The following is a 57485-nucleotide window of genomic DNA, read 5'->3' as shown; positions in this document are numbered from 1 at the left end:
GAAGCCCCTACATCGCGAGGGTACAGCCGACGGGTTGTGGGCGCTGCTCGACTACGGCGAGTTCGTCGTACACGTGTTCCAGCCTGAAACGCGCGAATACTACCGCCTCGAAGCGCTCTGGAACGATGCGCCGATCATCGATTTGGCCAAGGAGGCGGGCCTTGTCGATGTGGAATACTCCGAGCGCATCGCCAAGCTGCTCAAAGAGGCTCGTTCCCGCATCGAATCGTAAGACCCCGCTCACCTCGTTGAAGCGAAGTCGGGCGCAGCTTGCGCAAGCTGCGCCCCTTTTTCGTGCTCGGGGCCCGCTCAAGCAAAGCCGATCGGGTGCACGCGTCCGCCCGCGTTGTCGGATCGGCGCTTCGGGGGTCCGACTGGACGCTTGGCGGCTGCAAGGGGATGAGCGCGTCCGGTGCTACGAGGTGCCGGTTTTCCCGACCGGTTTCGCCCCGTCCCCTTCATTGGCCTTCTCGCTCGGTTTCGCAAGGGACCCATCCTCGGGCTGAAGGAACTTCGGCAGGGGGATAGCCGAGCCGATGATGGCCCCCACGAGCATGATGACGACGCCTTTCACGGGGAAGCACAGGAATAGCAGCAGCACCGCCATGAGCGGCTGGCGCATAACGCCGCCGCAGACGGCGGCCGTGCTGGCACAGAGGCAGAACACGGGATCGGCCCCGGTGAGCAGCGCACAGCCGTAGCCGATCGAGATTCCCGAGAAGATGACGGGGAAGAAGTGGCCGCCGCGCCACCCGGTATGGATGCAGAAGGGCGTGGTGAACAGCTTTGCGAACCCGGTCAGCAAAAGCACGATGGCGGGCATCGTCGTCCAGATGCCGGATAGGGTATGGGTCTGGCTTTCGCCCGCGAACATCGTGAACGGCAGCACCATGCCGCACGAGGCGAGCACCATGCCGCCGATGACCGCTTTGATGACCGGGCGATTGCCTAAAAGCGTGCTGAACCCGAGCGAGAAGCGGTCGAACAGGTGGTAGAGCCATCCCCCGGCTGCGCCGACGAGCGTGATGGGAATCAGCCAGACGAGTTCGGTTGTTCCGATGTGTATCTCGGTGAAGCGGGGCAGGCCCATGCCGCCGCCGAACAGGGCGCCGAGCCCCATGAACGCGCCGAGGGCTCCGGCGATGGCGCACAGGTACACGATGATCTTCGAGGTTTTCGGTAACACGAGCGTGTCGTCATCGTCGCCGTTCTCCTCGCAGCTTCCGTAGAGGGGCGCTGCGAATCCGAACAGCGGCGCGGTGAATATGGCGGAGAGCGCCGCCGAGGTGCCGATCGAGGTGAGGTTCTTGAAGTCGGAGCCGAAGCGCTTCATACGGTCGCCGACCCACGTGCATAAGCCTGCGATGGCGCCGGTGAGCCCGGCTTCGGGCCCGATGCTGCCCCCGAACAGGAGCGGTAGAAGCGCCGCAACCGACGAGATGCCGATATCGTCGTACTCGTAGCGCCCGTTCTGCTTCACCTTCTTCATAACCGAGTTCAGCTCTTCGGGATAGGGGCCGAACCTCTTTTGGTACAGGCCGATGACGAGGCCTCCGATCGTGCAGACCACGAGCGGGAAGAACGCGAATCCTATGCGGTCGGGAAGCGTTTTCCAGACGAAGTTCAACCCGATGTTCATAACGAGGAAGAACGCCCATACGAACGCACCGGCGAGGGCGCCGGTGAAGATGACCGCCGCAAGAAAGAGCGTGCGGTTTCTGATCTTATGCGAGTCCATGGCCGTCCTCACGCGATATCGTCGGCAGCGGGCAGGCCGTACGCCGATGCAGCCGAGGTGACGGCTCGGCAGATGGCCTGCTGCATCGCCTCGGTTCCCATGACGGCTACAAGATCGCTCGGGGCGGCGATATCGCCGGAAGCGAACGTGAAGATCGTGTCGCCGTCGTTTGAGGTGTGAACCGGCTTGATGGCGCGCGCGTAGGCGTCATGGCAGGTTGACGAGACTTTGGTCGCCTGCGCCTTGGTCAGGCGCGCATTGGTGACGACGACGCGGATCGTCGTGTTGGCGCAGGGGGGGCCGCCCGGTTCTGCCGGCGACTCCGGCGCTTCCGCCGCCGTTTGAGCGGCGGCCTGAGCCGCCATCGCCTGCGCGGCGAATTCGAATGCCGTAGTCCCGTCCATGACTGATCCATCATCATCGCGGCATCCGGCGATCCAGACCCCATCCTTGTTTCGAACGTTGCCGAGCGCGTTGACCGCTACGAGCGCCGCTACGACGAGGTCGCCGAATCGCATCGCGTTGATGCCGAACCCCGATTTCATAGCGCGTTCGCTCCCGAGGAGCTTGCCGACGGTTGCGCCGGTTCCCGCTCCAACGTTGCCTTCTCCAAACGGCTCGCACGCAAACGCCGCTTCGGCGGCGCGGCGGCCCATGGCTTTGTCGGGGTGACCCGGTTTTCCGATCAGCAGATCGAACAGGCACGCACTGGTAACGATGGGTACCCGTGCGGTTTCGACGGGGAAGCCGACGCCCCGTTCGGCGAGGGCGTCCATAACGCCCGAGCTCGCTTCGAGTCCGAATGCCGAACCGCCCGAAAGGACGACTGCATGCACGGCCTCGACCATGTTCTCTGGTTTGAGCAGATCGGTTTCCCGGGTAGCGGGTCCGCCGCCGCGCACGTCGATGCCGCACACGGCCCCTTCGGGTGCGATGACGACGGTGCATCCGGTTGCGAGTTCGGCATCGGCGGCATGGCCGAAACGAAACGAGGCAAGGTCTTCGAGGCTGGCTTGTTCGAACATGGGGTTCCCTTCGGTTTTCTTTCGGCCTCGATTGTACTACGACTGCGTTGCCCCGCTTGCGGGATGTTCCCCTTCGGGGCGGGGGCGCGCGTCGACGAGGGGGTGTTTGGCGAGATACGGGCTGCATGTTTCCTCGATGCAGGCTTTAAAGCGGTCGATGTAGGCGAGGGTAGCCGCGTCTACCTGCTCGACGGACGAGTAGAGAAACCCGACGGTGAAGGTGGCTGCGTGTCGTATGGGCAGATACAGCGCGTCTTCGGCTCCGGCGCTCAGATAGGCGCTGAAGGCATCGCTGAACGTGACCGCCCGTCCCGATTCGATGTACTCGTTTATCATCGAGAGGTTCGATGCGTGCATGATGACGTTTTCGAACGGATGGCGTACGAACATGCTCTTCAGGATGCTTTCGAGAACGGGTTCGTTGTAGTAGGCGATGGGAAGCCCGGCAACCTCCTCGATCGTATAGCATCGCTTTCGAGGCGAGAGCAGGGCTTTCGTGCCTACGAGCACGATGCTCGATCTGAACAGGGGGACGTAGGCCGCTGCTCGGCTTTCGGCGATGCGGCCGAGGGCCGCATCGGGTACGACGACCATGGCCGCCGTTTCGGGGCTTTGGGTGGGGTCGGCGATGTCCTCGAGTATTTCGGGCATGCTCTTTTCGGCGAGTATGACGTTTCTGAGATCGTATTCGTCAAGCGAATCTCTCATAAGCGTGAACAGTCCTGCTACAAACGGCATAGCTGTCAGCTTGATGGTTTCGCATGAGCGGGATGCTTCGGCGTGCTTGCGCATGGTCTTTTCAAGGGCGGCGTAGTCTTCGACGCATGCGGTGGCGAGAGGTACGAGATCGAACCCCGCCTCGGTCAGGCGAATGCGTTTGCCCGTTCGTTCGAACAGCGCTGTTCCGAGTTCCTTTTCGAGCGACTGTACGGCTTTGCTGAGCCCTTGCTGGGAAACGTAGAGCTGGCGGGCGGCAAGCGAAAATGAGCCGATCCGTGCGACTTCGAGAAAGTAGTGAAGAGATTCGATTCGCATGTGCGCCCCCAAACCCCACCGAACCTTGTGCCATGATAGCAAAATTTCGCGCTGCGTGCGCGGTTCGCCCGAGACGTTGGAGCCCGTGAAACGGTAGCAGGCAGGCGGCGGCCCTCAAGTTGGCAGAAAACGGAAGTTTTTCGTCGTTCTGTGGTCGCTCGAAGAGAAACGTATGCGGAGACGCGTCGATGATCAGGAAAAACGTAACCGTTCGGTCAGGAACGGCCCACCGAGGGCCCGTCGAGAGCGGTTTGCTTCTTTTCGATGACGAAAAACTTCCGTTTTCTGCCACAAGCTTGGGGTTTGCCATTCGGGTAAGGCGGTGGGCCGGATGCCGGCATCGATCCACAACGGAAGGTTGTACGTTGCGAACCGTTCTGTGTTGGACGGGCGGTTTCGAGGATCGTAGGATGAAGGTACCAGATGCATCGGGCGGGGGCTGCCCGATGCGATCCGCACGAACCGAAGAGAAAGGAAGCTTTGAGGCGTACGTAAGACGAGCATGCGAAAGGAGCGGTTATGGGAGTTAAGAAGACCAAGACCATGTGCACGACGTGCCACGCGCGATGCGGGGTGATCGTGTACTCCGACGAGGACAACGAGATCATCAAGGTCGAGGGGAATCCCGACAATCCCAAATCAGCCGGCGTCATATGCGGTGCAGGCATGTCCCAGCGCGAGATACACAACAACACCGAGGGGCGCATCCTCTACCCGATGAAACGCGTCGGCGAGCGCGGATCGGGGGAGTGGGAGCGCATCACGTGGGACGAGGCGCTCGACGCCATCGCCGACAACTGCAAGCGCATCATTGCAGAATACGGCCCCGAGGCCATCATCACCGGGCAGGGCACCGGTCGCACGTCGAACCATTGGCACTGCCGCCTGAACTCGTCGCTCGGGCTCGAGGGCTGGTCGCTCGTGCCGACGCACGTGTGCCTCATGCCCCACATCCTCCCGAACGCCATCAGCCTCGGCATCTACAGCCCCGCAGCGGGGGATCTCGGTAACTCCAAGACCATGGTGCTCTGGGGGCAGAACCCCGCCATGGAGCGCGCCTTCACCAAGATCATGTACGACAACCAGGCAGCCGGTGCGAACCTCATCGTCATCGACACGCGCTACCAGGACATGTCGAAGCACGCCGACCTCGCCATCCAGCCGCGCCCGGGCACCGATGCGGCGCTCGCTCTGGGCATCATGCGCGAGATCATCCGCAACAAGTGGTATGACCAGGAGTGGATCGACAACTGGACCTACGGTTTCGCCGAGCTTGCCGAGCGCGTCGAGGAATGGACGCCCGAGAAGACGGCGGCGGTGTGCGAGATAACACCCGAGGAGGTTATCTCCGCCGCCCGAATGATGGGAACGCAAGGCCCTGTTGGCATGATGATAGGCCTTGGGCCGGGTTGCATGCACTCGAATGCCATCCAGAACGGCCGCGCGCTCGCCTGCTTGCAGGGGCTGCTCGGCTGGATCGACGTGCCGGGCGGCGTGAGCGTGCCGCTTTCGTTCTCGGTCATGCTCGACGACAGGATCACGCTGTGGGACGGCAAAGACCCCGGGCGCCCCGATCTGTTCACGTTCGGCGGCGAGGAGCATCCGCTGTACAAGTCGTTCGGCCGCTCGAACGACCCGCACGCCACCTTCGAGGCCATGATCACCGGCGAACCCCGACCCGTGAAGGCGTTCATCGCCATCGCGAACGACCCGCTTCTGTGCTACGAGAACACGAACCTCACCTACGAGGCCATGACGTCTCCGAACCTCGAATTCATAGCCGTAAAGGATTTCTACTTCTCTCCGACGGCCAAGCTCGCCGATATCGTGCTGCCCTCGGCAGACTGGTCCGAGCGCTGCACGTACGACGAGGAACTCGACGGCAACCTCATCTTGGCGTTCGACCAGGCGGTCGAGGCGCCGGGGGAGTGCTGGGACGATTGGCGCTTCTTCCTCCAATGGGGCAAGCGCATGAGCCCCGAGGATTGGCCGTGGGAAAACGAGAAGGAGATGGTGCTCTGGCGCCTGAGGGAGTTCTACGGCTTCGATGTGACGTGGGACGAGTTCCAGGCGGTTCCCGTGCGATCCACCGAGCCGGGCGGCCAGGCGGGCGAGCCCGTGTTCAAGAAGTACGAAAAGGGCATGCTGCGCCCCGATGGGAGCCCTGGGTTCCCGACGCCTTCCGGGCGCGTCGAGTTCTACTGCGCGACCATGGCGGCGTTCGGCTACGACCCCCTGCCCGATTACACCGAGCCGGCGGAGAGCCCGATCAGCCAGCCCGAGCTCGCGAAGGAGTACCCGCTCACGCTCATCACGGGCCATCGCGTGTACTCGTTCTTCCATTCCGCGTGGACGAACATTCCCTCGCAGCGCAAGCTCTACCCCGATCCGTTCGTACTCGTGCATCCCGACGATGCGCGCGCCTACGGCATCACCGACGGGGAGTGGGTCACCATCTCGTCGCCGCGCGGGCATATCATCTCGAAAGCCGAAGTGACGCGCGAGATCAAGAAGGGCGTTGTCGCGGTGCCGCGCCCCGGATGGCGCGACGAATGCCCCGAGCTCGGGTTGCCCGGCTACGGCTGGGACAAGGCGAACGGCAACATCCTTGTTCCCTCGGTGCCGGCCGAGCCGGGATACGGCGCCACGCCCATGCGTTCGTCTCTGTGCAAGATCGAATCCGGAAGGGGGGATCTGTGATGAAAAGGATCGACGGCGAAGGCATCGCCCTGCTCCTCGACCTCGACGACTGCACCGGCTGCTTCGGGTGCGAATCGGCCTGTCGCGAGACGCATCGCTACCCGTACGACGAAGACTGGATGAAGACCGAGCGACGCGCCCCGTTCCTCGTCGACGGCAAGCTGCGCCAGTACCACCTGGTCGCGCCGGTGCTCGACAAGTGCCGCGCCTGCTACAACGACGATCCGAACCCCCTGTGCGTGACGGGCTGTCCCGCGGGAGCGCTCAAGATAGGCTCGCTCATGGACATGGTGCGCGAAGCCGAAGGACGGCACTGCACCATCTTCACGGCGTAATCGCGTTCGTAGACTGCTTCACCATAAGAACGGAAGCCGCTGTTGCCTGCTGGGCGCGGCGGCTTCCATCCGATAGACGGGCGGCGGCGTCCTGCGGATGGCTGCTGCCATCGTCCGGGTTCGAAATCCCATATCTCAATTCCTCGCACGACGAAGGAAAGGCTTGATTATGGAAGAAACACGAAGCAAACGACCTGCTATGGCCGCCGCGGGGTGCGCGATCATCCTCGCAGTCGGCATCGGATCAACCTCTGTCCTCAACGCGATCGCTCCGTTGCTCATTGAGGGCATGGGGGCTACCGTCACCGATTATTCGTTCGGACCCATGCTCGCAACGATCTTCGCGTTCGTCGGAAGCCTGATCGGTGCGAAATTCATCACGAAGATCGGAGCGCGGCGCTGCCTGCTCATCGGAACGATCTGCGTGTGCGCAGTGCTGTGCCTCATCGCTTCGGCTACGAGCACGGCGCTCTGGTACGTGGCGAACGTCATCAACGGAGTGGTGCTCGCCATTGGCGCGCATGCGGCGGCAGCGGGCGTACTCGCTGAGTTCTACGGGGAGAGGACCCCCACGGTATTCGGTATCGTAGTCGGTGTCATGAGTTTTCTCGTGGCGGGCGAGGTTCTGATCGAATNACGCCCGGCGCCCCTGCCGATACCGACGGCCACGAGGCGGTTGCATCCCCGGACCAACCTGCCGAGACGGTCGAGCCTGCGGGCTTCACGTTGCGCGATGCGATGCGCTCGCCGACCCTCTACCTGTTCTTCCTCGCGATGGTGCTCGCCTCGTTCCCGCTGAACGGGTTTTCGGCGTATGCATCCTATTTCTTCGTGGGAAACGGGCTGTCGGCTTCGCTTGCGGCGACGCTGCTGTCGGTCTTTGCGGTGATCGTTGCGGTCATCAGCCTGGTTTCGGGCAGCGTATCGAAGAAGCTCGGGGCCTCGATCACCTCGATTATCGTGTTCGTCGGATTCGCCGTCGGCGTCGGCATGATGGTGGCCTGGACCGATGGGGGATCGTTGCCCGTAGCGGTGGCAAGCCTTGTTCCCTGTGCGCTCATCGGCCCCGTCCAGATACTTCCCGCGCTGTTCATTCCGCAGCTGTTCGGCATGAAAGACTATACGTCCATCAACGCGTTCGGTATGGGCGGGTTCTACCTCGGAGGCGCGGCGGTGTTCGTTATCGTGGCCGCCGTCATGCAGAATCTCGGCTACAACATGGGGTTCATCGTGCTCGCGGCGTGCGGCATCGCAGCGCTTGTCCTGTTTCTGGCCGCCATCGCCCTTAGCCCCATGAAACGCCTGGCGGCAAACGGGGGGCATCCGAAGCAATAGGTTCGGGTCAAGCGTGTTTGGGCATGGTCCTCTTCGGGCGCCGGCTTATCCCCGGCGCCCGAAGATGCATACTACCTCGGTGTGATAGGTCTGGGGAAACAGGTCTACGGGGCGGACGCTCACGGGTTCGTAGCCGACGGCCTGGAAGCGGGCCACGTCGCGCGCCCAGGTGGCAGGATCGCAGCTCACGTAGGCGACGCGCGTCGGTGCGGCGGCGGCGATGCTTTCCGCAACCCCCTTGGCGAGCCCCGCGCGGGGCGGATCGACCACGAGCGCATCGAGATCGCCGAGCATCGGAAGCTCGCGCGCGCTGTCGCCCCCGATGACCTCGACGTACACGCTGTTGGCATCGGCGTTTCTCCGAAGGTCCCGCACCGACGAGGACGCCGATTCCACGGCGAGCACATCGGCTCCCGCTTTGGCGAGCGGAACGGAGAACGTGCCGCCGCCCGCATACAGATCGGCGACCACGTCGCCGTCCGAAACGCCGAGGCCCTCGAGAACGGCATCGATGAGCTTTTCGGCTTGGGCGGTGTTCACTTGGAAAAACGACGGAGCGCTCGTCCTGAAGCGGTTTCCCGCCATGTCCTCTTCCCAAAACCCCTTGCCGCTGAGCGCTTCGACGCCCTTGACCTTGCGGGTTTTGCCCGGGTCGGCCATGACGCGCACGATGCTCGTGGCCTTGAGCGCGCTTTCGAGGGTGGCGGCAACCGCTTTGCGGGGGAAAGCCCCCGGTTCGGTCCAGAGCGCAATCTCCATATCATGGGTGCGCATGCTGTGGCGGACGCCGACGCGGAAGATGCCGAGATCCTGAGATCGTTGCAGGTAGCCGAGCGCTCCGCGCAGCGCTTTGGGCGCCTTGGCGATGGCGGCGTGGGCGACGGGGCACGATTCGACGGCGACGAGGTCGTGCGAGTCCTCCTTGCGAAAGCCGAGCAAGAAGCGCCCCGCGTCGTTGCGCGCGGTGCCGAGTTCGATCTTGTTGCGGTATCCCATCTCCCGCTTGCTCGGAAGGCAGGCGGATACGAGTTCTTCGGCGGCGTTCCTCTCGAAGCGCGCGGTGCGGACGAGTGCGGAAACCACGTTCGCGCGCTTGGCTTCGAGCTGCGCCGCGTACGCGATGTTCTGCCAGGGGCACCCGCCGCATACCTCGGCATAGGGGCAGGGCGCCTTCGTGCGATCTGGGGAGGGTTCGACGATTTCGACGATGCTGCCCGTGCAGAAGCTCGGTTTCTCGTCTTCGATCGCCACGCGCACCGTATCTCCCGGTACGCCGCCGTGCACGAAGATGGTTTTTCCGTCGGTCCGATGCCCTATGGCATCCTTTCCGTAGCTCAATCGCTCGATGCGAACAGTGTCTTCCATGGGATCCTGTGAATTCTTTCGAAACTTGTTTTTATGATTGGGACATAATAGCGTATAATCTGCTCCCGTGCCCTTGTAGCTCAGGGGATAGAGCGTCTGCCTCCGGAGCAGAAAGCCGCAGGTTCGAATCCTGTCAAGGGCACCACTTTGATTGCGCGAGGCCGGAGCTTGGTTCCGGCCTCTTTTTCTGGTCGTAGCATCGGTTGGCGTACCCGTTCTCGTTTCCCGTGGGTGTGGTTTTGAAGTCGAGATAAAAGGTTTTTGGACAGCGCCTGCACTTACCTGCTAAAATCTCCTTTCGTGTATGTTGAAATCCGTGGTTCCACCATCGGGCTTCCGTCTTGCAATGACGGTATGCGCCCGGTTTGGGGCCGAAGCGATGCGAGAAGGAGCCATACCATGGCGTTATATACTCCCGAGTACCAGCCCTCAGGCGATGAGATCGCCGTTATCAAGACGTCCAAGGGCGATATCCGCGTTCAGCTTGCCGGCAAGGACGCCCCGATCCACGTGGGCAATTTCGTCGAGCTTGCACAGAAGGGTTTTTACGACAACCTGAAGTTTCACCGCTACGTTCCCGGTTTCGTCATCCAGGGCGGCTGCCCCAAGACGCGCGAACTCGATCCCGAACAGGTGAAGGCCGCTGAGGGAAATCCCTTTGCGGGATTGGGCACCGGCAACCCCGGCTACTCGATCAAAGAGGAATTCTCCACCAACCCCAACAACGTCCATGAGGACGGTGCGCTTGCCATGGCGCGGTCCCAGGACCCGAATTCCGCAGGTTCGCAGTTCTACCTGTGCCTCGGGCCCCAACACTCGCTCGATTCGGGCTATACCGTGTTCGGGCAGACCATCGAGGGCAAAGACGTCATCGGGCAGCTGCGCGTTGGCGATGTGATCGAGGGCATCGAGATCGAGAACGCCAACGCCTAAAGGCGGGCTTGCTCGGCGGCTCGAACAAACGACACTCAAAGGAAGCAGATGAACAACGAGATTTTCCAGCAGGCTCGCGCTGCGTACGCTTCGAGGAACTACGAAGCGGCGCTCGGTGCGTATACGCAGTGTTTGCAGGATGTCAGCCACCCGCTGGCTCCGGGGGAGATGGGCCTTCTGTACCACCAGATCGGCAACTGCCTTGTCAAGCTGGATGACTACAACGAGGCGATCCACGCCTACACCCAGGCGACTGCCGATTCGACGTACGACGCGGTCGGCGCGGTCAACTACAACCTGGGCATGGCGTATGCGGCTCTCCATGATTACGAGGATGCCGTCAGGCACTTCGAGATTTCGGTCTCCGATGCGAAGTACGACACCCCCCACAAGGCGTATTCCGCGATGGGCAGCGCGCTTCTGAAGCTCGGGAAATCGGCGGAGGCAGGCGTAGCGTTTCGCCAGGCGGCGCTTGACGAAGGCAACCCCGATCCGACCAAGGCGCTCCTGAACCTCGGCATCTGCTTCATGGCTCTCGATCGTCCCGCCGATGCGGTGACGTCCTACGAGAGCGCTTTGCAGTTCGATATGCCGGCGGCGACGAAGAACAAGCTGTTCGCAAACCTCGGCCAGGCATACGTCGCCTGCGGGCAGATGCAGAAAGCGGTTACCGCATTCGAATCGGCCTTGGCCGACAAGACGTACTTCCTCAGCGATTCGGCAAACGTCGACTACCAGCGCGCGGTCGGATCCGTTGCGAGTGGCACCTCCGAGATGACCGCCATCATGTCGCCGATCGGCGCCGACATGTCGGGTCTCGACGTCCCCGCCGACGGAACCCCGGCCTATCCGGCGGACGACCCGTACGCGTACGGCAATCCGCAGGATGCGTACTACTACAACGAGCCCTACGGTGCCGAAGCGATGCCCGGCTACGCTCCCGACGACCGTTTCTTTAACGCGAGCGACGAAGAGCTCGAGCAGTGGTCGAAGGGCCTTGCGAAGCAGGATCGCAAACGCCGCAACGTCGGCCTCAAGATCCTCGTGGTGTTCATCGCGCTGATCCTGATCGCCCTCGCTGCCGGCGTGTTCCTTTTCACCCAGGGCTATGGGTATCCGAGTCAGGAAACGGTGGTCGCGGAGCTGTTCGCCGATCCCGAGGCTGCGTCCTCGTCGGTATTTGCGAAGGACGTGTCCGAGGACAAGGTCCAATCGATGCTCGCGCAGGTTACCGCAGATCCCAGTGCGACGATCGACGGCATGAACAAGTCGATGAGCGAATCGACGGCTTACGTTACGGCCAAGACGGCCGACGGGGGAGAGGTTCAGTACGAGGTGTCGCTCGTGCGCGACGTCATCGGCTGGAAGGTTTCCAGCGTCGAGCTGTATTTTGCCTCCCAAAACCAGTCATAGCAGGTGACGAGCCGGATTGCCCTGCGCAGCCCGACTCTTCTTGCCCTGATCGCATAGCTGTGCGGCATGCCCTGCGCAGGCCGTATGCGCAAACCAGGTACCATTCGAAAGGAAGAACATGGCAGTACAGAAGACCTACATCATGATCAAGCCCGACGGCGTGAAGAACAAGCACATCGGCGAGATCGTCAACCGCTTCGAGCGTGCGGGCCTTAGCGTCGAGCGCATGGAGCTTGGCATGGTGACCCCCGAGCAGGCGGCAGCCAACTACGCCGAGCACGAGGGCAAGCCGTTCTACAACGGGCTCATCGAGTACATCACCTCGGGTCCCGTCGTCAAGATGATCATCTCGGGCGACGGCGCGGTTGCGAAGTGCCGCACGCTCATGGGCGCCACTAATCCCGCCGATGCTGCCCCCGGCACGATTCGCGGTGATTTCGGCCTCATTATGGACGAGAATGTCATTCATGGTTCCGACTCCCCTGAGTCGGCCGAGCGCGAGATGGGCATATTCTTCGCGTAAAGCCAATCGGACCTGCCAGACGGGACCGTTTATCCATAAACGGGTTTTGAAAGAAGAGGAGCAGGTGCATGCTATATCGTGTTATCGACGCGACAGAGCTTCCCTCACTCGTTCGGGCTTTCATGGATTCGTATGAAGTCGTAGCTCCGGTCAAGCAAGGCCGGGGCTACGTGTTTGATGCGATCGAAAGCCCCGACGAAATAGCACTCGACTACGATACGACGATCGTGTCGCCTAAAAAGTACTTCCTTCCCCCGAAGGAGACGCTATTCGAATTCGACGCGACGGTGAACGAAGTGACCGATTTCGCAGTGGAGATCACGCCGCGGGTCATCTTCGGCGCACATGCGTGCGATATCAATGCGATCAACCGACTCGACCTCGTGTTCAAAGACGGGAAATACCCCGATCCCTACTATACGGCGCGTCGCGAGGCGACGCTCATCGTGGGGATATCCTGCATGCCCAGCGAGCATTGCTTCTGCGATCTGTGGGGAAGCGACGAAGCGCGGTTCGGCTACGATCTGTTTTTACAGGATATCGGCGGAAAATATCTGGTGAGCATTTCGAGCGTCGAGGCCGCTAACATCCTCGAGGCCGCATGCGACCCGCGTGTCGCCACCGATGAAGACCGTATCGAGTTTCGCCACGCCACCCGCAAGCGTCAGGAGAGCTTCAATCGCGAGGTGCCCGACATCCAGGAAGTCGCCATGCTCATGGATGCGTTCCACAAGGATCCCTACTGGGAGGAGCTCGGTGGCAGGTGTTTGGCATGTACGGCGTGCTCGGCGGTGTGCCCCACGTGCTTCTGCTTCGACATTCGCGACACGCTCGACGCGAACGGCAAGACCGGAAAGCGGGAACGCACCTGGGACGCCTGCACGGCTCCCCAATTCGCGCTGGTAGCGGGTGGGCACAACTTCCGCGAGAACGGACGCAACCGCGTGCGGCACCGTATGTACCACAAGCTCAACGGGTTTCTTGCCAACCACGACCGCATGCTCTGCGTGGGATGCGGCCGGTGCGTGAAGGCATGCAAGGCGAACATCAACCCCATCGAAGTACTGAAATTCTTCGAGAGGAAGGGGGCCGAAGATGGCGAATAGCTGTGCGGCGAACACCGTGCACGTGTCGCCCGTAGCCGATTACACGCGGCCCATGACGGGCGATGAGATGATGGCGGCAAACCCGTACAGGCCCTGGCCTGCGCGCATCACGTCGATCATCGAGATCACGCCCACCGAGAAGCTCTTCGAGTTCCGCCTGATCGACGAGCGGGTCCGCGAGGCGTTTCGCCACGAGCCCGGCCAGTTCGTCGAGGTGAGCATCTTCGGCGTGGGCGAGAGCCCCATCTCCATTTCGGGATCGCCCTCCAAGCAGGGGTTCATCGAGCTGTGCGTGCGTCGCACCGGCGAATTCACCGAGGTGCTCCACAAGATGCAGTGCGGCGATATCGTGGGGCTGCGCGGACCGTTCGGCCGCGGCTTTCCCTTCGAAGAGATGAAGGGCCACGACATCCTCTGCGTTGCGGGGGGTCTCGGGATTGCGCCTCTGCGCTCGCTCATCAACAACATCCACGACGAGCGCAGCGAGTTCGGCAAGGTCACGATCATCTACGGCGCGAAGAATCCCAGCGAGGTGATGTTCCGCAACCAGTTCGAGATGTGGCGCCACCGCAAGGATTTCGACCTGTACCTGACCGTCGACGTGCCCGACGACACGTGGGATGGGGAAGTGGGCCTCGTAACCAAGCCGTTCGAGCACCTCGAGCTCGACGCCACCAACACGTTCGGAGCCATCTGCGGGCCGCCCGTCATGTACCGCTTCGTCATCGACGAGATGCGCAAGAAGGGCATCAGCTACGATCACATCTACGTGAGCTTCGAGCGCCATATGAAGTGCGGCATGGGCAAGTGCGGCCACTGCCAGATCGGGCACCAGTACGTCTGCATCGACGGACCGGTGTTCAACTATTGGGAAGCCAAGAATATCCAGGGGTCGATGTGATATGTGCGCGAACTGTATAGCATGCGACGAGAAACCCATGCCGCCCCGTGTGGTGATCGTGGGTCTGGCCAGCTGCTTCGGCTGCCAACTGCAGATAACCAACGTCGAATCGCATCTGCTCGAGGTGCTCGGGCAGATCGACCTCACCTACTGGCAGCTCGCGTCGAGCGAGCCGATGCCCGACGATTTCGATGTCGCCATCATAGAGGGCGCCGTGACGACCGAGGAATCCGAGGCGCTCGTGCGCGAGCTTCGGTCCAAAGCCAAAGCGGTCGTCGCGATCGNGCCATGGTGCCGTTCGTGCTCAAGACGGTCGATCTGTTCGACTCCTTCGACGTGCCCGACATCGCCACCGAGGGCGATATGCTCGCCATGGTGATGGACGATTACTACCCGATCGAATGCTCCGATACCGCGCGTTTCTTGAAAGCGGGCATCGAGTTCGATGCGAACGACGTCGACGACCATATCGAGGAATACCCCGTACCCCATTCAGGCGCCCTGCTCGCGCGGGTGAAGGACACGGGCGCGCCCTACATGACCGCAGCGCTTGCGCGCATCAACGCTTCGTGGGCGAACCTGAGCTCGCAGGCGAAGGTGGCCGCTGCGAAAGCGGGCTTGCGGCCGCCCGAGAAGAATCCGTTCATGAACAACGTCGCACAGGCCGTCGAACTCGTCGACGCGCTCGATCGGTGCGCGGGGATCTGCCGGGCGCTCGCCTCGGGTGCGGTCGCTGGATCGAGCGAACCCGTCGAATTCGAAGTGAAGGCGGGCCGCGGGGTCGGGTTCACCGAGGCGCCGCGCGGAGCCCTGTTCCACGATCTGACGCTCGATGGTGAGGGAAAGGTCGTCCATGCGTCCATTATGACGCCGACCGCTCAGAACGTGGCGAATCTGGAGGCCGATATGCGCCAGCTCGCGGAAAGGCTCAGCGGCGAGGGTCGGCCCGAGGACTCGATTCGGCTCGAGATCGAAAAGCTCGTGCGGGCGTACGATCCGTGCCTGTCGTGCAGCGTGCACTGAGCGACTGCCCGAAGTCTTGGAATTGCGGGGTCTTTGCCCAGATGGGCAGAGACCCCGTTTGCGTTCGCGCGATTCAATCGCAGCATGTACCACCTGTGGATTTTGGCACAGTCCATTTTGCCCTGTGCTAAAATGCAGGTTCGCATGTTTAATGATGATAAAGGGGTTAGCCTTTATGTCCATTTTCGATATGTTTTCGGGATTCGGGGGCCAGATGTCGTCCGACATGGCCATCGACCTCGGGACTGCCAATACGCTTGTCGCCATCAAGGGCGAGGGTATCGTTATCAACGAGCCCTCGGTTGTCGCTATCGAGAAGAGCACGCATCGCGTTTTGGCGGTCGGCCACGAGGCGAAGAACATGATCAACCATACGCCCGACGCGTTTTCGGCGGAGCATCCGCTGCGTGACGGCGTCATCGCCGATTACGATGTGACCGAGGCGATGCTCTCGGCGTTCATCAGCAAGGCATCGGTGCGCAAGTACCCCTGGCAGGCCAAACCCCGTATCGTCATCTGCATTCCCTGCGGCGCAACCTCGGTCGAGAAGCGCGCCGTGTTCGAGGCGGCCATCCAGGCCGGCGCCCGTCAGGCGTACCTCATCGAAGAGCCCATGGCGGCTGCGATGGGCGCCGACCTTCCGGTTACCGAGCCTACAGGCTCGATGGTCGTCGACATCGGCGGCGGCACCACCGAAGTGGCCGTTATCTCGCTCGGCGGCATTGTCACGTCGTCTTCGCTGCGCTTGGCCGGCAACCGTATGGACGAGGCCATTGCCGTTCATCTGCGCGATCTTCTGGGCATCAAGATCGGCGAGCGTACCGCGGAGGTCATCAAGATCAAAATCGGATCGATCCTGCCTTTCGAGGACGGCCGCGAGCGCGATATGATCATCTCGGGCCAGGATGTGGTCACCGAGCAACCCAAAGAAGTTACGATCCAATCGGAGGATGTGCGCGCCGCACTGCAGGCGCCCATCGACGAGATGGTCGTGCACATAAAGGAAACGTTCAAGAAGACCAACCCCGACTTGGCTTCCGACATCATCCAGAACGGCATCCTGCTCACCGGCGGCGGCGGCCTGCTTTCCGGCCTCGATCGCTACCTTACCGACAAGCTCGAGATTCCCGTATGGGTCAGCGAGACTGCGCTTACCAACGTCGTAACCGGATGCCTCAAGGTACTCGAAACCCCGACCGCGCTCAAACAGACCCTTATGCGATCGAAATAAGGCGGTGAGAAGCGCCTCGTGGCCCTCAACCAGCAAAGGAAACCTCTTTCAATCGGCGGCCCTGTGCTGCTGATTGTTCTTTTGGTGCTCTCGCTCGCNGCATTCCCGGCATGGCGGCAGCCGACTACCGGTCACGCCCGACCGAGGTGTACGCGAGCGTTCCCGAGGCATGCGGCTCCATGATCGCGCCGCGCTCGGTGCCGAGCGTCATCGACGTGGAGTACCGCGTGCCGTGCTGCCCGATCGATCCGTTCGAGTTCATCGAAACGCTCACCCGAGCGCTGTACGGCTCGAACGCCACGCAGTCAACGCGCACGATGTGCGGCGATTGCAAGCGCAATGAGACGGGCTGCTTCTACGGCGAAGGCACGATGTGCCTCGGCCTCGTGACGCTTGCCGGATGCGGCGCGCGCTGCGTGAACCTCGGTCGCCCGTGCAACGGCTGCCGCGGCATATCGCCCGATGCCAACCTGGAATCGGCGCGCGAATCGGTCGAGCGCTACGGCGTATCGGTCGAGGCGTTCGACAAGGCCCTTGAGATGTTCAACCAGACGAACCCTCACAGATAAGCGAAGGATTAGGTTTCAGCCATGACGAAAACCTCCATACAGGTCGATCACATCGCCCGCATCGAGGGCCACGGCAACGTGCACGTGGTCATCAAGGACGGCGTTGTCGAGACGGTCGAAATGAACGTCGTCGAGCCTGCGCGCCTGTTCGAGAGCATGGTTCGCGGACGCAGTTACACCGAGGTGTCCTACATCTCCTCGCGGATCTGCGGCATCTGCTCGGCAAGCCATGTGGTCACCGACCTGAAGGCCATCGAGCGCATTTTCGGCGTTCGGCCGACCGACCGCACCCGCGCGTTGCGCGAGCTTTTGATCTACGGATCCTATCTGCAGAACCACGCTACGCACCTCTTCGTGTTCGCTGCCCCCGATTTCGTGGGCCTGCCGAGCGTGTTTCCATTGGCCGAAAGCGATCCGGCGCTGCTCGAGCAGGCGCTTGAGCTCAAGGCGCTCGGCAACGAGCTGTGCACGAAGGTCGGCGGCCGCAGCGTCCATCCGATCACGGCGGTCGTCGGCGGGTTCACCCACGAGATCGAAGCCTCGGAATACCTGGAGCTCGCCGACAAGATGGACGCCATGGTGCCGTTCGTGCTCAAGACGGTCGATCTGTTCGACTCCTTCGACGTGCCCGACATCGCCACCGAGGGCGATATGCTCGCCATGGTGATGGACGATTACTACCCGATCGAATGCTCCGATACCGCGCGTTTCTTGAAAGCGGGCATCGAGTTCGATGCGAACGACGTCGACGACCATATCGAGGAATACCCCGTACCCCATTCAGGCGCCCTGCTCGCGCGGGTGAAGGACACGGGCGCGCCCTACATGACCGCAGCGCTTGCGCGCATCAACGCTTCGTGGGCGAACCTGAGCTCGCAGGCGAAGGTGGCCGCTGCGAAAGCGGGCTTGCGGCCGCCCGAGAAGAATCCGTTCATGAACAACGTCGCACAGGCCGTCGAACTCGTCGACGCGCTCGATCGGTGCGCGGGGATCTGCCGGGCGCTCGCCTCGGGTGCGGTCGCTGGATCGAGCGAACCCGTCGAATTCGAAGTGAAGGCGGGCCGCGGGGTCGGGTTCACCGAGGCGCCGCGCGGAGCCCTGTTCCACGATCTGACGCTCGATGGTGAGGGAAAGGTCGTCCATGCGTCCATTATGACGCCGACCGCTCAGAACGTGGCGAATCTGGAGGCCGATATGCGCCAGCTCGCGGAAAGGCTCAGCGGCGAGGGTCGGCCCGAGGACTCGATTCGGCTCGAGATCGAAAAGCTCGTGCGGGCGTACGATCCGTGCCTGTCGTGCAGCGTGCACTGAGCGACTGCCCGAAGTCTTGGAATTGCGGGGTCTTTGCCCAGATGGGCAGAGACCCCGTTTGCGTTCGCGCGATTCAATCGCAGCATGTACCACCTGTGGATTTTGGCACAGTCCATTTTGCCCTGTGCTAAAATGCAGGTTCGCATGTTTAATGATGATAAAGGGGTTAGCCTTTATGTCCATTTTCGATATGTTTTCGGGATTCGGGGGCCAGATGTCGTCCGACATGGCCATCGACCTCGGGACTGCCAATACGCTTGTCGCCATCAAGGGCGAGGGTATCGTTATCAACGAGCCCTCGGTTGTCGCTATCGAGAAGAGCACGCATCGCGTTTTGGCGGTCGGCCACGAGGCGAAGAACATGATCAACCATACGCCCGACGCGTTTTCGGCGGAGCATCCGCTGCGTGACGGCGTCATCGCCGATTACGATGTGACCGAGGCGATGCTCTCGGCGTTCATCAGCAAGGCATCGGTGCGCAAGTACCCCTGGCAGGCCAAACCCCGTATCGTCATCTGCATTCCCTGCGGCGCAACCTCGGTCGAGAAGCGCGCCGTGTTCGAGGCGGCCATCCAGGCCGGCGCCCGTCAGGCGTACCTCATCGAAGAGCCCATGGCGGCTGCGATGGGCGCCGACCTTCCGGTTACCGAGCCTACAGGCTCGATGGTCGTCGACATCGGCGGCGGCACCACCGAAGTGGCCGTTATCTCGCTCGGCGGCATTGTCACGTCGTCTTCGCTGCGCTTGGCCGGCAACCGTATGGACGAGGCCATTGCCGTTCATCTGCGCGATCTTCTGGGCATCAAGATCGGCGAGCGTACCGCGGAGGTCATCAAGATCAAAATCGGATCGATCCTGCCTTTCGAGGACGGCCGCGAGCGCGATATGATCATCTCGGGCCAGGATGTGGTCACCGAGCAACCCAAAGAAGTTACGATCCAATCGGAGGATGTGCGCGCCGCACTGCAGGCGCCCATCGACGAGATGGTCGTGCACATAAAGGAAACGTTCAAGAAGACCAACCCCGACTTGGCTTCCGACATCATCCAGAACGGCATCCTGCTCACCGGCGGCGGCGGCCTGCTTTCCGGCCTCGATCGCTACCTTACCGACAAGCTCGAGATTCCCGTATGGGTCAGCGAGACTGCGCTTACCAACGTCGTAACCGGATGCCTCAAGGTACTCGAAACCCCGACCGCGCTCAAACAGACCCTTATGCGATCGAAATAAGGCGGTGAGAAGCGCCTCGTGGCCCTCAACCAGCAAAGGAAACCTCTTTCAATCGGCGGCCCTGTGCTGCTGATTGTTCTTTTGGTGCTCTCGCTCGCGTGCATGGCCGTCTATGCCCGCGAAAACGGCAAGGGTCCGCTCCATTCCGTCCAGAATGCGGTCTCGGGCATTGCGGCGCCGTTCAAATTCGTCGGATCGTTCGGCGGATCGCTCATCGGCTCGGCGGGAACCGCGATCGCCGACGCAACGGCCTCCGAATCGGCGCGGGAAAGCCTGCGCGAGCAGAACCGGCAGCTCGCCGACCGCATCTCGCAGCTCGAATCCTATACGCAGACGGATCAGGCTCTTCAGGAGGCACTCGGCCTCACCGACGCGTACGGCTTCGATTCGGTTGCCGGTCGGGTGGTGGGGAGGAGCACCGATTCGTGGAACCGGATCGTCACCGTAGATCGGGGCTCGGACAGCGGCGCGGCTTCCGGACTTCCCGTCATGGGGCAATCGGGCCTCGTCGGCACGATCGTCTCGACGACGCCTACGACGGCCGAGGTGCGGCTTGTGCAAGATGCGCAGAGCAGCGTATCGGCTATGGTGCAATCGAGCCGCGTCGAAGGCGTCGTACGCGGGTCCCTCGAAGGCGTCTTGTACTTCGAGGATATGGCTTCCGATGCGGAGGTCGGGGAGGGCGACGTCATCATCACGTCGGGCCTCGGCGGCTCCTCTTCGCGGGGGCTTATCATCGGCACGGTTACGAAGGTCGAGAAGAATGCGAGCGGCTCGATCGTGCGGGCCGTCGTCGCGCCCAACGGCGAGATCGGGTCGATGCAGGATGTCCGGATCGTTTTGGGCGAGAGGGCTGCGGGATCCGAGGCGGGGTCGTCCGGCGAACAGGAGCAGAGCAGCGAAGGCGGCGATTCGGATCCATCGACCTTGAGCGGGCTGAAGGCGCAAAACCAGCAGCTTCGTGAACGCGTTTCCCGGCTCGAGGAGTACATGCAGGAATCCGAGCGCCTCCAGGTTCTCGCGAACATGCGAGAAGCCTACGGGTTCGAATCGCTCGGCGCTCGCGTCATCGGCAGAAGCCCCGATTCGTGGAATCGGACCATAACCATCGACAAGGGGTCGGATGACGGGCTTCGCAGCGGCCTTCCCGTCATGGGGCAATCGGGCCTCGTCGGCATGATCGTGTCGACGACGCCTGCGACGGCCGACGTGCGGCTTGTCAAAGATGCGCAGAGCGGCGTTTCCGCTACGGCGCGATCGAGTCGCGTTGACGGCATCGTGCGCGGATCGGTCGAGGGCGTCCTGTACTTCGAGGATATGGCAGCCGATGCGACGGTGGAAGAGGGCGACGTCGTTATCACGTCGGGCCTCGGAGGCAGCTATTTCAAAGGCCTTATCATCGGCACGGTGACCAAGGTCGAAAAGAATGCAAGCGGTTCAACCGTGCGCGCCGTTGTGGCGCCGAACGGCGATAGGGGGCTTTTGCAGGAAGTGCTCGTCGTTTTGGATATGACCTCCGAAGGCGCTGCGTCGAGCACGTTCAGGGATCCGAACGCCTCGGCGTCGGGTTCTGCCGCGTCGGACACGGGTTCAGCGAAGCCGGACGATTCGAACGCGGGCTCAAACGACGGGGCTTCGGGGGATGCAGGCGATTCCGGGGATGACGGGGATGACGCGGGCGGAGCCGATCCGTCCTCAACCGACCCGGAAGGAGATGCAAGCCATGAATCGTGACACCCTTGCGGTGCTTGTCGGCGCCGTGATTGCGGTTCTCGCCCAGATCGTCATCGCGCCGAACGTAGCCATCCTTTCCGCTATGCCGAACTTCATAGCGGCGTACGTGCTTGCGATCGCCATCGTGCGTCCGACGAGCTCGACGCTCGTGCTCGCGTTCGTACTCGGACTCGCCTACGATCTTCTCGGCAACGGTCCCGTGGGAGCCATGGCGTTCCTCCTCGTGCTGGCCGCGTTCGCCGCGTCGCGCGCCTTTACGGTGCTTAACAACGAAACGCTGTNGATCGTCGGATCGACCGCCGCCAGGGCGGCAAGCCCCATCGTCAAATCGACCGCCGCGCCGACGGCAAGCCCCCTTTTGAGGCCGTCGGCGAAGTCGAAGCGTCGCCGATAGGGCGGGGGATCCATGCTAGCTGCAATCATCGCAACCATCGTCACCGTCGTCGTGCTCATCATCGCGCTCGTCGTGGTGTTCACAATCCGCAACCGCACGAAATCACCCAAGGCCTCAAGCAAGCGGATGGACGTGCGCGCCATCAACACCGTCGGCGTCGGCGCGCGCTCCCGCGGGCGAGGCCATGCCGACGCGCGGGTCAATGCGCCGCAGACATCGGCGACCAATCTGGGCGAAACGCTCAGGCCGCGCTTCATCGCCATGGGCGTGCTCGCGGCCGGCATATTCGGCTCGCTTGCGGTGAAGGCGTGGAGCCTTCAGTCGAACAGCGAAACATACCGCAAGGAAGCCGACGAGAACCAGTACACCACCGTCTCGACGCCGGCGCCGCGCGGCTACATCTACGACGCCGACGGCATCGAGCTCGTGCGCAACCGCAAATCGCTCACGGTGCTCGCCGATGTGGAGGTGGCCGACGATCGGACCGTCGTGCAGCGCCTGTCTGCAGTGCTCGGCATTCCCCACAACGTCGTGCGGTACCGCATACAGGATGCGACGACCGGCGCGCAGAGCCAGCGCGTGGTCGCAAGCGACGTCGATCTGCGCAACATCGCCTTCATATCCGAGCACCTGTCGGCCTTTCCGGGCGTGACGACGCAGGAGCGCTCGGTGCGCGAGTACCCGTGGGGCGCGCTCGCTGCCCACGCGCTCGGCTACGCGAGCACCGCCGACGATAAGGACCTTGAAACCCCGATCGACGGCGCAGAGCTCGAAATGGGCGATGTCGTGGGCAAATCGGGCGTGGAAGCGGGCTACGAGCGGCTGCTCGCCGGCACGCACGGCCAGCGCGTGCTGGTCGCCGCTGCAGACGGGACGGTGCAGCGCGTGGTGAGCGAGACCGACCCCGAGAAGGGCAACGACATCTACCTCACCATCAAGGCGCCCGTTCAGTACAAGATCGACCAGATGCTCGCCGATCTTGTGGCACCCACCGACGCGACGATCGGTACCGGGAAGGGCGATTCGGCTTCGGCCGTCGTCATGGACGTGCGCGACGGCTCCATCGTCGCGATGGCAAGCTACCCGACCTTCTCTCCCGAGGTGTTCGTCGGCGGCATCGGCGATGATATGTGGAGCCTGTACACTAAGGATTCGGAATTCCAGCCCCTGCTCAACCGCGTGATTGCGGGAAACTATGCGGCGGCTTCGACGTTCAAGGCGTTCACGGGCCTTGCCGGCCTCGCGTACGGGTTCGCCGATACGGGCAGAAGCTGGGACTGCACGGGTTCGTGGGACGGCTTCAACACGGGCGCCCCCCAGAAGTGCTGGCTGCGAACCGGGCATGGGCCTATCAGCTTCAGGGAGGGCATCGTGCAGTCGTGCGACACGGTGTTCTACGAGATAGGCAAGAACTTCTTTCAGGCGGGCGCCTCGCAGGGCGGCACGATCAGCGACACCGCCATGCAGGAGTACGTGGAAAAGTACGGGTTCGGAAAGACGACGGGCATCGACATCCCCTCCGAAGCGGCGGGGCGCGTTCCGACGCCCCAATGGAAAGCCGAGCACTTTGCGGATTACCCCGAAGCGCAGCAGTGGATGGGCGGCGATCTTACCAACATGGTCATCGGCCAGGGCGACGTGCTCGTCACGCCGCTGCAGATGGCAGTCGCCTACGGCGCGATCGCGACCGGCAACCTCATGCGGCCCCATCTGTTCAAGGAAGCCCGCAACTCTTCGGGCGAAGTGGTGGTTTCGTTCGAGCCCGAGGTCACGGGTGTGCCCGACGTGCCGCCCGAGAACCTCGAGATCATGCGCGATGCGCTCCATGGCGTCGCGACCGAGAACGAGAGCATAGCGAAGCTCTTCGGCGAGCACGGCATCGATGCGGCGGCCAAAACGGGTACTGCGGAGTACTCTGACGGCAAGAACGAATCGGCCTGGTTCGTATGCTACGCCCCCTTCGACGATCCGAAGTACGTGGTCGCCTGCCAGGTGAACCACGGCGGAGGCGGCAGCGAAGTCGCCGCACCGCTCGGCGTCGAGATCATGGCGGCCGTTCTTGCAGCCGATGCCGGCGAGCTCGATCCTACCGTGGGCGTCGTCGCCGCGTCCTCGGGCAAGTACATACCGCTGCCGCTCAAGAGCGACGGCTCGGGAAGAACGGACTAGGAGCGCCGATGCCTCAGCTGCCGCAAATACAATCGGTCAAAGCGCCCGACAGAGCCGTCGTCGATGCCACGAAACCCCGCCGGTTCAAGTACTTCAACCTGCCGTTCCTCATCGTTCTCGCGCTGCTTGTCTCCTACGGCCTCGTCATCGTCTACACGGCGGTGTACAACGATGCGGATTACAGCTTCTCGCGCCAGCTCGCCTGCGTTGCCATCGGTGCTGTGGTCATGATCGTCATCGGACGCTTCGACTACCGCAACCTCTCCGATTTCACGACGGTTCTTCTCGTCGTCAGCGTCGCACTCATTTTATCGCCCCATATTCCGGGTCTCGGCACCGATGCGGGCATGGGTGCCCAATCGTGGATCAAGGTCGGCATACAGGTGCAGCCCGGCGAGTTTGCCAAGATCACCGTCATCCTGCTGGCTGCAAGCGTCGTCTCGCGCTACGGCGGAAGGCTCGACGACGTGCGCGAGTACCTCAAGGCGCTCGGCATCATGCTCGTGCCGTTTCTCTGCATCATGACGCAGCCCGACTTGGGAACCGGCCTCGTGTACCTGTTCATCACAGCGGTTGCGCTCGTGGTCGGCGGAGCGCGGCCGAAGTTCCTCCTGATCACGCTTGTCGCGGGCATCGCCGCCATCGCCGCCGTGTTCGCCATCGACCAGGTGCTCTACGATGCGACGGGCGAGTACAAGCTGCTCAAGCAGTACCAGAGAAACCGCTTGCTCGTGTTTCTCGAACACGATAGCGTGAACCTTTCCGACGAGGGATGGAACCTCAAGCAGGCGCAGGTCGCCATCGGATCGGGGGGGCTGTTCGGCAAGGGGCTGTTCAACGCCACGCAGGCGACGCTCGGCTTCCTGCCCGAGGCGCCGACCGATTTCATCTTCTGCGTCTTGGCAGAACAACTCGGGTTTTTCGGTGTAATGGCGCTGCTTGCGCTCTACGCCGCGCTCGTTTTGATATGCTTCCGAATTGCCGGCGCCTCCTCTGACCTGTTCGGTACGATTATCGTCATGTGCACCGTCGGCATGTGGTTGTTCCAGATTCTTGAAAACATCGGCATGACGCTCGGGCTCATGCCGATCACAGGCATACCCCTGCCGTTTGTGAGCTACGGGTCGACGGGCATGGTCATGAACTTCATGCTCCTCGGGCTCATCGGGTCCGTATGGGCCCATAACGGCCGCTAGACAGGAGAAAGCGAATCATGCAGATTCCCGTGGACATCAAGGCCGTTATCGACGAGGCTACCAATATCGACGAGGCGCGCGAAACCCCGATTTCGGTGAGCATATACATGGACGAGACCGCTCCGGGCGATGTGCAGGCGCATGTCCGCCAGGCGTTCGCGAGCGCGAGCGTCCACGCACGCGTCAGCATGGTCTACTTCCCGAGCTTTCCCGTGGTCGCCGCACCCGAAGCCGATATGGCGGTCATCGTGGCAGGGCTCGACGAGCACGTCGGGCGCTACGCCGCCGATATCCGTGCGGCGGGCGTCCCCGTCATGATCGTGACGACGCTTCCCGAGCTCGTTGCGGAAATCGCCGAAGCGAGCGGGCACCCTGTTCTGCACGACGATCTCGTTGCACCCGCTATCGACGACGTGCTCGCCCTTCCCGAAGAGGCGAACGGGGTGCACGAACCCTACCCGCTCACGGTGGACGGGGCCCTTTCGCTCAACAAGCGGATGGGCGAGTGGGTGATCGAGGCGTGCCGCGACAAGCGCCTTGCGTTCGCGCTCGCGTTTCGGTTCGTGCGCAAGCCGCTCTCGCTCGAGGCCGTCAACGCCACGGCTGTGCAGAACGCGGGGATCGGACTTGTGGTGATACTGCCGGGCGCCGACATGCCCATTATGACGCTCAACCAGGCGAAGATGCTGCTCCAGATCGCTGCGGCCTACGGCCAGCCCATGGCCGTCGAGCGCGTGAAGGAACTCGCAGCGGTGGTGGGCGGCGCGTTCGCCTGCCGCGCCGTCGCGCGGCAGCTCGTTGCGTTCGTACCTGCGCTCGGATGGGCCATCAAGGCTGCGATCGGCTATACCGGAACGCTTGCCATGGGCCGCGCCGCCGTCGAGTACTTCGAGGGCGACGGCAAAATCGACCACCTTGCCGAAGTGGTCGGCCGTGCGCGCGACAAGGCCGTTATGGCGGCGGACTCCGCCCGCAAGCAGCCGAGCGTTGCCGCTGCGGCAAAGGCTGCTGCGGCAAAGGTCGGGCGTGCTGCAAGCAATGCGGCGGGCAACGTCGTCCCCGTGGCGTCTTCGATGGCCTCTTCGGCGGTCGACGCCGTCGCTTTCGCGGGAGTGGTTCCGGGGCCTGCTGCGAAGGCGGCGACGAACGTCGCCCATCGCCTGAGCGATACGGTGGCGAACCGCTTCGGAAGGGGCTCTCGGGCATGACCGATCTGTGGGGGCGCCTTACGGCGCTGCTCGGCGATGCCGAGCGTCCGGCGCGTTACATTAACCACGAATGGGGCTGTACGTACAAGCCCGACGAGCCGTATCGGTTCTGCATGGTCTACCCCGATACCTACGAGCTCGGACAGGCGAACCAGGCCATCCGCATCCTCTGCAACGTCGTGAACGAGCAGGCGGGCATGGCTGCCGAGCGCGCCTTTCTGCCCGCCCCCGAGTTCTGCGACCTGATGCGCGAGAAGGGGCTGCCCCTGTTCTCGCTTGAAAGCTGCGCGCCGCTTATCGAATTCGATGTCGTGGGCATCACGCTGCCGCACGAGCTTGCGGCGACCAACGTGCTCGAAACGCTCGACCTTGCAGGCATTCCGCTTCGCTCCGTCGATCGCGGCGAATCGGATCCGCTCGTGTTCGCAGGTGGCCCTTGCGCGTTCAATCCCGAACCGTACGCTCCGTTTTTCGACGCCTTCTCGATCGGGGAAGGGGAGGAATCGGTGCCCGAGATGCTCGCGCTGCATCGCTCGCTCAAAGAGCGCGGCGCGTCGCGCACCGAGATGCTGCGCGAGCTGGCGAAGCTGCCCGGATGCTACGTTCCCTCGCTCTACGATTGGGCGGGCGAGGCGGAGGCTCAGGATGCGGGTTCGTGGATTCGCCCGAAGCACGAGGACCTTCCGACCGAATTCACCAAGCGCCTGTTCGACGGCTTTGCCGACAGCCCCGCATGGGAGCCTTGCATCGTGCCGTTCACCGAAGCGGTGCACGACCGCCTCAACGTCGAGATACTGCGCGGCTGCACGCGCGGCTGCCGCTTCTGCCAAGCGGGCATGATGTATCGGCCCGTGCGCGAGCGTTCGGCCGACAACATCGTCGAATCGGTGATCAAGGGCCTTGAGGAGACGGGCTACGACGAAGTGAGCCTGACTTCGCTTTCGTCGACCGACCATTCGCAGATAGCCGATATCCTCACGCGTCTCAACCGCGCATGCGAGGGCAAGGGCATTAGGATATCCATACCGTCGCAGCGCCTCGATTCGTTCGGCGTCGATATGGCGGGCCTTGTGGCGGGCCAGAAGAAGGGCGGCCTTACGTTCGCCCCCGAGGCGGGCACGCAGCGCCTGCGCGACGTCATCAACAAGAACGTTACCGAGGACGATCTGTTCAGCGCCATCGATGCGGCCTTCGAAGCCGGATGGCGGCGCTGCAAGCTGTACTTCATGATCGGACTTCCCACCGAGACCGACGACGACATCAAGGGCATCGCGAGCCTCGCGCAGAGGGCCTACGATCGCGCGAAGGCGGCGGTCCCCCCCGAACAGCGCGGACACGTGCGCATGAGCGTCTCGTGCGCGCTGTTCGTTCCCAAGGCGCAGACGCCGTTTCAGTGGGACGGTCAGATTCCGCCTGAAGAGGCCATGCGCAGGGTGAATCTTCTGCGCTCGTCGGTGAAGTACCGTGCGGTCGACGTGCACTGGCACGATCCCTCGACGAGTTTCATCGAGGCGGTTATGAGCAGGGGCGGTCGCGAGTGCGCCGATTGGGTCGAGCGCGCATGGGAGCACGGCGCGCGCTTCGACGCGTGGTCGGAGAGCTTCGATCAGGCGGCGTGGGACGCAGCATCCGAGGAACTCGGGTTCGATCCCGTATCCGTGGCCCAGCGCTCCTACGATCTGTCCTACGTTATGCCGTGGAACCACATTTCGACAGGGGTGAGCAATGCGTTCATGCGCCTCGAGCGTAAGCGCGCCGACGCGGGGGAGACGACGCCCGATTGCTCGTTCACCTCGTGCACGGCATGCGGGGCCTGCCCCGTGCTCGATACCGATATCGTGACGAGGGAGGTGCGCCATGCCTGATCCGTCGAACTTCCGTTTGCGCGTGTACTTTCGCAAGAGCGGCAGGTGCGCGATGCTGTCCCNGGCGCGCGCTCCCGCGGGCGAGGCCATGCCGACGCGCGGGTCAATGCGCCGCAGACATCGGCGACCAATCTGGGCGAAACGCTCAGGCCGCGCTTCATCGCCATGGGCGTGCTCGCGGCCGGCATATTCGGCTCGCTTGCGGTGAAGGCGTGGAGCCTTCAGTCGAACAGCGAAACATACCGCAAGGAAGCCGACGAGAACCAGTACACCACCGTCTCGACGCCGGCGCCGCGCGGCTACATCTACGACGCCGACGGCATCGAGCTCGTGCGCAACCGCAAATCGCTCACGGTGCTCGCCGATGTGGAGGTGGCCGACGATCGGACCGTCGTGCAGCGCCTGTCTGCAGTGCTCGGCATTCCCCACAACGTCGTGCGGTACCGCATACAGNGTCGCCCGCGCGCTCGAGCGCGCCGTACGCCGCGCCGGCTTGCCGTACGCCATCTCGCAGGGGTTTTCGCCCCATATGAAAATCGCCTTCGGCGCCGCATTGCCCGTGGGGGTCGGCGGAGCGAGGGAGTGCTTCGATTTGCAGATGACCCGCTATATCGCCCCCGAGAAGGTATCCGATGCGCTCGTGGAGGCAAGCGTGCCCGATCTCATGGTTACCTCGTGCGAGTACATCGGATCGCGCGACCTTGCCGCTTCGGTGGCGTATCCGGTGAGCACGTACCGCGTGGTGCTTTCCGGCACGCCCGAGCGCCTCGAGGTGCCGCAGAGCATTACGGTCGTGCGCAAGAAGAAGGAAAAAATACTCGATCCCCGCGAATTCCTCAAAGGGGAAATCGAGCAGAACAAGAACATCCTCGTCTTTTCGCTCGAGGCGAAGCCGACGGGAAGCCTGCGTCCCGACGTGCTGCTCGCGAACCTGCTCGCGAACGACCCCGACGTCTACGCGCTCTCCATCACGCGCACCGAGCAGCGGGCGGTGTGAGGCGGCGCTGCGTTTCGCTGCGGGCGGTCGATGCCGCAGGATCCGGTGGCATCAGAGCGAAGGCGATTGCCGCAGCATGCGGGCGAGCGCCCCGATTTCAGCATGTTTCCGAATGATGAAAAAAAGTTTGAAAATAGGGTATTGCGCAAGATCAGGTTGTCCAGTAGAATATCCAACGCTGCTGAAAGCACGGGGTGTTAGCTCAGTTGGTTAGAGCGCCGGCCTGTCACGTCGGAGGTCGCGAGTTCGAGTCTCGTACATCCCGCCATCTGAAATCAAACCTCCTTCGGGAGGTTTTTTCATAGCGGGGCATAGGTCAAGCGAGTTTGCGGAGCTTTGCCGAAACAGCTTTCCAGGAACCGTTTGTCAAAAAGCCGCTTTGACCGCCTGCCGTATCCCATCCGATGCTGAATTCGGTGCAGGTGCGCCCATGACGGCGGTATCAGCGCGTCCGGGGCGCTTCGGCGATAGCGAGCCGAGTGCGATGCGCGCACGGCGCATCGGCTGCGCGTTTCGCGGGCCGCCATCGGCGCGCCTGCATTCGGCTTGTTGTCGGGCTATTCGCTGGCATGCGCTGCGTGGCATCGCCTGGGAGGCGCCACGCGTATGCTCGGCACCTGGTCCCTCGGTTGCGGAAAGCCGTTCTTCGCCATAGGCTGTGCAGCTGCGCCGAGTATCCAAGCGTCTGTTCGCCGCTTTCCGAGTCGAGGATTTTTACTGCGGAGCTGACGCCTGCGGTCCGTTTGCGCTGCGGGGTTGCTTTCGTACCCGCCCGCCGCATGGGTGCTTTGCGCCGGGCCCTCAGCGCCGTCGAATGTGCGAACTGTGAAAGGTTTCCTACGAAACGATAACCCTGTTGCAAAACAATTAAGTAGTGATATTGTTTAGAAGCTAAATTGTATGGCCGAAACGAGGTTGCTTGTGCGGCGGATTCCTCGCGGAAGCTTTTCGCGGAGGAAACGAAAAGGATGCAGTATGGCCGATTTGCCAAAGGAAACCAAACAAGGGCTGCTCGAGATCATGAGGCGATTCAGAAAGGGGGCCTATATCCCGTTTCTTACCCCGGAAGGGCTCACCTTTTCGGAGTCTCGCATTGTCGTGGGCATCTACACGGCCCGGCTTGAGGGCGAGCAGACCATCCAGCCGCGCTTCCTCGCCGAGCGCATGCACATGACGCCGAGCGCGCTCTCGCAGACGCTCAAGCTCCTCGAAGAGAAGGGCTACGTGGAGCGCCATCGCGTAAGCGACGATTTCCGCGCCGTTTCCCTCGAGCTTACCGAGCGGGGGGCCGAGATCGCGAAGGAGGCCGATGCCATGCGCGAACGGCACCTGAGCGAGATGGTCGAGTACGTCGGCGTCGAGGACATCGATCATATGGTCGCCACGCTGCACAAGATCCTCGACTTCCATGAAAAACAAGCGGAGGAGGGAAAGATCGAACGCGTCGATCATCATTGCCCTCGGACGAAGCAATAGTACGGTTCCCACAGGTTTGATTCGAAAAGGATACCCATGCGAATAATCCGTTATCTCAAGGATTCCAAGATCGCGGTCCTGCTGGTCGTGGCGCTGCTCATCGTGCAGGCGTTCACCGACCTCTCGCTGCCGCGCTACACGTCGCACATCGTCGACGTCGGAATCCAGCAATCGGGCGTGGAGCATGTCGCGCTCGACGAAATGCGCGCTGAAACCTTCGACGAGGTCTGCATGCTCGTGCCGGCCGAGGACGAGGCTATGGTGCGCGCCGCCTACACTGAAACCGATCAAGGCACCTACAAGCTCAACGACACGGGCCGAGGCGAGATCGAAGAACTCGATTCGGTCATGGCCATGCCGCTTGTGGTCATACACTATGCGGGGCAGATCCCCGACGTCGACATCGCCCAGCTCAAGGCGGCCTACGATTCGGGCGCCGTCACCAAAGACCAGCTTCTCGAGATGGTCGACGAGGCGAAGGCGAAGATGGGCGACGTGGGCGATTCCCTGGTCGAGCAGCAGGCTATCCAAGCCGCCATCGGCGAGTACGAAGAGCTCGGCTACGACATGGGCGCCATGCAGATGGGCTACCTTCTGCGCATCGGCGCCATCATGCTCGGGCTTGCGGCGCTCGGGATGGTCGCGGCCATCCTCATCGGGCTCATCGCTTCGCGGACCGCGGCCAAGATCGGACGGGGCCTTCGCGAAAAGCTGTTCAAGAAGGTCGTTTCCTTCTCCGATGCCGAAGTGCAGAGCTTCTCGGCCGCCTCGCTCATCACGCGCGGCACCAACGACATCCAGCAGATTCAGATGGTCACGGTCATGCTGCTGCGCATGGTGCTGTATTCGCCCATCCTCGCCATCGGCGGCATCATTATGGTGTCGCAGACCAACTTCGCCATGAGCTGGATCATCGTCATAGCGGTGGTGATCATCGGCATCCTGGTGGCGCTGCTCATGGTGGTGGCGATGCCCAAGTTCAAGATCATGCAGAAGCTCATCGACCGCGTGAACCTCGTTTCGCGCGAGATCCTCACGGGCCTGCCGGTCATCCGCGCGTTCGACCGCCAGCGGTTCGAAGAGGAACGCTTCGATGCGGCCAGCACGAAGCTCATGAAAACACAGCTCTTCACCAACCGCGTCATGACGTTTATGATGCCGGTGATGATGCTCGTCATGAACGGCATCTCGGTGCTCATCGTGTGGGTGGGCGGCTCCTATATCGACAACGGCACCATCCAGACGGGCGATCTGATCGCGTTTATCACCTATTCCATGGTCATCATCATGTCGTTCTTGATGATCGGCATGATCTCCATCATGCTGCCCCGTGCCGACGTTGCCGCGCAGCGCGTCAACGAAGTGCTCGATACCGAGACGACGATCTGCGATCCCGAGCAGAGCGAGGACGACCGCATGGCGTCTGGGGGCGGTGCGCGCATCGCATTCAACGATGTGTGCTTCAAGTACGAGGATTCGAGCGAGTGCGTGCTCGAGCATGTCGATTTCACCGCCGAGCCGGGGAAGACGACCGCCATCATCGGGTCGACCGGATCGGGCAAGTCGACGGTGATCAAGCTTATCGAGCGCTTCTATGACGTAACGAGCGGATCGGTGACCATCGACGGCGTCGACGTGCGCAACCTTTCCCAGGGCAAGCTGCGCAGCATGCTCGGATACGTGCCCCAGAAGGCGTTTTTGTTCTCGGGCACCATCGCTTCGAACATCGCCTACTCCGACGAGGGCATGTCCGAGGACAGCATCGAGCGAGCCGCGTCCATCGCGCAGGCGACCGAGTTCATCGATTCGAAGGAGGAGGGCTTCCAAAGCGACATATCGCAGGGAGGCACCAACGTATCGGGAGGTCAGCGCCAGCGCCTCGCGATCGCGAGGGCGTTGGCGACGGGAGCGCGCGCGTTCTTGTTCGACGACAGCTTCTCGGCGCTCGACTACAAGACCGATGCGGCGCTCAGGCAGGCCCTCCATACCCAGCTCGGGGAGGCGACGGTGGTGATCGTGGCGCAGCGCATCTCGACGGTGCTCAACGCCGATCAGATCGTCGTGCTCGACGAGGGGCGCGTGGTAGGCAAGGGAACCCATGAGGAGCTCATGGTGGATTGCGAACCGTACCGCGAGATAGCGCTTTCGCAGCTCTCGGCGGCGGAACTCGGGGGAGGTGATGCGGCATGAGCGCAACAGAGACGAAGAGGGCGCCGCGGCGCGGATTCGGCGCAGGGCACGGCCCCGGCGCCATGATGGCCGGCGAGAAGCCCAAAGACCTGAAAGGCACGCTTCTGAAGATGCTCAAGTTCATGGGCAACTTCAAGGTGGCCATCGCCATCGTGTTCGTGTTCGCCATCGGCTCCACCATCTTCAACATCATCGGTCCCAAGGTGCTCTCGACGGCGACCACCGAGCTGTTCAACGGCATCGGGGCCAAAATCGCGGGAACGGGCGGCATCGATTTCGATGCGATCGCGCGCATCCTTCTGTTCACGCTCGGACTCTACCTCCTGTCGGCGATCTGCTCTTTTATCCAGGGTTGGATGATGAGCTCGGTCTCGCAACGGACGAGCTATCTTATGCGCAAGCGCATTTCAGAGAAGATCGACCGCATGCCGATGGGGTACTTCGAGCGCAACTCGGTGGGCGATACGCTTTCTCGCATCACCAACGACGTCGACACGCTCGGCCAGAGCCTCAACCAGGGCGTAACGCAGCTCATCACCTCGATCACGACCATCGTCGGCGTGTTCGTCATGATGCTTTCGATCAACCCGCTCATGACGCTCATCACCGTGGTCATGGTGCCCATCTCGATCGTGCTGATCGCCGTTGTGGTCAAGCGGAGCCAAGGTTACTTCAAGGCCCAGCAGAAAACGCTCGGCGCGATCAACGGCCAGGTTGAGGAGACGTTCTCGGGACACGCCATCGTGAAGGCGTTCGGCCAGGAAGACGCGACGGCGGCCCAGTTCGATCAGACGAACGCGAAGCTCTACGAATCGGCGTGGAAATCGCAGTTCATATCGGGTCTCATGATGCCCATCATGACGTTCGTAGGCAACCTCGGCTACGTGGCCGTGGCCATTGCAGGCAGCTTCTTGGCCGTCCAGGGCGTCATCACGGTCGGCGACATCCAGGCGTTCATCCAGTACGTGAAGAACTTCACGCAGCCCATCACGCAGCTTACGCAGGTTTCCAACGTGCTGCAGCAGATGGCGGCCGCTGCAGAGCGCGTATTCGAGTTCCTCGACGAGCCCGAAGAGACGCCCGACGATGCGCTGGTGGCATCGAAGGACGTCGAATGCAAGGTCGAGTTCGATCACGTTCGTTTCGGGTATTCGCCGGACAAGATCGTCATCAACGACTTCTCCGCGAAGGTGACCGAGGGCCAGACGGTTGCACTCGTCGGACCGACCGGCGCGGGCAAAACCACCATGGTAAAGCTGCTCATGCGCTTCTACGACGTGAACTCGGGAGCCATTCGCATCGGCGGACACGATATCCGCGATTTCGCCCGCGACGACCTCCGATCGATGTTCGGCATGGTGCTGCAGGATACGTGGCTGTTCAAGGGCACGATACGCGAGAACATCCGCTACGGTGACTTGAACGCGACCGACGAAGAGGTCGAGGCCGCCGCCAAGGCCGCCTACGCCCACCACTTCATCCAGACGCAGCCCGGCGGCTACGACATGGAGATCAACGAGGATGCGAGCAACATCAGCCAAGGCCAGAGGCAGCTTCTGACGATCGCACGCGCCATTCTTGCGAATCGCCGCATGCTCATCTTGGACGAGGCGACGAGCTCGGTCGATACGAGAACGGAAGAGCGCATCCAGAAGGCGATGGACAACCTCATGAGGGGCCGCACGTCGTTCGTTATCGCGCACCGCCTCTCGACGATCAAGAACGCCGATCTGATTCTCGTGATCCGGGACGGCGATATCGTGGAGCAGGGAACACACGAGGAATTACTGGCGCTTGGCGGTTTTTACTCCGAGCTGTATAATTCACAGTTCGTTGACTGCATCGACGAAGTGGAAGAGTAAGCCGCAAGCGCGCACGTCTCACGCCCGCTGCGACCCACGCGTCGAGTTCGGACTGTAGAGATTAGGGCATGGCTGACATTCATAACGATAAGCAAACGGCTGCTCCGGCGAACCTGTCGGGGCAGCCGCAGACGTGCGGCGAAGGCGCTGGAAGCCCGATGGGGGGCGAAGTTGCTGCGCCGTCTGTGGGCGATGGGGCCGGATCTGCAACCGAACCGGTTGAGCTTGCGGTGTTCGATTTCGACGGAACGAGCATCTCGGGCAATTCGCCGGTGATGCTGGTCCGCTACCTCATGCAGCACGATATGCTCGAGAACACCGTCGTGCTGAGGATCCTTCTATGGGCGGCTGCCTACAAGCTGCGCCTGCCGCAGAACGAGAGTTGGGTTCGCGGACTGGTGTTCAGGGCGTTTCTCGGAATGCCGCACGAGCAGGCCGATGCGTTCATGCGGAAGTTCTACGACGAGAAGGTCGATCGGCGGTTTCGCAGGCAGGCCGACGAGACGATGGCCGCCCATGCAGCGGCCGGCCACGATGTCGTGATCGTGTCGGCAACGTTCGAGCCGATCATCCTGCGCGCCATGGAATTCCACCGGTTCGACCATCAGGTTTCCACGCGCATGCGCATCGATGGCGGGGGCTGCTATACGTGCGAGGTCGAGGGCCTGCCGATCGAAGGCGAAGAGAAGGTGGCTGCGATAAGGCGCTACGCGGACGAGCGCTACGGGCGGGACAATTGGGAACTCGGCTACGCCTACGGCGATCATCATTCGGATAGGGCGCTTCTGTCGGCGGCCAAACGCGCGTTCGCGGTCACACCGGACAAGCCGCTTGCGCGGACGGCGCGGCGGAAGGGCTGGGAGATACTCGATTGGGATTGACGCCGGCCGATGCGGTCGGATGATACTGTAGTATATTACCTGTAAGCGCGATGCACGCGTGGACGTACGGTGGCGACGACGTCTCGGTTGTGTGACGTTTTCTGCATAATACGATCTTTACCGCCTGGGCAAGGCGTTGGCATATTAAAATGATACCCGAACTTACACATTTACTCCGTACCAGACACGCGAGCGAAAAGGGGTGAGAGACGATGTTTGAAAACGATGCGGATACGAACAGCTCACCAAGTCAGAACAACGATACGAACAATACGTCGGCAGAATACCTGCGCCGCGCCTCCCAGGCGTGCGCGGCAGGCGATGCCGTTTTGGGCATGCACCTCTACCTGGCGGCCTTCGAGAAGGCGACCCATGGAGCCTACATGCCCGATAGCGCCGCGATCGACGGCTTGCGCCAGGCATGGCGCTTGGCCTGCAAGCTCAAGGAGCGCTCTTTGGCCGAGTACATCTTCGAGAAGCTCGAGCCGTACATGACTCCCGAAGAGGTCGCCGACTGCGCCGAGCAGCTGCAGCGCTTGGCTCTCGACAAGCTCGAGGAGTTCGGCCTTACGCGCGAGGACCTCGAGGACATGACCGACATGATCTCGCAGGATTTCCTCGGGCTGTCGGCGCATCCCCTCATGATGAAGGTCGAACACCGCCAGGCGGGCGCACCTTCGCTCATTCCCCTGCACGGGGGGACCGCGGGGGAGAAGGCCAAGGGGCTAGGCGGCGGCGATGCGTCGGGCGGCACCCAAGGAAGCGATGCTCAAGCCGACAAGGCGGACGATGCGTCTTCGGACGTAAAGTTCGTCGAGCGGCTTACCTACCGCGACATCGTGGGCTTCCGCGATGCCGTGAAGACGATGAACGGGTTCGGCGTGGGAATGCAGGACGACCCCCAGTTCCAGGAGCTCGTCGAAACGCTCAACGTGCGCCACGGACTCAAGAAGATGCCCATCATCGACACCTACCTGTTCCGCGCGCCGGTGCGCGAGGACGCCAACCAGTTCATGTCGGCGACGCTCGGTGAAATCGGGCTGCCCGCGATTCGCATGCATATGGAGGAGAACCTCCAGGGCATGCCGGTGCTCTGCGTCATGGCCCAGGCCGACAACCAGCCCAAGCTCAACGCGGCCCGCAACGCTTTCGAGGGCGGCGGCATCCTCGTGCTCGAAGACGTCGACCTGTGGGGCTCGCCCCTTGCCGATGCCGGTTCGGACGACATGGGCATGTTCGCGTACGCCCAGCTGTCCCGCGGCGCCCGCGAGGCGATCAACCTCATCCGCTCGGCGGTCGAGAACCCCGAGGTGTACGTGCTCGCATCGGCTGGCGGCGACGGCGAGATCGACGGGTTCTTCTACGACCTGCTCGATCCGGTGACGGTCGTCGACATCGACGACCCCTCGCCTTCGGAGCGTGCCGATCTGTGGATCCGGATCGCTTCGGAGCATCCTTCGATGCGCTCGATCGACCGCTCTGCGCTCGTGCGCTATTCGGCGGGCATGTCGCGCTTCGACATCTACATGGCCGCCCGTGAAGCGGTGGAGGATGCCTATAAGGCGAGCCTGGTGGCACGCCGCTACATGCCGGTTTCGGCCGATAACATGTTCGAGAAGCTGGCGGCTTACCAACCGCTCGATTCCGAGGAATACCGGCAGCTCGAGGACGCTGTCGTTGAGGATTTCCGCGCTCAGATCGACAAGATCGACGACCTTCTGAATGGGATAGGGGAGTAACGAGATGGATGTAACACGACGCTGCGATTATGCGTGCCGTATTCTGCGCGCCGCGTTTCAGAGTGGAGAGCAGTACGTTTCGGTTTCGGAGATATCCGAGAAGGAGGACATACCGTACGCGTTCGCACGCAGCATTCAACACGACCTCGTCAAGGGCGGGCTCATCAAGACGGTCCGCGGCGCACGCGGCGGGCTCGTGCTCAACTGCGATCCCCATAAGGTGACGTTGCTCGATGTGCTCGAGGCGGTGCAGGGGCCGGTGAGCGTCGCGCTGTGCTCCGTCGATCCCGAGTATTGCGAGAAGCAGGGCGGCTGTGCGTACAACCGCGTGTGGCAGGGTGCCGATAAGCTTCTCAACGACTACTTCGCCGCCTTCACGCTTGCCGACATCCTCACCTTGGGCGATGAGCATCCGAAGGTGATCGAGGTGCTCGGACCCGATGCCCAATACGACAAGTGGATNAAGCGACCGGTCTAGCGGCGGTCTTCTACCGTGGCGGATTCTGCTATCGAGCTCGAAGCGTTCGATCTCGAACGCTTCGTCGAGCGGGTCTGGGCCGAGGGCGCGTCCCGCTATCGCGAGCTTCCCTGGCGCAACATCGACGACGCCTACGGCGTGCTCGTGTCCGAGGTCATGCTGCAGCAAACCCAGGTATCGCGCGTACTCAAGCATTGGGAGCGCTTCATGGCGCTGTTCCCGACGATCGACGCCCTTGCGGCCGCCGATACCGCGTTCGTACTCGAACAGTGGCAGGGGCTCGGCTACAACCGTCGGGCGCTTGCCCTCAAACGAGCGGCCGAACAGTGCTCCGAGCGCTACGCGGGCGCGTTGCCCCGTACGCGCGAAGAGCTCGTCGAGCTGCCGGGTATCGGGCAGGCCACGGCGGCGGGCGTGATATCGTTCGCGTACAACGAGCCGTCGGTCTACATCGAGACGAACGTGCGCACTGTCTTCATCCACGAGCTGTTCCCCGATGCCGAGAAGGTGGCCGATCGGGAGCTTGTGCCCCTTGTCGAGGCAACCTGCCCGGTCGATCGACCCCGCGCTTGGTACTATGCGCTCCTCGATTGGGGCGCCCACCTCAAGCAGACGACTGTCAACCCCTCGCGCCGGAGCGCCCATTACACGCGGCAGAGCGCGTTTGAGGGCTCGCGCAGGCAGAAGCGCGCCGAGATGCTCAGATGCGTGCTCGCCGAGTCGGGGATGGCTTCCGACGAGCTGTTCGCGAAGCTCGACGCCTTCGAGCGGGAAGCCGGTCGCGGCGGTGTTGATCGGGCCGATTTCGAATCGATTCTCGCCGATATGGTGGCGGAAGGGTTTTTCAGGCGCGAGGGTGAAGTTCTCTTCGCGTAGGCCTTGTTATGTGGTAGGATACCCGAAACCCGTAGGGGAGTAGTCGGCGGCGAAAAGGCCGCGGCCATGTCAACATACTGCTTTTTGAAGCTGGCTGGCCTTAATTGACAAGACTTGCGGTGTGACGAGACGTCGCACCGTTTTTTTATGGCCGGTGCGATGCACCGGTTTTTTTGCGTCCGCGTGCGGTGAGAGGCCGGTGGACTGCAAGCGAGAGGAGAAACCTATGGGGTTCGTTGAATTGGCGCTCATCGCCGTCGGATTGTCGATGGACGCGTTCGCCGTATCGGTATGCAAGGGGCTTGGCATGCGCAAGCTCAATTGGAAACACGCGCTCGTGATCGCGCTGTTCTTCGGCGGCTTCCAGGGCATCATGCCCGTGATCGGCTGGGCGCTCGGCACCCAGTTCGAAAGCTACATCACGAGCATCGATCATTGGATCGCATTCGTGCTGCTCGCGTTCATCGGCGCCAAAATGCTGTGGGATGCGTTCCACGAGGAAGACGAATGCACCGAATGCAAGGAGGGCGAAGAGCGCCTCGACATCAAAGAGCTTGTCATGCTCGCGATCGCCACGAGCATCGACGCGCTCGCCATCGGCATCACGTTCGCGTTCCTGCGCGTCGACATCGTGCCGGCGGCTCTAGCCATCGCTGCCACCACGTTCGTGCTGTCGTTCGTCGGCGTTGCGACGGGCAATCAGTTCGGATCGCGGTTCCGTAAGCCCGCCACCGTAGCGGGCGGTGTCGTGCTCATCCTGATCGGCCTCAAGATCCTGCTCGAGCATCTGGGCTTTCTCGGGTAGCCGGCGCTGCGGTGCGCGTTCCCGCCGGGCCTGCGGCGATGGTGTCGCCCTATAAAACAGAACGGATGTTTCACGTGAAACATCCGTTCGCTTTTTTGCGGGCTGCCGGGGTGTCCGATCGGTGCGACGGGTCGGCTGCGGCCGGTCGCTGCAGGTGCTAGGCGATCGGGTAGCTGCCGAGCACCTTCACTTCGCGTAGCTTGAGGCGCAGGCAGTTGAGCGCGGTCTGCACCTGGGGATCGCTCACCGAGCGCTCGAAGCTCACGAAGAACATGTAGTCGCCGAGCGCCTGCTTGGTGGGGCGCGATTGGATCATCGTGAGGTTGATGCCCGCATAGGCGAACTCCGAGAGGATCATGGAAAGCGTGCCCGCACGGTCGATCTGCATGAACAGCGCAAGAAACGTCTTGTGGCGATCGCCTTCGAACACGCTCGGATGGCCCTGGCGGGCGATGAGGGCGAACGACGTCTGGTTGCCGAAGTGGTCTTCGATCTGATCGTCGAACACGATCGCGCCGTACAGCTCGGCTGCGAACGCGTTCGCGATGCCGGCGATGTGCTTGTTGGAGGCGGCGAGGCGGGCGCTTTCGGCGGTCGAGGAGGTGGTGATGGTGTCGCGGCCGGGCAGACGCTCGGCGATGTAGCGGCGGCACTGTGCGAGCCCCTGGTGGTGCGAGGCGATCGTGGTNAGGTGGTGATGGTGTCGCGGCCGGGCAGACGCTCGGCGATGTAGCGGCGGCACTGTGCGAGCCCCTGGTGGTGCGAGGCGATCGTGGTGACGTCCTCGAGTTTGGCTTCGGGGTGCAGGATCAGGCTATGGTGGATGTCGAGCACCTCTTCTCCGAGGATGTTCGCCGAGCTGTTGAAGGCGAAGTTGTCGAGCGTTGCCGTCACCGATCCCTCGAGCGAGTTCTCGATGCCGACGACGCCGTACTCGCATTTGCCGCGTTCGACGCAGTCGAACACCTCGTCGAACGAGGAGCACTCGATGAACTCGGGGTCGGCGATACCGAGGCGTGCGGCGAAGGCGCGGGCGGCCTCGTGGGTGTAGGTTCCGAGCGGTCCGAGATAGGCGAGAGCGTGCGGTTCGGTCATGGTGCATCCTTCGGTTTCGAGCCGCGGGCGGACAGGTACGCGCGTCTGCGGCGTTTCGGTAACCCGACCATCTTAGCCGTAGATATGCACGCCATGCGATCATCTGGGGAAAGTTATCGGAATATTTCCACGACAAGGCCGCGTTTGCGCCCAATGCTCTATAGTGCATTCTACGGTCGGCTCGAACGCGATTGCGCGCGGGTGCCGGGCGTACAGACGGAAGGCAGATGGATGGCCGGGGTCATCGGGCCCGGCACGAGAGGAGCGAGGACATGGAACTCAAGGGTTCGCAAACGGAGAAGAATCTCTGGCACGCGTTCGCAGGCGAGTCGCAGGCTCACACGAAGTACGAGTACTACGCATCGCAGGCCAAGAAGGACGGCTACGTGCAGATCCAGAACATCTTCTTGGAAACGTCGAAGAACGAGGCGGAACACGCGAAGCTCTGGTTCAAGGCGCTGCACGGCGGGGCCATCCCCACGACGCTCGACAACCTCGCCGACGCCGCAGCGGGCGAGAACGAGGAGTGGACCGAGATGTACGCCGAGTTCGCCAAGGTCGCACGCGAGGAGGGCTTCGAGGATCTGGCCGAGCTGTTCGACGGCGTTGCCGGCGTCGAGAAGGAGCACGAGGAGCGTTACCGCACGCTTATCGAGCGCATCAACAACGGCGAGGTGTTCAAGCGCGGCGAGGTGTACGCATGGAAGTGCAACAACTGCGGGCACATCCACATCGGCACGGAGGCTCCCGAAGAGTGCCCCGTGTGCGCGCATCCGCAGGCCCACTTCGAGATTCGCTGCGAAAACTACTAGACGTTCCGCCGAAGGAGTGCATCTTTCGAGGACGTGCATTTCGATGCAGAATTCTGCATGAATATGCGAAAACGACCCCGCTTTCGAGCGGGGTCGTTGCATATCATCCTACATTTATGCAGGAGATCGGGTATATATGTTACGAGTAATCATGTTTGTAACATTTTGATGCCATTTGCGGCTGAAAAATGGCACTTGGCTTAACCGTCCACAACAAAAAATTCATCCTCGGGGACAATACCCACAGTAGTAGTAAGACGAGAGCACCTGAGGAGGTGTGCACATGGAAACAGAGGCCACTGTATCAGAGTTTCAGGAAATGCTATCCGAACGCGGGGTAACCCGTCGCGATTTCATGAAACTCTGCGGCGCTGTCGCGGTGGCGGCCGGATTAACCGAGCTCGCTGCTCCGCAGGTAGCCCAGGCCCTCGAGAGTTCTGTGATCGGCGCAACTAAGGGCAACCTGTATCCGGTTATCTGGATCGAAGGAGCATCCTGCACGGGTTGTACCGAATCGTTCGCCCAGGCCGATGCACCGGACCCTGCGACAGTAGTTTTGGAAATGATCTCGCTGAATTATTGCGAGACGCTTTCCGCCGCAGCCGGTTGGTCGATGGAAGAGGCGAAAGAGCAGACGATCGAAGCTGGCAACTATATATTGGTGTACGAGGGCGGTGTCCTGAAGAATTGGGGCGGCCAGGCTCTCCGCGTTGCCAACGAGACGGGAACCGATATTCTCGTCCATGCGGCAGAGAAGGCCAATGCGGTCGTTGCGCTCGGTTCGTGCGCAGTCAACGGCGGCTGGATGGCCGCGCATCCGAATCCTTCGAATGCGCTCGGCGTGCAGCAGTATCTCAAGGAGGCCGGTGTCGAGACCCCCGTCATCAACGTTCCGGGTTGCCCGGCGAACCCCGAGTGGCTCGTCGCGATCCTGGTCGACGTGGTGCTCATGCAGCGGCTTCCCGCGCTGAACGGCGAGAACAAGCCGTCGGTTATCTACGACCAGACGATTCATGACAACTGCCAGCGTCGTGGCCACTTCGAGAACGGCGAATTCGTGTACGAGTTCGGCTCACCCGAAGAAGCCATGGGCTATTGCCTGTATCCGCTCGGTTGCCGCGGCCCGCAGACCAAGTCGAACTGCGGGATCGTTCGCTGGAACCACCGCCGCAGCTGGTGCGTCGAGTCCGGCGCCCCCTGCATCGGTTGCTGCGAGGCTAACCCGATGAACCCCGGCCAGAACTGGGTCGAGGTCAACACCCCGTTCTACAAGCGCCATCGCGATCTGCGCGTCGGCGATTTCGTGTTCCAGCCCGGCACCGTTGCGCTCATCGTGACCGCAGTCGTCGCCGGTGCGCTCATCGTTCACGGCTTCGGCATGAAGGTGTCCGGCCGCATGGACGGCGGCGCCGACTTCGAGAAGAAGCGCGCTTGGGATGCGAAGCACCCCGATAAATCCATCGGCAAGTACGATGACGACGACGCGAAGGGAGGCCAGGAGTAAATGACCCGTTCAATTATCGATCCGATCACCCGAATCGAAGGCCACCTGCGCGTTGAGATGGAAGTTACCAACGGCAAGGTTTCTGAGGCTTGGGTATCCGGCGGCTGTTTCCGCGGCATGGAGCTCGTCGTTCAGGATCGCACCCCCGAAGATGCCGCTCAGATCGTGCAGCGCATCTGCGGCGTGTGCCCTGTGTCCCATGCGCACTCTTCCGCTATCGCGGGCGAGCATGCCTACGGGATCAAGATCTCCAACAACGCCCGTATCATCCGCAACCTCCTCGAGGGCGCCCAGTTCCTCCACAGCCATATCCTGTGGTTCTACAATCTGGCCGCACTCGACTACGTGAACCCGATCAACGCGCTCAAGGCGGATCCCGCCGATGCGTACGATCTGGCTCTCGCGGCAGGCACCTCCACCAACAGCGACTTCGTCGCATTGAAGGAGCGCCTCGCCAAGTTCGCCGACAACGGCCAAATGTCCATCTTCTCGGGCGCTTGGTTCGAGGCCGACAAGGGCCAGGCCTACAAACTCGATCCCGAGCTCGACCTCATCTGCACCGCCCACTATCTTGAGGCCCTGCAGATGCAGGCTAAGGCCTCTGAGGTCGCGGGTCTGCTCGGCGGCAAGATGCCCCACGTCATGACGCTCGTTCCGGGCGGCACCATGTGGGTTCCCACCGAGGAGAAGCTCGACGATCTGTGGGCGCTTGTCAACGAGATTTACAACTGGGTCGAGTCGACCATGATTCCCGACACCCTTGCCATCGCTCCGGCGTATGCCGACGCGCTCAACTGGGGCAAGGGCGTTGGCCGCTACATCGCCTGGGGCGTATTCGAGAACGAGAACATGGAAATGAACGACCGCTACCTGCCGGCCGGCGTTCTCGACGAGAAGCTCAACCTCTCCGATGTCGAGGAGAGCATGATCACCGAGTACATGGGCCACTCGTGGTACAAGGGCGACGAGACCTACACCTCGCCGTACTTCGTGACCGAGCCCGAGTTCACCGAGTACTACAAAGAGGGCACCGACACGGTGAGCGACCGCTACACCTGGGTCAAGTGCCCCGCTTACGACGGCAAGCCCGCAGAGGCCGGCGGCCTCTCCCGCGTGCTCGTCGCCTACAAGCGCAACGTGCCGTTCATCGTCGAGCAGGTCAACGCGTTCACCGCGGCCCTCGGCATCCAGCTCGGCCAGGCTCAGTCCACGCTCGGCCGTACCGCCGTCCGCCAGATCGAGACGCTCTACATCGCCGGCCTCATGAAGGAATGGGTGCAGGAGCTGATGGAGGCTGTCAAGGGCGGCGATTCCGAGTACTTCCGCAAGCCCGAGACCATCACCGGTTCGGGTACGGGTTTCTGGGAGGCTCCGCGCGGCGCTCTCTACCATCACGAGGACGTCGAGAACGGCAAGATCAAGGGTTACCAGATCATCATCCCGTCCACGTGGAACCTCGCACCGCACGACGCCCAGGGTAACAACGGCCCCATGGAGGAAGCCCTCATCGGCGTTCCCGTCGAGGATATCGAGATGCCGATCAACGCGCTGCGCACCGTGCACAGCTTCGACCCCTGCACCGCATGCGCCGTGCACGTAACCGAGCCTGCGACGGGTAAGAGCTTCAAGACCGTCACAAGCCCTTGGGGGGTGAAGTAAGATGGCACATCTCGCACACTACCGCGAAGCACATCCGATGCCGTTCGTCATTACGCACTGGATCAACCTCGTCTGCATGATCCTCCTGATCATCACCGGGTTCTCGATTCACTTTCCGTTTTGGCCGATGTTCATGGGCGTTGCCCGCGGCGTCCATGTGTTCTGCGGCGCGATCCTGCTGATCAACTGCATCGTCCGCGTCATCATGGCCTTCTTCGTGAAGAGCTCGCCGACAGGCGGCACGCGCGCGCAGGTTGCCGACTTCAAGACCTGGCTTCCCCAGACCGACAACCGCCACCAGCTCGGTGCGTGGATCAAGTACTACCTGTTCCTCAAGAAAGACCATCCGCTGGGAGCCAAGCTCGGCGTTCCGCAGAAGATCTCCTATCTGCTGATCCCGATCCTGATCCTCGTCATGGCCTACACCGGCTTCGCCCTGTGGGCTCCGACCATGGACCTCGGCTTCTTCTCGGCTGGCACCAACCTCGTGGGCGGCCTCATGTCGATGCGCATCATCCACTACTTCATGATGTACGTCTTCATCGTCTTCATGTTCATCCACATCTATCTGGCGAACATCGAAGGCATCTCGCCGACGCTGCTCATGTTCTTCTGGAAAGAGCACGGCGGACTGGTCTACGACCCCGAGAAGCACACGATCGTCGGAGAGGATCGCATGGAGCATTAGCTCGCTGCGGACATCCGATAGCTTTGGGAACCCGGCTCTTTCGAGCCGGGTTCTTTTTTACCCGCCGCACTGCAGTGCGGATCCTGCGGCAGGAATCGCATCCATGCGCAATATTGTTCAAGAACGCAGCCTTGAGGAGGACTATACTCGTCCGACGGAAGAAAGGATTCGCGTGCAACAGGATATCGAATCGGGAGCCCGCAGCGTAGTGCTGCGCGACTACGGCAACGGCGTCAAGGTGGAGCTCTGCACGCTGTTCGGCGTGATAGAGCCGTTCCCCAGCCATTTTCATGACTACTATATGGTGGGCGTCGTCGCCGGAGGCAATCGCCGTTTGACGGTGGGGGGACGCGACTTTGATCTGATGTGCGGCGATCTTCTCGTCATCAACCCGGGTGACCCCCATTCGTGCGAGTCGGCCGACGGTACCAAGCTCGAATACCGCAGCTTCAGCATCGCGGCTCCGGTGATGGATGCGCTGCTCGCCGATTTCGGCGTTTCGTACGATGCAGCGAGAGGCCCGCTGTTCCCCGAGCCGATCATGCGCGATCCCGGCTTGTTCGCGCTCGCGCTCGATTGCCACGTTCAGGGATGCGAGGACGGCGACGAGTGCGGGCGGGCGAGCAATGCGGAGCCGTTCTACCTCTTTTTCGAACGGCTGCTTGCCGAAAGCTCGGCGCGCCGTGACGAGCTGGGTTCGGCTGCCGCCGTACCCGATTCCGAAGCGGTCGCTTCGGTCTGCCGCTTCATCGAGCAGGGCTATCGCTCGAAGATGACGCTCGACGATATGGCCGATGCGGGCGGTATGGGCCGCTACGCCCTCATCCGCGCGTTCACGCGCGAAAAGGGGATAACGCCGTATCGCTACCTGTTGACGCTCCGGATCATCGAAGCCAGGAGCCTGCTTGCGGCAGGCGCCGGCCCCGCCGAGGTCGCTGCGAAGCTCGGATTCGCCGATCAGGCCCATTTCGGACGCACGTTCAAAGAGGTTACGGGAGTATCCCCGGGGGCGTATCGCGCTTCGCGTTTTCTTGGGGGGAAGTAGCGTGGCGGCAACCGACACACGCGGGCACCTGCTCGCGCTTCTGACGATTGCCATCTGGGGTACCACCTTCGTTTCAACCAAGGTGCTGCTGACGGAGTTTCAGCCGGTGGAGATTCTGTTCTACCGGTTCCTCATAGGGTTTCTCGCCCTTTTGGCACTGCGTCCGCGCCATCTCAAACTCGCTTCGTGGCGCGAGGAGGCGCTCTGCGCGGCGGCGGGACTCACCGGCGTGACGCTGTACTTTTTGCTCGAGAACATCGCGCTCGTGTACACGACGGCATCGAACGTGGGCGTGATCGTATCGGTCGCCCCGTTCTTTACGGCCATCGTCGCATTCTTCGCTGCTCGCGACGAGAAGCTGCGACCGAGCTTCTTCGTCGGGTTCGTCGTGGCCATGGCGGGCATCGTGCTCATCAGCGCGCAGGGGTTCGACAGCGTCTTCGGGGGCGGTTCGATCGTAGGCGATGTGCTCGCGGTAGGCGCTGCGGCGGTGTGGGCCGTGTACTCGGTCATCACGCGCAAGATCGGCTCGTTCGGATACGACAATATCCAGATGACCAAGCGAACGTTTCTCTGGGGGCTTCTGTTCATGGTTCCCGCCCTGTTCGCCACGGGGTTCGAGTTCGGCATCGAGCGGTTCGCCGATCCGCTCATGGTGGCCAACATGGCGTTTCTCGGGTTCGGTGCTTCAGCGCTCTGCTTTGTGACCTGGAACCTTGCCGTCAAGATCCTCGGCGCGGTGAAGACGAGNGAGCAGCCCGTGTGAGACCGCGTGCGGGCACGCGGTGCCGTTGCCGAACGCGCGGCCTCGTGCGTGCTCTATCGGTCGAGCCGAGGTCGATCAGAGGGCTTGGCGCCGCTCGATGAAGCCGACGAAAGCCGCCGCTTGCTTTTCGAGGTAGGGCGCGGAGCTCGAGAGCGAAAGCTTGCCGCCGTCCATCTGCTGTCCGATATGGGGAATGGCGAGCCGCGGTGCGTTCATGATGTCCGCCTGCAGAAACGAGAGCATCGTAACGAGGTGGTCCTGTGCATGTGCGGTTCCGCTCATCCCGGGCGATGCGCCGGCGAGTGCGAAGGGCTTGCCCCGGAGCACCTGGCCTTCCGATTCGCTGACGGGGCGCGAGAGCCAGTCGAGCAGGTTTTTGAGCGTACCGGGGAAGAAATGGTTGTATTCGGGGCTGAACAGCCAGATGCCGTCGGCCTGCTTGACCTTTTCCCTCACGCGGGCGACGGGCTCGGGCGCGGGGTGCTCGATATCCTGGTTCATGAGCGGTACATCCGCCCAATCGAGTATCTCGAACTCCACATTGGGATGGTTTTTCGCAAGTACGGTGCCCGCTGCTTCGGCGAGTTGCAGGTTGTAGCTTGCTTTGCGCAGCGATCCGACAATGGCGAGTATCTTCATGGGATCCTTCTTTCGTGCGAGCGCCCGACGGGCGCGTGGTGTTTGCTTGTCATGCTAGCACAACGAACCGGCGTTGATCGCGGGCGGCCGTTCGCGTTTCTTTCCTGCAAAGCCATCGGCCGTGAAACTTGCCGATATGCGGGGGAAGGCGGATTCGTTTGGCTATAATGGGGCCGATACACGAACCGCCTGCCGATCGTTTGATCGGATGGGCCCAAGCGATAGGTGAAAGCCGTGGCCGAGCTGACCGACGAGCAGATTGCGCAAGAAGAGAAATTCCTCAAAGGCATCCCGAGAGTGAACGTCGGGGCGTTGTTCCTGCCGCCCATCTGGGGTCCCGCCCATGGTATATGGATAACCATCCTGTGGTATCCCATCTGGCTGTTCGCCGACAACACCTTCTACGCGGCCTTCACCGAGCGCTCGGCGCTTTCGATCGTGGTTGCGCTGCTCGTATTCGCGAGCCTCACGGTCGGTACGGTGGTGTTCGCCATCGTGAGCCAGCCGCTTGCCGCCCACCGCGCGGCTGCGCGCGGAGTTTCCAAAGAAGACTACCTGAAGCGCGAGCGCATCTGGGCGATCGTCTGCGTGATCGTAGGCTGCGCCATGATTGCGGCTGCGACATACTACAATCTGGTCATCCGTCCGACGCTGGGGGCGTAAGCCATGGCATCGAAGAAGCGCATCGCGGTGTTCTGCGTGGGAAACAAGCTCATGCTCGACGAAGGCATCGGCCCTGCCGTTTACGACGAGCTGACGGCTGTCTACGAGATGCCCGACGAGGTGACGCTGTTCGACGTGGGCTGCATGGGACTCGACATGCTGCCCCATGTGCGCGACTACGACTACCTCGTGACGGTCGATGCGGTTGACAAAACGGGCAGCGCGCCGGGGACGATCTTCGAGTTCGAACCCGAAGATATGGCGCGCCGGACGGGAGCCATGCAGTCACTCCACGATCTGAAGCTCGTCGATTTGTTCGATGCGGCGGCGCTCATGGGCTACGCTGCCGAGGGCCGCTGCTTCGGCATGCAGGTGGAGAACATGAATCCCGCCGACTTGACGATCGGTTTGACGCCTCCCGTATACGAGGCGCTGCCGATGCTCGTCGATACCGTACTCGCCGATCTGACGAGGGCGGGCGCTGCCGTCCGCGTGAAAGCGACCGGCGAGGAAGTCGGGCCGGGCTGGCACCATGCGATGGTGCCGGAGTCCGGCCAGGATGCCGTGTAGGCGTTCGGGTATCGGGCGGCTTTCGGGAGGCTGCGGCTTCGGGCGTATGCGGCGGCGCGTGTAACGGCGAGCTGACGGGTTGTCGTCGGCTGCGCAAGGAATCGGCTTGCAGGCGTCCGATCCTCGGCGCAATGGTTTAGGATGTTCGCAAACACCGCTCGATGCGTCGAATTCGCGACTGCGCCTTTCATGTGGCCGCTGTCTTCCGTATCGGGGATCGACCGATGGGAGCGTTCATGAACGTCTACACGATCAGCGCCTATGAGATTACCGCGAAGGATTTCTTCGAAGATCTGCTGGGGGAGAACGTCGATGTGCTCATCGATACGCGCCGCAAGAACACCAATCAGCTTGCGGGTTTCACGAAGAAATCCGATCTCGAATACTTCGTTCCGACGATCGTCCGCGCCGAATACGTGCACGATCTGCTGTTCGCGCCTGAGCCGATGGCGCTCGAGCGCTACCTCAAAGGAGCCATCGGGTGGGACGAGTATGCGGCCGATTATCGTGTTGATATCGCCAAGCGCGGCGCGATCGATCACTTCTTCGAGGCGTACGGCGACCGAACAAGCGTGTGTTTGCTCGGAACCGCAACGCATAAGCGGCGCAGCCACGTCGAAGTGCTCGAAGAAATGATTGCGGAGCGCCTGTAGCAGGCGGCTTGCTTCGGTTGGCTGGTGCGTGCATCTGCTCGCGTCGACGGTGCGCACGTCTGCCTACAGGCTCGCGAGCAGCCGCTCGAATCCGGCTTTCGGGTCGTCTCGGGCGAGGTCCAGGGACGCCACCGTTCTGCGCGCATCGCGTAAGCTCGCCGATCCGGCATACGCCGAATCCTGCAGAACCATGCCGCATTCGATAACTGCCGCGGCGAACGCCCAATCGTCGCTCGGATCGGTGGTGAAGCTTTCGCTGCCGACCGGGTAGGCCCGCTCGGCCGATTCCCGAGAACCGGCGGGCTTGTAGCGCATCGAGCAGGTGAGCCATTCGCTGCTCTCGGCACGCGATGGGCCCGTATCGGATTCGACGCCGCTTCGGCCGCCGTACTTCAGATCGGGTACGGGAATCTCCATCGGCGAATCGGCGGTCACGAGCTCGTAGGCTATCGTGAACTGGTGGCCGGCTCCGATCTCCCCGGCATCCACCGAATCGTCCGTGAAGTCCTCGTCGGCGAGTGCGCGATTCTGATACCCGATCAGCCGATACCCTTTGATTTCGCCGGGATTGAATTCGATCTGCAGCTTCACGTCGTCGGCAAGGGGGACGATGTTGGCGCAGAGGTTTTCTCCGAGCACCTTCTCGGCTTCTTCGATGCAGTCGATGTAGTGATACGTTCCGTTGCCGTGGTCGGCGAGCGTTTCCATCTTGTTGTCCTTGTAGTTTCCCGAGCCGAAACCGAGCACCGAAAGGTATGTACCGGTTTCGCGTTTCTCGCTCACGTAATCGTGAAGATCGCTCTCCGACGACATGCCGACGTTCAGATCGCCGTCGGATGCCAGGATAATGCGGTTTACCCCGTCTTCTCGATGGTAACGCTCGGCTATGCGGTAGGCCTGCTCGAGCCCCGCTTCGCCGTTGGTGGAACCGCCGGCGGTCAAACCGTCGACGGCACGCGTGATCGCTCGTTTGTCGGCTCCCGAGGCCCCCTCGAGCACTACGCGCTCCTCGCCCGAGTACGTGACGATGGATACGCAGTCGCTTTCGGAGAGCCCCTCGACGAGTTCCGCGAAAGCGTCCTGCAAGAGGGGAAGCTTGTCGGTGGTGCCCATGGATCCCGACGTGTCGATGAGGAACACGAGATTGGCGCCTGACGTGCTCTCGTAGGCAGCGGACTCAGTGGCGAAACCCATGACGAGCAGCTTGGTATCGGGGTTCCAGGGGCAGTCGGCTATCTGGCTTGTCACTCCGAACAGATCGCCTCCCTCGGGCGGCGCGTAGCCGTAATCGAAGTAGTTGAGCATCTCCTCGATGCGCACCGCTCCGCTCGGTACGTCGGAAGCGCGAGCGCCTTGCGCTACCATGCGGCGCAGATTGCAGTAGGATGCGGTATCGACATCGGCGGAAAACGTCGAAAGCGGGCGAATCGCCGTCGATACGAAGCCAACCTCTTCAAAACCCGAGTACTCCTCGGCGCTTTCGGTGTAATACGGATCGGGGGGCATGAGGGCATCGGCGCCGTAGGGGGCTTCGAGCGCCGAGCCGACCCCGAAGTCGTCGGCCGCGTCCGAGCCGCCTCCCGCCTTGCTCGCCTCTAATCGTTGGTCGGCGAAAGGGGAGCAGCCGGCAAAGAGCGAAGCGCCGAGGGCGAGCGCTAGGGATACGCAGACGACCGGTTTGAGTGCTGTACGCATAGGATCCTCCTCTTGCATTCTCGTTCGCCTTGGATACGAGCGAGGGGTAAGGATTGTCGGAGGAAACCGCGGACAGGCTTCCATCTGCGGCGGCGGGCGGGCGGACGTCTAGCCGGCAGGGGCTTCGGCGAGGTAGAAGACGGAGCCGCCGTCGTAGCGTACGGCATACGGGTAGCGTTCGTCGTCGTATGCGAAGACGGTGCATGCCATGCTCGAGACGCCGCCTTCGCCCGTCGCCTGCGCCCGGTCGAATTCGGTGCCGACGAGCTCTTTGGCACCGACGATAGGATTGCCGCTTTCATCTGCGGCGATGCGCAGCAGGACGCCCGTTTCCGTTCGGATTGCGGGAAGGTTCTTCGCCGCATTGCCGGGTTCTGCCGATTCCGCGGACGGGGCGGCGCCTTCGGGCGCCTCTTCGGACAGCTCGTCTTCGAGGAGCATGGCACCCACGGGTTCGTCCGTGCCGCTCATGCTGGCTGCAAGGTTGTCGTTGAGGGCGTCCAGGTACGAGAGAGCCGCCGCCCCGATGCCCGCGAGGATGACGAGGCAGGCTGCGAGCGGAAGCAGGAACGCGCGCGCGGATCGCCTTCTCGGTGCTTCGGCGGCGTGCTTCGGCTTCCTTTTCGGTTCGGCTACGGCCGCTCGGCCGTCTTTCGGCTCGGCTGCATGCGAGGCTGCCCGGCCGTTCTCGGCCAGCAGGGCTGCAAGCATGCGCGCTTCGGCCTCGGGGGTGGGGGTCATGCGCTCGTACGCTTCGCGAACATCCCTATCGATCATGGCTGTCACCGCCTAGGGTGCTTTTGAGCAGCGCCCGGGCTTCGCTCAGGTGGCTTCTGACCGTCGAGGGGGTGCGCCCGGTCATACGGGCTATCTCGTCGGTCTTGTATCCCTCGTAGTAATGCAGGTATACGCAATCCTTGTATTTGGCGGGCAGCGCGAGCACCGCTTCGAGCGTCTCGTCGAAGCAATCGGACGCGCGCTCGTCGGCTACGTCGTCGGGCATGGCGCCCGCTTTGGAGCGGGCTGCGCTCTTCAAGACGTCGCGGCAGTGGTTCGACGCGCACACGATGAGCCACGCCTTCTCGTGCTCGGCGCTCTCGAACTGCTTATCGCTGCGAATGAGTTTCATGAAAACGCTCTGCACCGCATCCTCTGCATCGGCGGTCGTCTTGAGAAACGAAAAGCATAGGCGGTAGACCGTCTTGACGTGACGGCGGTATATCGCGGCTATGTCCTCGTTCGTTAGCAGAGGATTTCCTTTCTGGTACGGATACGAGCGGGCGCGCCGGATTGTCGGAAAGCATTCGCGGCTGATTGTATCATTGCGGGGCAGCCGCGCGAGTGCGTATGCGCCGCCCCGCACGGCGGCATACGGCGGCATACGGCGACGAGCGGTGCGCAGCAGGGCCGGAGCAGCGTGCATTTCTGCTGATCGGTAATGTGCAACCTACGACGTTTTGTGAAAGAAATCCCTCGGGAAACGGTATCTTGCATTTTGCCATCTGGGCTATCTCTGATCTACCGGAAATGAAACCTGCTGATTCTTTCACAAAACAGTGCAGGTTGCACATTACCTAATAAGCTTGGCAAAGCGAACGGCAGCAAGGGGTTTCTTGAGCCGCGTGCAGCAAGGATCGCACATGCCCTCGGCAAAGTGCCGGATTACGTGCCGCGAACCCCGTCTGCGTGAGGCGGAAGCCGGACAGCGCCCTGCGACGTGAGGCCTTAGGCTCGCAGCGCAGCACGGCACCTCTCAACCCTTGGCCTTTTCGGCCGCCTTGAGCGAGGCCGCATACGCGGGGCACAGGTCGTTTATGAAGCACGTCTCGCATTTCGGGCGGCGCGCGATGCACGTCTCGCGACCGAAGAGCACCCACTGGTGGTTGATGGGCCCCCAGTACTCGCGCGGATAGAGCTTGAGCAGGTCGGTCTCGGTTTTCGCAGGGGTGTCGGCGTTGGAGAACTTGAGCTTGTGCGCGATGCGGAACACGTGCGTGTCGACTGCGATGCCCTCGACGATGCCGAACGCCTCGTTGAGCACGACGTTGGCGGTCTTGCGGCCCACGCCCGGAAGCTTCTGCAGCTCGTCGATGTCGCGCGGTATCTCGCCGCCGTAGTCGGCGAGGACCATCTGGGCGCACTTGATGCAGTTGGCCGCCTTCGTGTGATAGAAGCCGATGGTCTTGATGATGGCCTCGACGTCGGCGACGTTCGCCTGGGCGAGATCGGCCACGGTGGGGTATCTCTCCCAGAGCGCGGGCGTGACCTTGTTCACGCCCTTGTCGGTGGTCTGCGCCGAGAGGAGCACGGCGATGGTGAGGCGGAACGGATCGCCCCCGTAGTGAAGCGCGCATTCGGCTTGCGGGTAGTGCTCGTTCATGCGGTCGGCAACTTCGATGGCTCGTTCGAGCTTGGCTTGTTTGGTTTCGCGGGGCATGTGCAAACCTCCTCGGTCGTTTCGCCTATGATACCCCATCGGGTTTTTTTGGGAAGCGGGACGGCCGATGTGGCAGCCGCATGCGGCACGGCGTTCGAGCCGCGGTTCTCGTTCGCGCTTTGTTGCCTGCGCTGTTTGGACGTCATGCGCGACAGCGCAAGGGCGAGCGCGGCGGCTGCGATGGCGAACAGCGCTCCGGCGGGTCCCGTGGCCAGAAGGCCTCCGGCGTTCACCACGACGCCGCCCGCAAGCGATCCGATGGCGATGCCCGCGTTGAACGCCATGGGGTGCAACGATGCCGAAAACGTCAGCGCGCTGGGATAATCGGTGCGTGCCACGTCTTGGAACAGCATCTGCACGGTCGAATTCATCACATACATGAGCAGCCCGATCGCAAGGATGTTCGCGACCCCGATAGCGCCCAGGGGGATGCTTGCGGCCAAGAGGGCCAGCAGCACGCCATGGGCGGCGAAGGCGAGGGGCAGTGCGCGTATTCCGAACCGGGAGGCCACCCAGCCCGACAGCAGGTTCGATCCCACGCACGCCGCGCCGAACAGCAGAAGCACCAGGCTTACGCTTTCGCTGCCGAGGCCCATGACGTCTTTCAGCATGGGGGCGAGGTAAGTGTAGAACACGTAGGTCGAGGCGGCGCCTGCGAGGATCATGGCGATGTTGGCCAGCACGCGACCGTCGCCCAAAAGGCGCAGCTGAGAGCGAAGCGTCGCCGTCGCCTGCGCGGCTCCGCCCGTGCGCGGCAGCAAGGGCAGCAGAGCTGCGCTCACGACGAGGCCGAGGAGGAGCACGCAACCATAGGCTGCCTTCCAGTCGAACAGGTCGGCGAGCGTTGCGCCTATGGGCACGCCGATGACGCTCGATACCGAGAAGCCTGCCAGCAGCAGTCCGACTACGGAAGCCGTTTTCCCCTTGGGGACGATGTCGGATACGTAGGTGAGGGCGATGGCCAGAAGGGTGCCGGATGCGGCTGCGGGCAGCAGGCGGGAGATCAGGAACAGCGTGTAGCCGTTTGCGAGCAAGGTGAGCAGATTCCCTGCGTTGAACACGATCAGCAGCGTTGCCATCAGTTTGAAGCGGTCGGCGCGTGCGGTGGCGAGCGCTACCACCGGAGTGGCGATGGCGCAGGCGAGCGCATAGTACCCCACGATGTCGCCGATGAGGGTAAGGGGTTCTCCCAAACCCGAGGCAACATCGGGCGTGATGCCGATGAGCACGAATTCTGCGAACCCGAGCGCGAACGCCAGCGCTACGAGCAGCGCGGTTAAGAGGGACGAGCGGCCAGACGTTGATGCGGTCATTTCTACACGATCCTTCCAAGGAGAACGTTGGGCTTGTTACGGCTTTAACGGTACTCCCAGGAAGAGAATTTGAATAATACTTATGTGAGATAGGAATCCATAGCTATAAGTTATACCGGCTCGGCGCGACACGCGGTACGGCGCAAAGCATCGAGAAAGCGTTCTGCCGGCTTCGAGAACGCGGGATACTTCTTCCAAGCGACGGTCAGATGCGATTCGGCCTTCGGTGCCAACGGCACGAAACGCACATCGCTTTCGCCCGACGTCTCCACCAGCCCGTCGAGGCACACCGCGCATCCGCAGCCTTCTCGCACCATGATGGACGCGTTGAACACGAGGTTGTACGTCCCGGCGATGTCGAGTTCTTCCATCGGGTGTCCAAGCCACCCGATGAACTCGTCGCGTTCAAGCGACTGGCGCGAGACGAGCAACGGAACGTTTGCGAGATCTGCGGGTCCGACGAAGTCGCGCGATGCGAGGGGATGGTCGCAACGCACCAAAAGACCCAGCGCATCGGCCCGGGGCAGGTCGAGCTGGCTGTATCTGCCGGTGTCCGAGAAGCCCACGAACAAGCCGAAATCAACCAGCCCCTTGTCGAGGCGTTCGGCGACCTCGACGCTGTTTCCGCTGAAAAGGTGGAACCGCACATGGGGGTAGCGCTCGCGCACCTCGTGCGCGGCGCGCGCGATGAAGCGCATCCCCTGGGTTTCGCCGCATCCGATGTGCACGTCTCCCTCGACGCTCTCTTCGTCGGCTGTCAGTTCCGCCTCGGTTTTATCGGCTAGATCCACGATCTCCTGCGCGCGCCGACGGAGCAGCATGCCGCCCTCGGTGAGCGCGACGCCGCGCGGTTCGCGCACGAGAAGCGGCTTTCCGAACTCTGCTTCCAGGTCTTTCAGCTGCTTGGACAGCGCGGGTTGCGACAGGTGCAACTCGGTTGCCGCACCGGTGATGCTTCCCTTCCGGGCGACGGTCAGAAAATAGCGGAGAACGCGCAGCTCCATGGTGGCTCCTCGTTTCGGTAGCTCATAACCATAGATAATGGTTATGGATAAATATAGCACATACGTATTTGATATTTCGGAGTGCGGCCCGTATGCTTTTCCCGATACGTTGAAAGGAGCCGCCATGCGAGCGAAAGCGAATGCAACCGATCTACACGTTTTATCAGCGTGCGCTGCGGCGCTTGCTGCCGTACTCGCATTGAACGGCTGCGCCGCAAACGGTGCAGCGCAGCAGCCGACGCCGGTGCCGAATACGCCGCAGGGCGAGCAGGCGGCGCCTGCAGGGGAGCAAAAGGCCGATACGGCGCAGGGAGGCGAGCGCGCCGACGAGGATGCGCACCGCGATGCGGGTGCGGAAGGGAAGGAAACGGGACGCATTCTGATCACGGTAGGCACCCAGAGCTTTGCGGTTTCGCTCGAGGACAGCGAGGCGGCACGCGCCCTTGCGGCGCTCTTGCCCTTCGAGCTCGAACTGCGCGACGTCAACGGCAACGAGAAGTTCGCCGAGTTGCCCGATGCGCTGCCGGTCGATTCGTCTGCGCCCGGTCGCATCGAGGCTGGCGATCTCATGCTGTACGGCGACGACGGCATCGTTCTGTTCTACGAGTCGTTCGACAGCCCGTACAGCTATACGCGCCTTGGCCGCGTGGACGATCCCGCTCCGTTGGCGGACATAGCCTTAGCAGGCAGCGTTCGTGCGACCTTCGAGCAGATGTGAACGTCGTGGCCCGTCGGTGAATGCGATGGTTCGCTCGTGTCTTTTGCTGGAACTCTGCAGGCAGGCGTTCGAAGGAGGCCGCAGTCTGTAGTACAATTATCTTTTCTGGAGGCAGGAGCTCGTATGCCTTGCCTTCGCATTGACGGATTGAAGCAGAGCCGCGGGATCGCGGCTTTTCGTGCTGCCCGAACCTCGGCGAATGCCCTTGTGACGGTGACGGGTGCCCCCCTGACGCCATCAGAGGGGCGGATGCGCGGAAGATCGTAAGCGCGAACGTTTAGATAGGGAACAAGCATGCTCATCGATGCATTGACTAAGGCGCTCGAGCGCTCGGGTTCGCTCGACGCTTTCTGGAACAAGCTCGACGCCGGCGACGACGCCTCGCTCGGCGTCGCCTCGTCGGCGCGCCCGTTCCTCGTCGCATCGCGCTTCACCCATAAGCCCCAGCCGACGCTCGTCGTTGTCGCTGGGGAGGATGCAGCCGATGTCTTTGCGCGCAACCTCGCAGCCTATGTCGGGGAGGAGCGGGTGCTTCGCTTCTTCGAGCGCAGCGATTTCCCCTTCAACCCCAAAGCGCCCG

General features: G+C 62.3%; 54 protein-coding genes, 2 tRNA genes and 1 pseudogene (1 of these 57 running past the window's edge). 44 read left to right on the top strand and 13 right to left on the bottom strand.

The window, feature by feature from the left end; genetic code table 11:
- Positions 1–232, top strand: the 3' portion of a protein-coding gene (rsfS, locus tag C1722_RS05960; RefSeq protein ID WP_244412281.1) for a ribosome silencing factor. The gene continues 206 nt to the left of window position 1, outside the view; the window shows 232 of its 438 coding nt (coding positions 207–438); its start codon lies beyond the left edge, outside the window; it ends in the stop codon at positions 230–232.
- Positions 233–415: 183 nt separating this feature from the next.
- Here rsfS and C1722_RS05955 read toward each other — a convergent pair whose 3' ends face one another.
- Genes C1722_RS05955 through C1722_RS05945 form a run of 3 tightly spaced genes read right to left on the bottom strand, consistent with a single transcriptional unit; the run spans position 416 to position 3798 of the window.
- On the bottom strand, positions 416–1738 hold the full coding sequence (locus tag C1722_RS05955) for a chloride channel protein (protein WP_102378425.1): 1323 nt from the start codon (positions 1736–1738) through the stop codon (positions 416–418).
- Between the two features lie 8 nt (positions 1739–1746).
- Positions 1747–2763, bottom strand: a complete 1017-nt coding sequence (locus C1722_RS05950; protein ID WP_102378424.1) for a P1 family peptidase — start codon at positions 2761–2763, stop codon at positions 1747–1749.
- A gap of 36 nt (positions 2764–2799) precedes the next feature.
- Positions 2800–3798 (bottom strand): LysR family transcriptional regulator, encoded by a 999-nt coding sequence (locus C1722_RS05945; RefSeq protein WP_102378423.1) that lies wholly within the window; start codon positions 3796–3798, stop codon positions 2800–2802.
- Between the two features lie 519 nt (positions 3799–4317).
- Here C1722_RS05945 and C1722_RS05940 point away from each other — a divergent pair.
- The 4 genes from C1722_RS05940 to C1722_RS05925 all read left to right on the top strand — a co-directional run bounded on the left by C1722_RS05940 (position 4318) and on the right by C1722_RS05925 (position 8168).
- Positions 4318–6498, top strand: coding sequence for a molybdopterin-containing oxidoreductase family protein (locus C1722_RS05940; RefSeq protein ID WP_102378422.1), 2181 nt, complete (start codon positions 4318–4320; stop codon positions 6496–6498).
- Positions 6498–6833, top strand: a complete 336-nt coding sequence (locus tag C1722_RS05935) for a 4Fe-4S dicluster domain-containing protein (protein ID WP_102378421.1) — start codon at positions 6498–6500, stop codon at positions 6831–6833. The genes C1722_RS05940 and C1722_RS05935 overlap by 1 nt, the downstream gene beginning before the upstream one ends.
- A 97-nt stretch (positions 6834–6930) precedes the next feature.
- Complete coding sequence (locus C1722_RS17660; RefSeq protein WP_425319340.1) at positions 6931–7632, top strand: MFS transporter; 702 nt, start codon at positions 6931–6933, stop codon at positions 7630–7632.
- Positions 7572–8168: an MFS transporter gene (locus tag C1722_RS05925; RefSeq protein WP_102378419.1), complete on the top strand. Its 597-nt coding sequence runs from the start codon at positions 7572–7574 to the stop codon at positions 8166–8168. The genes C1722_RS17660 and C1722_RS05925 overlap by 61 nt, the downstream gene beginning before the upstream one ends.
- Positions 8169–8213: 45 nt before the next feature.
- On the opposite strand, the gene rlmD is transcribed toward C1722_RS05925, so the two are convergent.
- Positions 8214–9533 (bottom strand): 23S rRNA (uracil(1939)-C(5))-methyltransferase RlmD, encoded by a 1320-nt coding sequence (rlmD, locus tag C1722_RS05920; protein WP_102378418.1) that lies wholly within the window; start codon positions 9531–9533, stop codon positions 8214–8216.
- Positions 9534–9602: 69 nt separating this feature from the next.
- Here rlmD and C1722_RS05915 point away from each other — a divergent pair.
- From C1722_RS05915 to C1722_RS05780, 28 genes are all read left to right on the top strand, one after another.
- Positions 9603–9678: transfer RNA gene (locus C1722_RS05915), tRNA-Arg, on the top strand.
- Between the two features lie 254 nt (positions 9679–9932).
- Positions 9933–10466, top strand: a complete 534-nt coding sequence (locus C1722_RS05910; protein ID WP_102378417.1) for a peptidylprolyl isomerase — start codon at positions 9933–9935, stop codon at positions 10464–10466.
- 48 nt (positions 10467–10514) lie between these two features.
- Positions 10515–11879 (top strand): tetratricopeptide repeat protein, encoded by a 1365-nt coding sequence (locus tag C1722_RS05905; protein WP_102378416.1) that lies wholly within the window; start codon positions 10515–10517, stop codon positions 11877–11879.
- Positions 11880–11997: 118 nt separating this feature from the next.
- Positions 11998–12402 carry a nucleoside-diphosphate kinase gene (gene ndk, locus C1722_RS05900; RefSeq protein WP_102378415.1) on the top strand — a complete coding sequence of 135 codons (405 nt, stop codon included), beginning with the start codon at positions 11998–12000 and terminating at the stop codon, positions 12400–12402.
- A gap of 68 nt (positions 12403–12470) precedes the next feature.
- The gene (locus C1722_RS05895) at positions 12471–13508 is read left to right on the top strand and encodes a 4Fe-4S dicluster domain-containing protein (RefSeq protein ID WP_102378414.1); all 1038 of its coding nucleotides are present in this window, start codon (positions 12471–12473) and stop codon (positions 13506–13508) included.
- Positions 13498–14409 (top strand): FAD/NAD(P)-binding protein, encoded by a 912-nt coding sequence (locus C1722_RS05890; RefSeq protein ID WP_102378413.1) that lies wholly within the window; start codon positions 13498–13500, stop codon positions 14407–14409. The genes C1722_RS05895 and C1722_RS05890 overlap by 11 nt, the downstream gene beginning before the upstream one ends.
- A gap of 1 nt (position 14410) precedes the next feature.
- A complete protein-coding gene (locus C1722_RS05885; protein WP_425319339.1) occupies positions 14411–14788 on the top strand; it encodes an NADH-quinone oxidoreductase subunit B family protein in 378 nt (125 codons plus the stop codon).
- On the top strand, positions 14710–15432 hold the full coding sequence (locus tag C1722_RS05880) for a nickel-dependent hydrogenase large subunit (protein ID WP_244902461.1): 723 nt from the start codon (positions 14710–14712) through the stop codon (positions 15430–15432). Before C1722_RS05885 ends, C1722_RS05880 begins: the two co-directional genes overlap by 79 nt.
- Positions 15433–15607: 175 nt before the next feature.
- On the top strand, positions 15608–16663 hold the full coding sequence (mreB, locus tag C1722_RS05875) for a rod shape-determining protein (RefSeq protein ID WP_102378410.1): 1056 nt from the start codon (positions 15608–15610) through the stop codon (positions 16661–16663).
- Between the two features lie 110 nt (positions 16664–16773).
- On the top strand, positions 16774–17232 hold the full coding sequence (locus C1722_RS05870; RefSeq protein WP_244902460.1) for a hypothetical protein: 459 nt from the start codon (positions 16774–16776) through the stop codon (positions 17230–17232).
- A gap of 21 nt (positions 17233–17253) precedes the next feature.
- A complete protein-coding gene (locus tag C1722_RS05865) occupies positions 17254–18543 on the top strand; it encodes a Ni/Fe hydrogenase subunit alpha (protein ID WP_102378411.1) in 1290 nt (429 codons plus the stop codon).
- A gap of 175 nt (positions 18544–18718) precedes the next feature.
- Positions 18719–19774 carry a rod shape-determining protein gene (mreB, locus tag C1722_RS05860; protein ID WP_102378410.1) on the top strand — a complete coding sequence of 352 codons (1056 nt, stop codon included), beginning with the start codon at positions 18719–18721 and terminating at the stop codon, positions 19772–19774.
- Between the two features lie 18 nt (positions 19775–19792).
- Positions 19793–21508, top strand: a complete 1716-nt coding sequence (mreC, locus tag C1722_RS05855; RefSeq protein WP_146040611.1) for a rod shape-determining protein MreC — start codon at positions 19793–19795, stop codon at positions 21506–21508.
- The gene (gene mreD / locus C1722_RS05850) at positions 21417–21902 is read left to right on the top strand and encodes a rod shape-determining protein MreD (protein ID WP_102378408.1); all 486 of its coding nucleotides are present in this window, start codon (positions 21417–21419) and stop codon (positions 21900–21902) included. Before mreC ends, mreD begins: the two co-directional genes overlap by 92 nt.
- A gap of 12 nt (positions 21903–21914) precedes the next feature.
- Positions 21915–24071 carry a penicillin-binding protein 2 gene (gene mrdA / locus C1722_RS05845; RefSeq protein ID WP_102378407.1) on the top strand — a complete coding sequence of 719 codons (2157 nt, stop codon included), beginning with the start codon at positions 21915–21917 and terminating at the stop codon, positions 24069–24071.
- A gap of 8 nt (positions 24072–24079) precedes the next feature.
- Positions 24080–25267, top strand: a complete 1188-nt coding sequence (locus C1722_RS05840; protein ID WP_102378406.1) for an FtsW/RodA/SpoVE family cell cycle protein — start codon at positions 24080–24082, stop codon at positions 25265–25267.
- Between the two features lie 17 nt (positions 25268–25284).
- Positions 25285–26475 carry a YcjF family protein gene (locus C1722_RS05835; RefSeq protein ID WP_244902459.1) on the top strand — a complete coding sequence of 397 codons (1191 nt, stop codon included), beginning with the start codon at positions 25285–25287 and terminating at the stop codon, positions 26473–26475.
- Entirely contained in the window at positions 26472–28340 is a 1869-nt protein-coding gene (locus C1722_RS05830) for a TIGR03960 family B12-binding radical SAM protein (RefSeq protein ID WP_102378405.1), read from the top strand. The genes C1722_RS05835 and C1722_RS05830 overlap by 4 nt, the downstream gene beginning before the upstream one ends.
- 364 nt (positions 28341–28704) lie before the next feature.
- Entirely contained in the window at positions 28705–29337 is a 633-nt protein-coding gene (locus C1722_RS05825) for a TIGR03936 family radical SAM-associated protein (protein ID WP_102378404.1), read from the top strand.
- Positions 29338–29528: 191 nt separating this feature from the next.
- Positions 29529–29605 (top strand) — tRNA-Asp (locus C1722_RS05820).
- A 707-nt stretch (positions 29606–30312) separates the two neighbouring features.
- Positions 30313–30813: a MarR family winged helix-turn-helix transcriptional regulator gene (locus tag C1722_RS05815; RefSeq protein WP_180995056.1), complete on the top strand. Its 501-nt coding sequence runs from the start codon at positions 30313–30315 to the stop codon at positions 30811–30813.
- Positions 30814–30849: 36 nt separating this feature from the next.
- On the top strand, positions 30850–33003 hold the full coding sequence (locus tag C1722_RS05810) for an ABC transporter ATP-binding protein (protein WP_102378402.1): 2154 nt from the start codon (positions 30850–30852) through the stop codon (positions 33001–33003).
- Complete coding sequence (locus tag C1722_RS05805) at positions 33000–34865, top strand: ABC transporter ATP-binding protein (protein ID WP_102378401.1); 1866 nt, start codon at positions 33000–33002, stop codon at positions 34863–34865. Before C1722_RS05810 ends, C1722_RS05805 begins: the two co-directional genes overlap by 4 nt.
- Before the next feature lie 68 nt (positions 34866–34933).
- Positions 34934–35746: an HAD family hydrolase gene (locus C1722_RS05800; protein WP_244902458.1), complete on the top strand. Its 813-nt coding sequence runs from the start codon at positions 34934–34936 to the stop codon at positions 35744–35746.
- A 212-nt stretch (positions 35747–35958) separates the two neighbouring features.
- Entirely contained in the window at positions 35959–37485 is a 1527-nt protein-coding gene (locus C1722_RS05795; RefSeq protein WP_102378400.1) for a ribonucleotide reductase subunit alpha, read from the top strand.
- A 4-nt stretch (positions 37486–37489) separates the two neighbouring features.
- Entirely contained in the window at positions 37490–37963 is a 474-nt protein-coding gene (locus C1722_RS05790; protein WP_102378399.1) for an RrF2 family transcriptional regulator, read from the top strand.
- Between the two features lie 15 nt (positions 37964–37978).
- Positions 37979–38839 (top strand): HhH-GPD family protein, encoded by an 861-nt coding sequence (locus C1722_RS05785; RefSeq protein WP_102378398.1) that lies wholly within the window; start codon positions 37979–37981, stop codon positions 38837–38839.
- A 226-nt stretch (positions 38840–39065) separates the two neighbouring features.
- Positions 39066–39644, top strand: a complete 579-nt coding sequence (locus tag C1722_RS05780; RefSeq protein ID WP_102378397.1) for a manganese efflux pump MntP — start codon at positions 39066–39068, stop codon at positions 39642–39644.
- A 157-nt stretch (positions 39645–39801) separates the two neighbouring features.
- On the opposite strand, the gene C1722_RS17570 is transcribed toward C1722_RS05780, so the two are convergent.
- Complete coding sequence (locus C1722_RS17570) at positions 39802–40386, bottom strand: prephenate dehydratase (protein ID WP_280522934.1); 585 nt, start codon at positions 40384–40386, stop codon at positions 39802–39804.
- 107 nt (positions 40387–40493) lie between these two features.
- Positions 40494–40739 (bottom strand): annotated as a pseudogene (locus tag C1722_RS17565) (prephenate dehydratase domain-containing protein); the annotation flags it as partial.
- 272 nt (positions 40740–41011) lie between these two features.
- Between C1722_RS17565 and rbr the strand changes: the two are divergent.
- From rbr to C1722_RS05745, 6 genes are all read left to right on the top strand, one after another.
- Complete coding sequence (gene rbr, locus C1722_RS05770; protein ID WP_102378396.1) at positions 41012–41551, top strand: rubrerythrin; 540 nt, start codon at positions 41012–41014, stop codon at positions 41549–41551.
- A 283-nt stretch (positions 41552–41834) separates the two neighbouring features.
- The gene (locus tag C1722_RS05765; RefSeq protein WP_102378395.1) at positions 41835–43055 is read left to right on the top strand and encodes a hydrogenase small subunit; all 1221 of its coding nucleotides are present in this window, start codon (positions 41835–41837) and stop codon (positions 43053–43055) included.
- On the top strand, positions 43056–44714 hold the full coding sequence (locus C1722_RS05760; RefSeq protein WP_102378394.1) for a nickel-dependent hydrogenase large subunit: 1659 nt from the start codon (positions 43056–43058) through the stop codon (positions 44712–44714).
- Position 44715: 1 nt separating this feature from the next.
- Positions 44716–45402, top strand: coding sequence for a cytochrome b/b6 domain-containing protein (locus tag C1722_RS05755; RefSeq protein ID WP_102378393.1), 687 nt, complete (start codon positions 44716–44718; stop codon positions 45400–45402).
- A 172-nt stretch (positions 45403–45574) separates the two neighbouring features.
- A complete protein-coding gene (locus C1722_RS05750; RefSeq protein ID WP_180995055.1) occupies positions 45575–46447 on the top strand; it encodes an AraC family transcriptional regulator in 873 nt (290 codons plus the stop codon).
- A 1-nt stretch (position 46448) separates the two neighbouring features.
- Positions 46449–47213: a DMT family transporter gene (locus C1722_RS05745; RefSeq protein ID WP_102378391.1), complete on the top strand. Its 765-nt coding sequence runs from the start codon at positions 46449–46451 to the stop codon at positions 47211–47213.
- Between the two features lie 75 nt (positions 47214–47288).
- On the opposite strand, the gene C1722_RS05740 is transcribed toward C1722_RS05745, so the two are convergent.
- Positions 47289–47852 carry an NADPH-dependent FMN reductase gene (locus C1722_RS05740; RefSeq protein ID WP_102378390.1) on the bottom strand — a complete coding sequence of 188 codons (564 nt, stop codon included), beginning with the start codon at positions 47850–47852 and terminating at the stop codon, positions 47289–47291.
- A gap of 234 nt (positions 47853–48086) precedes the next feature.
- Between C1722_RS05740 and C1722_RS05735 the strand changes: the two genes are divergently transcribed.
- The 3 genes from C1722_RS05735 to C1722_RS05725 all read left to right on the top strand — a co-directional run bounded on the left by C1722_RS05735 (position 48087) and on the right by C1722_RS05725 (position 49738).
- Positions 48087–48515: a viscotoxin-A3 gene (locus tag C1722_RS05735; RefSeq protein WP_102379556.1), complete on the top strand. Its 429-nt coding sequence runs from the start codon at positions 48087–48089 to the stop codon at positions 48513–48515.
- 3 nt (positions 48516–48518) lie between these two features.
- On the top strand, positions 48519–49085 hold the full coding sequence (locus C1722_RS05730) for a hydrogenase maturation protease (RefSeq protein WP_102378389.1): 567 nt from the start codon (positions 48519–48521) through the stop codon (positions 49083–49085).
- 236 nt (positions 49086–49321) lie between these two features.
- Entirely contained in the window at positions 49322–49738 is a 417-nt protein-coding gene (locus C1722_RS05725) for a DUF488 family protein, N3 subclade (protein ID WP_102379555.1), read from the top strand.
- A gap of 63 nt (positions 49739–49801) precedes the next feature.
- Here the strand turns inward: C1722_RS05725 and C1722_RS05720 are convergent, their stop codons facing one another.
- The 6 genes from C1722_RS05720 to C1722_RS05695 all read right to left on the bottom strand — a co-directional run bounded on the left by C1722_RS05720 (position 49802) and on the right by C1722_RS05695 (position 56187).
- Positions 49802–51433, bottom strand: a complete 1632-nt coding sequence (locus C1722_RS05720) for a vWA domain-containing protein (RefSeq protein ID WP_102378388.1) — start codon at positions 51431–51433, stop codon at positions 49802–49804.
- Between the two features lie 108 nt (positions 51434–51541).
- Entirely contained in the window at positions 51542–52210 is a 669-nt protein-coding gene (locus C1722_RS05715; RefSeq protein ID WP_102378387.1) for a hypothetical protein, read from the bottom strand.
- Positions 52200–52814 carry an RNA polymerase sigma factor gene (locus C1722_RS05710; protein WP_102379554.1) on the bottom strand — a complete coding sequence of 205 codons (615 nt, stop codon included), beginning with the start codon at positions 52812–52814 and terminating at the stop codon, positions 52200–52202. Before C1722_RS05710 ends, C1722_RS05715 begins: the two co-directional genes overlap by 11 nt.
- Before the next feature lie 372 nt (positions 52815–53186).
- Positions 53187–53870, bottom strand: a complete 684-nt coding sequence (nth, locus tag C1722_RS05705) for an endonuclease III (RefSeq protein WP_102378386.1) — start codon at positions 53868–53870, stop codon at positions 53187–53189.
- Entirely contained in the window at positions 53810–55183 is a 1374-nt protein-coding gene (locus tag C1722_RS05700) for an MFS transporter (RefSeq protein WP_102378385.1), read from the bottom strand. The genes nth and C1722_RS05700 overlap by 61 nt, the downstream gene beginning before the upstream one ends.
- A 110-nt stretch (positions 55184–55293) precedes the next feature.
- On the bottom strand, positions 55294–56187 hold the full coding sequence (locus C1722_RS05695; RefSeq protein WP_102378384.1) for a LysR family transcriptional regulator: 894 nt from the start codon (positions 56185–56187) through the stop codon (positions 55294–55296).
- A gap of 124 nt (positions 56188–56311) precedes the next feature.
- Here C1722_RS05695 and C1722_RS16895 point away from each other — a divergent pair, with 124 nt between their 5' ends.
- On the top strand, positions 56312–56905 hold the full coding sequence (locus C1722_RS16895; RefSeq protein WP_180995054.1) for a cyclophilin-like fold protein: 594 nt from the start codon (positions 56312–56314) through the stop codon (positions 56903–56905).
- 294 nt (positions 56906–57199) lie between these two features.
- A partial coding sequence (locus C1722_RS05685; protein ID WP_146040676.1) for a hypothetical protein occupies positions 57200–57485 on the top strand: 286 nt, incomplete at its 3' end.

The sequence above is a fragment of the Raoultibacter timonensis genome (assembly GCF_900240215.1).
Classification (GTDB): Bacteria; Actinomycetota; Coriobacteriia; order Coriobacteriales; family Eggerthellaceae; genus Raoultibacter; species Raoultibacter timonensis.
This window is presented reverse-complemented; position numbering and strand designations above follow the sequence as displayed.

Bases quoted from the DNA above. Each gene is read 5' to 3' on its own strand.
- C1722_RS05810 (WP_102378402.1), top strand. From the start codon at position 30,850: ATGCGAATAATCCGTTATCTCAAGGATTCCAAGATCGCGGTCCTGCTG.
- C1722_RS16895 (WP_180995054.1), top strand. From the start codon at position 56,312: ATGCGAGCGAAAGCGAATGCAACCGATCTACACGTTTTATCAGCGTGC.
- C1722_RS05710 (WP_102379554.1), bottom strand. From the start codon at position 52,814: ATGCCGCCGTATGCCGCCGTGCGGGGCGGCGCATACGCACTCGCGCGG.
- C1722_RS05955 (WP_102378425.1), bottom strand. From the start codon at position 1,738: ATGGACTCGCATAAGATCAGAAACCGCACGCTCTTTCTTGCGGCGGTC.
- mreB (WP_102378410.1), top strand. From the start codon at position 18,719: ATGTCCATTTTCGATATGTTTTCGGGATTCGGGGGCCAGATGTCGTCC.
- C1722_RS05730 (WP_102378389.1), top strand. From the start codon at position 48,519: ATGGCATCGAAGAAGCGCATCGCGGTGTTCTGCGTGGGAAACAAGCTC.
- C1722_RS05840 (WP_102378406.1), top strand. From the start codon at position 24,080: ATGCCTCAGCTGCCGCAAATACAATCGGTCAAAGCGCCCGACAGAGCC.
- C1722_RS05700 (WP_102378385.1), bottom strand. From the start codon at position 55,183: ATGACCGCATCAACGTCTGGCCGCTCGTCCCTCTTAACCGCGCTGCTC.
- C1722_RS05815 (WP_180995056.1), top strand. From the start codon at position 30,313: ATGGCCGATTTGCCAAAGGAAACCAAACAAGGGCTGCTCGAGATCATG.
- C1722_RS05910 (WP_102378417.1), top strand. From the start codon at position 9,933: ATGGCGTTATATACTCCCGAGTACCAGCCCTCAGGCGATGAGATCGCC.
- C1722_RS05800 (WP_244902458.1), top strand. From the start codon at position 34,934: ATGGCTGACATTCATAACGATAAGCAAACGGCTGCTCCGGCGAACCTG.
- C1722_RS05935 (WP_102378421.1), top strand. From the start codon at position 6,498: ATGAAAAGGATCGACGGCGAAGGCATCGCCCTGCTCCTCGACCTCGAC.
- C1722_RS05940 (WP_102378422.1), top strand. From the start codon at position 4,318: ATGGGAGTTAAGAAGACCAAGACCATGTGCACGACGTGCCACGCGCGA.
- C1722_RS05695 (WP_102378384.1), bottom strand. From the start codon at position 56,187: ATGGAGCTGCGCGTTCTCCGCTATTTTCTGACCGTCGCCCGGAAGGGA.
- nth (WP_102378386.1), bottom strand. From the start codon at position 53,870: ATGCCCCGCGAAACCAAACAAGCCAAGCTCGAACGAGCCATCGAAGTT.
- C1722_RS05720 (WP_102378388.1), bottom strand. From the start codon at position 51,433: ATGCGTACAGCACTCAAACCGGTCGTCTGCGTATCCCTAGCGCTCGCC.
- C1722_RS05950 (WP_102378424.1), bottom strand. From the start codon at position 2,763: ATGTTCGAACAAGCCAGCCTCGAAGACCTTGCCTCGTTTCGTTTCGGC.
- C1722_RS05925 (WP_102378419.1), top strand. From the start codon at position 7,572: ATGCGCTCGCCGACCCTCTACCTGTTCTTCCTCGCGATGGTGCTCGCC.
- C1722_RS05865 (WP_102378411.1), top strand. From the start codon at position 17,254: ATGACGAAAACCTCCATACAGGTCGATCACATCGCCCGCATCGAGGGC.
- C1722_RS05870 (WP_244902460.1), top strand. From the start codon at position 16,774: ATGGCGGCAGCCGACTACCGGTCACGCCCGACCGAGGTGTACGCGAGC.
- C1722_RS05760 (WP_102378394.1), top strand. From the start codon at position 43,056: ATGACCCGTTCAATTATCGATCCGATCACCCGAATCGAAGGCCACCTG.
- C1722_RS05905 (WP_102378416.1), top strand. From the start codon at position 10,515: ATGAACAACGAGATTTTCCAGCAGGCTCGCGCTGCGTACGCTTCGAGG.
- C1722_RS05830 (WP_102378405.1), top strand. From the start codon at position 26,472: ATGACCGATCTGTGGGGGCGCCTTACGGCGCTGCTCGGCGATGCCGAG.
- C1722_RS05755 (WP_102378393.1), top strand. From the start codon at position 44,716: ATGGCACATCTCGCACACTACCGCGAAGCACATCCGATGCCGTTCGTC.
- C1722_RS05945 (WP_102378423.1), bottom strand. From the start codon at position 3,798: ATGCGAATCGAATCTCTTCACTACTTTCTCGAAGTCGCACGGATCGGC.
- C1722_RS05740 (WP_102378390.1), bottom strand. From the start codon at position 47,852: ATGAAGATACTCGCCATTGTCGGATCGCTGCGCAAAGCAAGCTACAAC.
- C1722_RS05725 (WP_102379555.1), top strand. From the start codon at position 49,322: ATGAACGTCTACACGATCAGCGCCTATGAGATTACCGCGAAGGATTTC.
- C1722_RS05795 (WP_102378400.1), top strand. From the start codon at position 35,959: ATGTTTGAAAACGATGCGGATACGAACAGCTCACCAAGTCAGAACAAC.
- mrdA (WP_102378407.1), top strand. From the start codon at position 21,915: ATGCTAGCTGCAATCATCGCAACCATCGTCACCGTCGTCGTGCTCATC.
- mreB (WP_102378410.1), top strand. From the start codon at position 15,608: ATGTCCATTTTCGATATGTTTTCGGGATTCGGGGGCCAGATGTCGTCC.
- ndk (WP_102378415.1), top strand. From the start codon at position 11,998: ATGGCAGTACAGAAGACCTACATCATGATCAAGCCCGACGGCGTGAAG.
- C1722_RS05765 (WP_102378395.1), top strand. From the start codon at position 41,835: ATGGAAACAGAGGCCACTGTATCAGAGTTTCAGGAAATGCTATCCGAA.
- C1722_RS05895 (WP_102378414.1), top strand. From the start codon at position 12,471: ATGCTATATCGTGTTATCGACGCGACAGAGCTTCCCTCACTCGTTCGG.
- C1722_RS05715 (WP_102378387.1), bottom strand. From the start codon at position 52,210: ATGATCGATAGGGATGTTCGCGAAGCGTACGAGCGCATGACCCCCACC.
- rlmD (WP_102378418.1), bottom strand. From the start codon at position 9,533: ATGGAAGACACTGTTCGCATCGAGCGATTGAGCTACGGAAAGGATGCC.
- C1722_RS05835 (WP_244902459.1), top strand. From the start codon at position 25,285: ATGCAGATTCCCGTGGACATCAAGGCCGTTATCGACGAGGCTACCAAT.
- C1722_RS05890 (WP_102378413.1), top strand. From the start codon at position 13,498: ATGGCGAATAGCTGTGCGGCGAACACCGTGCACGTGTCGCCCGTAGCC.
- C1722_RS05780 (WP_102378397.1), top strand. From the start codon at position 39,066: ATGGGGTTCGTTGAATTGGCGCTCATCGCCGTCGGATTGTCGATGGAC.
- rbr (WP_102378396.1), top strand. From the start codon at position 41,012: ATGGAACTCAAGGGTTCGCAAACGGAGAAGAATCTCTGGCACGCGTTC.
- C1722_RS05805 (WP_102378401.1), top strand. From the start codon at position 33,000: ATGAGCGCAACAGAGACGAAGAGGGCGCCGCGGCGCGGATTCGGCGCA.